Here is a 57671-nt window from a genome sequence, read left to right on the forward strand (position 1 = left end):
TGACCAGGCCTCTACCTCGCGGGACCGCTCCTCTACCTCGCGAGGAGGGCTTAGTGGAACTGGGCGGTCTCGGTGGACCCGGCGAGCGCGAGGGTGGCGGCGTCGGGGTTGAGAGCCGTGGCGACCCGGTCGAAGTAGCCGGTGCCGACCTCCCGCTGGTGGCGGGTGGCGGTGTAGCCGTCGGCCTCGGAGACGAACTCGGCCTCCTGCAGCTCGACGTAGGCGGACATCGCGCGCTCGTTGTACCCGCGCGCGAGCTCGAACATGGAGTGCGAGACGGCGTGGAAGCCGGCCAGCGTGATGAACTGGAACGCGTAGCCCATCGCGGCGAGCTCCTTCTGGAAGCTCGCGATCTGGGCGTCGTCGAGGTGCTTCTTCCAGTTGAACGACGGCGAGCAGTTGTAGGCGAGCTTCTTGCCCGGGTGCTGCGCGTGGATCGCCTCGGCGAACGTCCGCGCGAGCTCGAGGTCGGGCTCGCCCGTCTCGACCCAGATGAGGTCGGAGTACGGCGCGTACGCGAGGCCGCGCGCGACGACCGCGTCGAAGCCGGGGCGCACCCGGTAGAAGCCCTCGGACGTGCGCTCGCCGGTGAGGAACGGCTGGTCGCGCTCGTCGACGTCGGACGTGAGGAGGTCCGCGGCGAGCGCGTCCGTGCGGGCGATGACGATCGACGGCACGCCCGCGACGTCGGCCGCGAGACGCGCGGCGTTGAGCGTGCGGATGTGCTGGCTCGTGGGCACGAGCACCTTGCCGCCGAGGTGCCCGCACTTCTTCTCGGACGCGAGCTGGTCCTCCCAGTGCACGCCCGCCGCGCCCGCGGCGATCATCGAGTGCATGAGCTCGTAGGCGTTGAGCGGGCCGCCGAACCCGGCCTCGGCGTCGGCGACGATCGGGGCGAGCCAGTCGCGGTCGGGCGCCTGCCCGTCCGACGCCGCGCGCTCGGCCGTCTCGATCTGGTCGGCGCGCAGGAGCGCGTTGTTGATGCGGCGCACGACGGCGGGCACGGAGTTGGCGGGGTAGAGCGACTGGTCGGGGTACGTCTGGCCGGACAGGTTGGCGTCGGCCGCGACCTGCCACCCGGACAGGTAGATCGCCTTGAGGCCCGCCCGCACCTGCTGCACGGCCTGGTTGCCGGTGAACGCGCCGAGCGCGGCGACCCACTCCTCGGTGTGGATGAGGTCCCACAGCGTCTCGGCACCGCGGCGGGCGAGCGTGTGCTCCTCGCGCACGGAGCCGCGCAGCGCGACCACGTCCTCGGCGGTGTAGTCGCGCTGCAGGCCGGCCCAGCGCGGGTCGGTCGCCCACTGCTCGGCGAGCTCGGCGGCGCTCTGCGTCTGGTCGCCCGGACGGGCGGACGGGCGCGAGGCGTCGCCCGGGGTCGGGGCGGTGCCGGGGCCGGTGACCGTCGCCGTCGTCGCGACGGCGCCGAGCGGGCGGGCGCCGCCCGCGTACTCGGACGGGGAGCGGCGGCTGACGATGGTGGGCCTGTTCACGGGTGCCTCCTGGTGGTGCGCCGGCCCACGTGGTGCGGGCCGGCCGGGCCGGTCGGTGGACCTCGGCGAGGTCCGTGCTTCGACCTTCCTCCCGCGTGCAAGTCCTTCTCAAGCCAGATCGGACGAAAGAAACGCGGTTCTTCTCTTGTGCGCAAGGAGTGGCGCGTGTCACTCTCAGTCATGGCTATCCCGATGACGCGACCGGCCGGAATCGCGGAACATGCGGAAATCCCGCTCGAGAGCGAGCCCGACGCCCTGACGATCGGCCGCAGGATCCGGCACCTGCGCACCGCGCGCGGCATGACGCTCGACGAGCTCGGCGCCGCGATCGGCCGCGCGCCGTCGCAGGTGTCGCTCCTCGAGAACGGCAAGCGCGAGCCGAAGTTCGGCCAGCTCCAGGCGGTGGCGCGAGCCCTCGGCGCGAGCCTCGACGACCTGCTCTCGCCGGAGGCGCCGTCGCGCCGGGACGCGCTCGAGATCGAGCTGGAGCGCGCCCAGCGCGGCCCGCTCTTCGACGCGCTCGGGCTGCGGCCCGTGCGGGTGGGCAAGTCGCTGCCCACCGACGCGCTCGAGACCATCGTCGCGCTCGAGCGCGAGCTCCAGCGCCTGCACACCGAGCGCGCCGCGACGCCCGAGGAGGCGCGCCGCGCGAACGCGGAGCTCCGCGCGACCATGCGCGCGCAGGACAACTACTTCCCCGAGCTCGAGGACGCGGCGGCCGGGCTGCTCGACGGCGTCGGGCACGCGGGCGGGCCGATGCCTCAGCGCGTCGCGGCCGACCTCGCCGCCCACCTCGGCTTCACGCTGCACTACGTCGGCGACCTGCCGCACTCCACTCGGTCCGTGCTCGACCTGCGCCACCGCCGCGTGTACCTGCCGAGCAACGGGATGCGCGGGAGGTCCAACGCGACGTCGGCGCTGCTCCAGGCGCTCGCGCCGCACGTGCTCGGGCACGCGGAGCCGCGCGACTACCGCGAGTTCCTCCGCCAGCGCGTCGAGGCCAACTACCTCGCCGCGGCGCTCCTGCTCCCGGAGCGGCACGCGGTCAAGGCCCTGCGCGCCGCGAAGGACGCGCGCGAGATCTCCATCGAGGACCTCCGGGACGCGTTCGCGGTGTCGTACGAGACCGCCGCGCACCGGTTCACCAACCTCGCGACGAAGCACCTCGGCATCCCGGTGCACTTCATGAAGGTCCACGAGTCCGGGGTGATCCACAAGGCGTACGAGAACGATGGCGTGCGCTTCCCCGCCGACCCGCTCGGCGCGGTCGAGGGGCAGTACGTGTGCCGGAGCTGGACCGCGCGCACCGTCTTCGCGGTCGAGGACCGGCTCAGCCCGTTCAGCCAGTACACGGACACCCCGAGCGGCACCTACTGGTGCACGTCGCGCGTGCAGGCGTCGGCCGACGGCGAGTTCTCCGTGAGCGTCGGCGTCCCGTTCGCGCACGTCAAGTGGTTCCTCGGGCGCGACACGACCGAGCGGCTCGTGTCCCGCTGCCCCGACGGCGCGTGCTGCCGCCGCCCGCCCGACGACCTCGCCGACCGCTGGGCGGGCCACGCCTGGCCGAGCGCCCGTCCGCACGCGTCCATGCTCGCGGCGATGCCGACCGGCGCGTTCCCGGGCGTCGACCAGACCGAGGTCTTCTCGTTCCTCGAGGCCCACGCGCCGGGTTAGCCGGCCCGTGCCTGCGCGCGCTCCGCCCGGTGCGCGCCGTCCGTGCGAGCCGGGTCGGCGGACGCCGGTCGGCCGTCAGCCGATCGAGCCGCCCTCGACGGGAGCGACCATCGCGTCCTTGAGGCGCGCGGTGTCGGCGTCGGTCCAGCCGTCGGGTGCGTGCAGCGCGGCGAAGCCGTCGGCGTACTCGAGCTGGTAGACGTGCCCGTGGCCGGGCGGGATGTCGGACGCGGCCGCGACGAAGAGGTCGCCCGTGAGCTGCCAGAACGTGACGAACGGGTACCAGCGCACGTCGCCGAGCACGTCGGGCCCGCGCGGCTCGCGGAGCCAGTCGGGCTCGGACCACAGCGTCTCGGGGCCCCACCAGGTGACGCCGTCGGACGCGTGCTGGAGGTACACGACGCGCGGCTCGTCCCAGCGCGGGCCGGGGCCCCAGAGGTCCGCGACGCCGGTCGCGACCGGGTCGCCCCAGCGGACCTGGCGGCCGTCGTCCACCACGGGGGCGTACTCGAGCGACCCGGGGTCGCGCGCGTCGGTGAGCTCGCGCCACATCGGCGTGAACCCGGGCGTCCCGGTGAACATCGCGCCGTCGGAGCGCGCCTCGACGTCCTGCACGCCGCTGAACGCGCCCTGCATCCCGAACGACCCGAGCGAGATGCCGAACGCGAGCAGGCGCGGGCGGTCGTCCTCGGGCAGGTCCGACCACCGCGCGTACACCGCCTCGAACAGCGCCTTGCCCGCGGCGGGCGGGGTCGAGCGGTCGCCGACGAAGCTGATCCAGCTCGGCAGGTAGGAGTACTGCATGCTGGCGATCGCGGTGTCGCCGCCGTGCATGAGCTCGAGCGCCTCGACCATGGCGGGGTCCACCCAGCCGGTCCCGGTCGTGGTCGCGACGACGAGGACGGACCGGTCCCACGCGTCCGTCCGGTCGAGCTCGTCGACGACGCGGGCCGCCGTGGCGTCGAGGTCGCCCTCGGGGTCGAGGCCCGCGTACGCGTGGATCGGCTCGCGCACGTCCGCGGGGTCGACGACGTCGCCCGCCGCGGCGAACGCGCGCAGCTCGTCGAGGGTCGGGCCGGAGACGACGAACTTGCGCCCCTCCGCGCCGAGCGAGTCCCAGGGCTCGAGGGAGTCGGGGGAGCCGGACCGTTCGGGGAGCGTCGGGGGCGTGAGCCGAGGGCTGATCTCGGCGTTCGCCGCCGCGTAGACCGAGTTCAGCGCGCTGAGCGTGCCTGACCAGATGACGCCGTTGAACAGCAGGACCACGACGACGGCGACCGCGACGCCGCTGACGAACCGCGCCACGGGGGCAGGCACGACCTTGCCGACGAGGACGCTCAGCCATCGGGCGACGCGGCGCAGGCCGCGGCCCGCCTGGAGCACGAGCAGCGCGACGGCGAGCGCCGCGAGCAGCGTGACGACCTCGCGTCCGGGGACATCCTCCGACATGCCGAACAGGTGCCGCAGCTCGATCTGGCGCCGCGCCCCGAGGATCAGCGCCAGCGGCACGAGCACGACGGTCGCCCCGGCGAGCACCCACCACGCGATCCGGCTCGCGCGCGCGGTCCACCGGATCCGCAGCCCGACCTTCACAGCGAACCACTCGACGAGCGCGCCGACGGCGTACCCGCCGACGGCGCTCACGCCCGAGATCACGGCCTGGTAGTACCAGGCGCGCGGGATGAGCGACGGCGTGAACGACAGGCAGAACCAGGCGAGCGCGACCACGAGCCCGGTCGCGGAGAACCGCCGGAGCCACCGCCCCCACGCGCCGTGCCGGGGGCGCTCCTCGTCGACGGGCTCGGGGGCGCGGGTCTCCGTCGCGGTGGGCTGCACCCCGCGATCGTAGGCGCGGCGCCCCGAGCCGTCCCCTCGAACGGCCGGGGCGCCGTCGGTCCACCGGACCCGGGCGAGCCCTACGCCTCGAGCAGCAGCGCCTCGCCCTGGCCTCCGCCGCCGCACAGCCCGACGGCGACGCGCCCGCCCCCGCGGCGCGCGAGCTCGTGCGCCGCGTGCACGGCGAGGCGGGCGCCGGACGCGCCGATCGGGTGCCCGAGCGAGATGCCGCCGCCGTGCACGTTGACGACGTCGGGCGAGACGCCGAGCACGCGCGTGGAGACCGCGACGACGGTCGCGAAGGCCTCGTTGATCTCGACGAGGTCGAGGTCGTCGACCGTCCACCCGGCCCGGTCGAGGGCCTGCCGGATCGCGCGGGCGGGCTGGGAGTGCAGCGACGTGTCGGGACCGGCGACCTGGCCCCACGTCCGCACGGTCGCGAGCACCGGCGTGCCCGCGGACTCGGCCCGGGCGCGGGTCGTGAGCACGAGCGCGGCAGCGCCGTCGGAGATCTGCGACGCGTTGCCCGCGGTGATGGTGCCCTCGGGGTCGAACGCGGGCCGCAGGCGCGCGAGGCCCTCGACGGTCGTGTCGGGGCGCACGCCCTCGTCGTCGCGCACCTCGACCGGCTCGCCCCGGCGCTGCGGGACGCTCACGGGGGCGAGCTCGGCGTCGAACAGGCCGTCCTTCGCCGCGGCCGCGGCGCGCTGGTGCGAGGCCGCCGCGACGGCGTCCTGCTCCTCGCGGGAGACGAACACGTCGCCCACGTTGGTGCGCTCGGTCGAGACGCCCATGGAGGCGTGGTCGAACGCGTCGGTGAGCCCGTCGCGCGCGACGGCGTCGACGAGCGTCGCGTCCCCGAACGCGAACCCGGCGCGCGACCCGGGGAGCAGGTGCGGCGCGTTGGTCATGGACTCCTGGCCGCCGACGAGCACGACCTCCGCCTCGCCGGAGCGGATCATCCGCGTGCCGTCGATGACGGCGGTGAGCCCCGAGAGGCACACCTTGTTCACCGTCACGGCGGGCACGTCCCAGCCCACGCCCGCGGCGGCGGCCGTCTGGCGCGCGGGGTTCTGGCCCGCCCCGGCCTGGAGCACCTGGCCGAGCACGACGGCGTCGACGGCGTCCGCGCCGAGGCCCGAGCGCTCGATGGCGGCGCGCGCGGCGACGGCGCCGAGCTCGACCGCCGTCAGCGCGGCGAGCGAGCCCTTGAGACGGCCCTGGGGCGTGCGGGCGGCGGCGACGACCACGACGTCGTCGGGGGAGTGCGGGGTGGTGGTGCTCACGGCTGGACCTCCAGGGGTGCGGACGGCGGTGTCTGCGCGGGCGCCGGGGGTGTGGCGTCCGCTCGTGCGGCGGCGGCGTCGACGTCGGCAACGGCAGTGTCGACCAGCCCGAGCAGGAGCCCGAGGAACACGTCCGGCTCCTCGAGGTGGGGGCTGTGCCCGACGCCGGGCCGCACCTCCTCACGGTACCGCCCGCCCGCGGCCGCGTAGGCGTCGAGGACGGCCCGGGTCTGGGCGACCATCGGCTGCGGCGGGTGCGTCTCGGCCCCGGGCCAGCCGGGGACGGCGCCGAGCGCGCCGAGCTGCGCGAGGTCGAACAGCGACGTGTCCGAGACGATCGCGTCGGCGTCGCCGCGCACCCACAGGACGGGCGCGGTGGCGCCGGACGTCGCGAAGCCGGACAGGTCGCAGTACTTCGCGCTGATCGCGTTGTTCATGCCGCGCGTCCCGGGCGCCACGCCGGGCCACGTGCGCGACGCCGTCCGGTCGCCCGGGTAGCTGTCGTCGCCCGTGCGCGTGGAGAGCACGGAGTCGAGCAGGAGCTCCTCGAGCGCGCCGAGCGGCTCGCCGAGCGCCGCCGGGTCGGCGACGTAGAACCGGCGCAGCACGTCGCGGGGCGACCCGGCGTCCTCGCTGCGGTCGCCGGCGGCGAGCGCCGCGACGAACGCGGGGTTCGCCGTCCCGCCGCCCGATCCCGCGAAGTCGGGGGAGAGCGGCGTCCCGTCGACGTCGCGCGTGCCGCCGAACCCGTACGGCGACATGGGCGCCTCGAGCAGGATGCCGTCGAACAGGTCGGGCCGGTCGGTTGCGAGCTGCAGCACGACGCCCGCCCCCGCGGAGTGCGCGACGGCGACGAGCGGGCGCGTGAGGTCGAGCGCGTCGAGGACGCCCGCGACGTCGTCGGCGAAGTCCCGCACGCCCCGGGTCGCGTCGACGGGCCGGGGCTCGGCGTCGCCGTACCCCCGCAGGTCGACGGCGACGCCGCGCACGTCGGCGGGGAGCGCGCGCAGCAGCGGGTCGAAGAACGCCGACGACGAGCAGTTGCCGTGCACGAGCAGGACCGTGGCCCGCGCGTCGCCGTCGGCCACGACCTCGCGCACGTGCTCGCGCCCGCGCGGGGTCGGGACGTCGCGACGCAGCACGTCGCGCGTCACGACGGCGTCCCCGCGGCCTGCGTGGACGGTCCCGGGCCGGCGTCGGCGACGTCGAGCGGGGCGTCGTCGAGCGCGACGGCGAGGTCGGGCTCGGTCGCGGCCCGCACGTCGTCGACGCTCACGCCGGGCGCGGTCTCGCGCAGCACGAGCCCGTCGGGCGTCACGTCGATCACCGCGAGGTCGGTGATGACCCGGTGCACGACCCCGCGTCCCGTGAGGGGCAGCGAGCACGAGCGCAGGATCTTGGGCGACCCGTCGCGCGCCACGTGCTCCATGAGCACGATCACGCGGCCCGCCCCGTGCACGAGGTCCATCGCGCCGCCGGGGCCCTTGACCATCTTGCCGGGGATCATCCAGTTGGCGAGGTCGCCCGTCTCGGAGACCTGCATGCCGCCGAGGATCGCGGCGTCGATCTTGCCGCCGCGGATCATGCCGAAGCTCAGCGCGGAGTCGAAGAACGCGGCGCCCGGCAGGACGGTGACGGTCTCCTTGCCGGCGTTGATGAGGTCGGGGTCGACGGCGTCCTCGGTCGGGTACGGCCCGACGCCGAGGATCCCGTTCTCCGACTGGAGCACGAGGTGCTTGTCCGCGGGCACGTAGTTGGGCACGAGCGTCGGCAGGCCGATGCCGAGGTTGACGTACCAGCCGTCCTGGAGCTCGCGCGCGGCGCGCGCGGCCATCTCGTCGCGGGTGAGCGGCACGGCTCAGCCCTCCTTCACGGTGGTCGCGGTGCCCGACGGCGCGGGCGCGGGCTGGTCGGTCGGGGCGGCCGAGCGCACGGTGCGGCGCTCGATGCGCTTGGGCACGTCCGGGCCCACCTCGACGACGCGGTGCACGAACACGCCGGGCAGGTGCACGGCGTCGGGGTCGATCTCGCCGGGCTCGACGAGCTCCTCGACCTGCGCGACGCACACGCGGCCCGCCATCGCGGCCAGCGGGGAGAAGTTGCGGGCCGACCGGTGGAACACGAGGTTGCCGTGCCGGTCGCCGCGCAGCGCGTGCACGAGCGCGAAGTCCGTGGTGATCGCGTCCTCGAGCACGAACTCTGCCTCGTCGGCGAACGCACCGTCGCGACCGCGCGGCCCGACGCCGAACGTGCGCACCTCCTTGGGCGCGCTGGCCTGCGCGACGCCGCCCGCGCCGTCGTACCGCTGGGGGAGGCCGCCCTCGGCGACCTGCGTGCCGACGCCCGTGCGCGTCCAGAACCCGGCGATGCCCGCGCCGCCGGCGCGCAGCTTCTCGGCGAGCGTGCCCTGCGGGGTGAGCTCGAGCTCGAGCTCGCCCGAGAGGAACTGGCGCTCGAACTCCTTGTTCTCCCCGACGTACGAGCTCGTCATCTTCCGGATGCGGCCGGCGCCGAGCAGGACCCCGAGGCCCCAGTCGTCGACGCCGCAGTTGTTGCTCACGACCCACAGGTCGCGCGTGCCCTGGGCGAGCAGCGCCTCGATGAGCGCGATGGGGTTGCCGCACAGGCCGAACCCGCCGACGGCGAGCGACGCGCCGTCGGGCACGTCCGCGACGGCCTCGGCCGCGGACGCGACCACCTTGTCCAGCCCGGTCCCTCGTGGGGACGCGATCGTGGGGCTCATGCCGTGACCTCCTCGTCACTCGCCGGTCCGGGTCCGTCGCTCGTGACGGCGGCCAGGGCCCGCAGGGTCTCGCCCGCGACGGCCTCGACGCCGGGCGGGCTCATGATGATCGTGTAGTGATTGATACCCGCTACGTCGCGGGTGCGCAGCCCCGGCAGCCGCGCGCGCCACGCGGCGAGGTGCTCGGGGGGGTAGAGGGCCTCGGGCTCGTCGAGCAGGCCGCGGGGCGCGCGCAGCAGCACGAGGGGCACGTCGAGCGGGTGGTCGCCCGCGAGCGCGTCCGCGAGCGGCCCGCCCTCGTAGAGCTCGAGCGAGTCGGCGGAGACCGCCGCGCCCGACGACGCCGGACGCAGCGCGGGCGCCTCGCCGACGAGGTCGTAGTCGACGTACCCCGCGACGACGTCGGCCCACGGCTCGTCCCACGCGCTCGCGAAGGCGGGGTGCGCGCGCCAGAAGCCGCGGTACTCCTCGTGGTCGGCGAACGTGCGCTCGAGGCGCTCGACGGCCGGGCCGAGCAGGGCGCGCAGGACCTCGTCGTGCGTCGCGTCGGGCGCGAGCCCGGTCGGCGGCGGGAGCGGGATGCCGCCGTCGACGAGCACGAGCCGGGAGACGCGGCCGGGGTGGCGGTGCGCGAGCACGACGGACACGAACGCGCCCATGGAGTGCCCGAGCGCGACGACGCGGTCGATCCCCAGCGCGTCGAGGACCGTCGCAAGGTCGTCCGCGTGCGCCCCCATGCCGTACGGGCCCGGCAGGCCGTTGCTGCGTCCGCGCCCCCGCAGGTCGGGCGCGACGACGCGCACGCCCGGCAGCGCCGCGACGACGGCCGGCCACGCGCGGTGCGACGCCGTGATGCCGTGCACGGCGAGGACGGTCGGGACGGCGTCGTGCGCGGGGGGCGCGCCGCCGTCGGGCCGGGCGCCCGGCTCGGGTGCGGGCGGGCCGACCGGGTCCCACACGCCGACGCGCAGGCGCCCGCCCGCGACGGGGACGTCGAGCGTCGCGTAGGTGTGGGTCGCGGCGGTGACGTCGTCCGGCGCGGTCGTCGCCGCGGTCACCGGGCGCTCCAGCCGCCGTCGATCGTCCACGACGCGCCCGAGACCATCGACGCGTCCGGGCCGGTCAGCCAGCCGACGAGCGACGCGACCTCCTCCGGCTCCACGAGCCGCTTCACCGCGGACTCCGCGAGGAGCACGGTCGCGAGCACCTCGGACTCGGGGACACCGTGCACGCGCGCCTGGTCCGCGATCTGCTTCTCGACGAGCGGCGTGCGGACGTACCCGGGGTTGACGCACACGCTCGTCACGCCGTGCGGACCGCCCTCGAGCGCGGTCACCTTGGACAGGCCCTCCAGACCGTGCTTCGCGGACACGTACGCCGACTTGAACGGCGACGCCACGAGGCCGTGCACGGACGACACGTTGACGACGCGCCCGAACCCACGCGCGTACATCCCGGGGAGCGCGGCCCGGACCAGCAGGAACGGCGCCTCGAGCATGATCGCGTGCAGCAGGCGGAAGTCGTCGGGGCGGAAGTCCTCGATGGGGCTCACGCGCTGGACGCCCGCGTTGTTGACGAGGACGTCGACGTCGAGCGTGAGGTCGTCGAGCGCGCGCGTGTCGGCGAGGTCGACGACCCACGCCTCGCCGCCGAGCTCGTCCGCGAGGCGCTGCGCGCCGTCGGGGTCGACGTCGGCGACGGTCACGTGCGCGCCGCGCGCGGCGAGCTCGCGCGCGCACGCCGCGCCGATGCCGCTCGCGCCGCCCGTGACGAGCGCGCGCCGTCCGGCGAGGGTCGGGGCGGTGCCGGGGACGGTGGCGGGGACGGTCATCGCGCGTCTCCTTCGGTCTCGGTCGAGGTGGCGGGCCCGGTCCCGGTCGGCGGGGCGGTCCGCGGCGCGGCGAGCGCGCGCTCGATGAACTGCATGGTCTGCTCGAACACGTGCGGAGGGACCTCGGCGGCCGCGGTGTCGTACGACGGCGGCTCTGCGCCCTCGTCCCAGCGCCCGCCCCACAGGACCCAGCGCATCCCGACGATCTCGCCGATGCCCATGAGCGCCCACGCGGCGACCTCCGGGTCGACGTCGTGGCCGACCTCGCCGTTCGCGCGCGCCTTGTCCAGCCCGGTCATGTAGCCCTCGACGATGCGCGCGTAGTGGCGGCGCAGCGCCCCGGGGGAGACGAACTCGGCCTGCCGCACGATGCGGTAGAGCGCCGGGTGCTCGGCGGTGAAGCGGAAGAACGCCTCGAAGCCCGCGCGCTCGGCGGCCAGGCGCGTCGTCGCCTGCGAGCTCGCCTCGATCATCGCGTGCCGCACGCGGCGGTTGAGGTCGTCGACGAGCTCGTCGAACACGTCGATCTTCGACTCGAAGTACAGGTAGAACGTGCCCTGCCCGACGCCCGCGGACTCGGTGATCTTCACGATCGACGCGTCGTGGTACCCGACCTCGGCGAACACCTGCTCGGCCGCGGCGAGGATCTTCGCCCGGGTGCGGTTGCCGCGGGCGGTGCGGGGCTGGGTGCTCATGAGTCCTCCGGGACGGTCACGCGCTCGGCGAGCGAGCGGCGCGACACCTTGTGCAACGACGTGCGGGGCAGGGACGGGACGAGGTCGAAGCGGCGCGGGACCTTGAAGTGCGCGAGCTCGCGGCGGCAGAACGCCTCCAGCTCCTCGGCGTCGGTGGGGTGGCCGGCGCGCGGCACGACGAACGCGGCCCCGACCTCGCCCCACCGGTCGTCGGGGACGCCCACCACCGCCACGTCCGCCACCGCGGGGTGGCGGCGGAGCACGGCCTCCACCTCGGACGGCGTGACGTTCTCGCCGCCGACGATGAAGACGTCCTTCAGGCGGTCGACCACGCGGTAGCACCCGTCGACGTCGCGCTCGACGAGGTCGCCGGTGCGCAGCCAGCCGTCGCGCAGGACCGCGGCCGTGGCGGCCTCGTCGCGGAAGTAGCCCGCGAACACCCCCGGCCCGCGGACCAGCAGCTCGCCCGCCGCGGGCCCGTCGAGGTGGCGGCCCGTCACCGGGTCGGCGACGGCGACCTCGACGTGCGGGTACGGCGTGCCGGCCGAGCCGCTGCGCTCGCGGGCCTGGTCGTCGGGCAGGCACAGCACGTTGGGGCCCGCCTCCGTGAGCCCGTAGCCCTGCGAGAGCGCGACGCCGCGGCGGTGCCACGTGCGCAGCAGCGGCTCCGGCATGGGCGCGCCGCCCACGACGGCGTGCCGCAGCGACGACAGGTCGGCGTCCGCGAAGCCGGGGTGCTCCGCGAGGAGCAGGTAGTTCGTCGGGACGCCCATCATCGTCGTGACGCGGCGCTCGGCGACGAGCTGGAGCACGCGCTCTGGCTCGAACGTGCGCTCCAGGACGACGGTCGCGCCGGTCCACCATGCGAGCAGCGGCTGGATGTTCCACCCGCCCGCGTGGAACTGCGGCAGCACGCTCAGCACGACGTCGTGGCTCGTCAGCTCGACCGTGCGCGAGAGCGAGAGGTTCGTCCAGAAGCAGTTCGCGTGCGTGAGCAGCGCGCCCTTGGGCGTGCCCTGCGTGCCGGACGTGAACACGAGGAGGAGCGGGTCGTCGTCGCGCACGGGCCGGCGCTCCGGCGCGGGCCCCCGCCGTGACGGCGGCGGGACGTGCGCCTCGACGCCGCTGCGCCCGAGCTCCGCCCGCCGGGGCGGGCGGCCGGGCCGCTCCCCGTCGAGCCGGCGCAGCGGGTCGAGCCGGTCGAACGCCGAGTCCGCGAGGCCGGAGAACTCCTGCTCCACGAGCACGAGCGCGGGGTCGGCCTGCTCGACCTGGGCGGCGAGCTCGCCGGGCGACAGCCGCCACGACAGCGGCGCGAGGACGAGCCCGGCCTGCGCGCACGCGAAGAACAGCACGACCTGGTCGGCGCTGTTGCCCGTGACGGTCGCGACGCGGTCCCCGACGCCGTAGCCCGCCTCCCGGAACGCCGCCGCCAGGGCGCTCGCGCGCTCGTGCAGGTCGCGGTAGCGCAGGGTCACGCCGCGGTCGTCGACGGCGACGCGGTCGGGCGTCGCGAGCGCGCGGTCGCGCGTCCAGCGCCCGAGGGTGTGCAGGCCGTCCTGGACGTCCCGGTGCTGCGTCGTCATGCCACCTCCTCCAGGCGCTCGCGGGCCTCCTCCCGATCCTCCCGCGGGCGGCGGCGCGCGGCGAGGCGCGACGCGGCGCCCGCGATGCCGCCGGGCAGGAACATCACGACGAGGATGAAGAGGGTCCCGAGCAGGAACAGCGGCTCGCTGAGCGGCACGCGCAGCACGGCCGGGAGGTCCGCGACGGCCGCGGAGCTCGCGAGCGTGCCGAGCCGCTGGTCGAGGATCGTGTAGAGCACGCCGCCGACGATCGCGCCCCACCGGGAGCCGACGCCCCCGAGCACGACCATGACCAGCAGCGTGAGCGTGAAGTCGGCGGACGTCGCGCGCGGCACGGCGCCGGACTGGAGCAGCAGGTAGGCCATGCCGACGACGGTCGCGAGCGTCGCCGCGAGGACGAACACGAGGAGCTTGACGAGGTAGGGGCGCCCGCCGATGACGCGCACGCGCATCTCGTTCTCGCGCGTCGCCGCCGCGACGTGCCCCGCGCGCGACCGCTCGACCCACAGCACCACGAGGTAGACGACGACGAGCACGGCGAGGGCGAGCCAGTAGAGGTTGCGCGTGTTGAGCACGCCCACGAACGCGTCGGGGACGTTCCGGGTCGCGAGCGCGAGGCCCTCCTCGCCGCCGGTCGTGCCGCCGGGGTTGCGGCGCACGAGCACGTTGCCCGCCTGGGCGAACGCGAGGGTGACCATGGCGAACGAGATGCCCGTGACCCGCAGCGAGACGGCCCCGACGACGTGCGCGAGCACGATCCCGCCGACGAGCACGAGCGCCGCGGCGGGCAGGAGCGGGATCTCGGTCGTGTCGAGCACGATCGCGAGCCCGTACAGCCCCGCCGCGAAGTACAGCGCGTGGCCGAAGCTCAGCAGCCCCGCGACCCCGAACAGCAGGTGGTAGCTCAGCGCGAGGGCGCCGATGAGCCAGCACATCGCCATCATCTGGAGCGCGCCGGGCGTGTACGTCGGGCCGGGCAGGACGCCCGGCACGTGGAGCGCGAGCAGCGGGAGGCACGCGAGCACCGCGACGAGCGCGACGCCCGCGAGCGTGCGGACCAGCGTGCCCGACGGCGCCCGGCGGGCGGGTCGGTCGGCGCGCGGTGCGTCGTCGGCGGGGGTGGCCGGGGCCGGGGGAGCGGTCTGGGTGGTCATGCGGCTGCCCTCCCGAGGAGGCCGGTGGGACGGACGAGGAGCACGAGCGCGAGCAGGAGCACGACGAGCAGGTCGCCGTAGCCGAGGTAGTAGTTCGCGAACTGCTGCAGGACCGCGACGAGCACGGACGCGACTGCCGCGCCGGTCAGGGAGCCGAGCCCCCCGATGACGGTGACGATGAACGCGAAGATGAGCAGCGACCCGCCGAGGTGCGGGGAGACGTACCCGAAGTACTGCGAGGCGAGGACCCCGCCGAGCCCCGCGGCGGCGCCGCCGACCGCGAAGACGAGCGTGAACGCCTTGCGCACGTCGATGCCGAGCGCGGTGACCATGGACCGGTTCTCGACGCCCGCGCGGATGATGAGCCCGTAGCGGGTGCGCTGGAGGAACAGCACGATCGCGCCGAGCACGAGCGCCGCGGCGCCGATCGCGACGAACCGGTCGTTGGGCACCGGCGCGCCGGCCAGGTCGGTCGTGCCCTTGAGCCACGCCGGGCCGGAGATGAACTCGGGGTCCGATCCCCACATGCCCTCGAACAGCGCGACGGACGCGAGCGAGAGCCCGACGGTGACGAGCACCTGCTCGATGTGCCGCTCGTAGAGCGGGCGGATGAGCAGGAGCTCGGTGAGCGCCGCGGCCCCCGCCCCGACGACGGCCCCGGCGAGCAGCGAGAGCGCGAAGACGCCCCACGAGTCCGCGCCGAGGGAGCGCGCGACGAACCAGCCGCCGAACGCGCCGAGCGTGAGGAACGACCCGTGCGCGAAGTTGAGGACGCCCATGAGCCCGTAGATGAGCGACAGGCCCGACGCGACGAGGAAGTACAGCGCCCCGAGGCCGAGCCCCGTGACGAGGAGGAGGACGATCGTGCTCACCGGGCCACCGCCCCTTCGGTTCCGTGGTGGTCGACCTCGGCGTGCACGCCGAGGAGCTGCTGGACGCGGTCGGGGTCGTCGAGGAGCTCGCGCGCGGGGCCGGTGTGCACGACGCGACCCGCGTCGATCACGACGACGCGCTCGGCGAGCCGCTCGATGACCTCGAGGTTCTGCTCGACGAGCAGGATCGGGACCGTGCGGGCCGCCTCCGCGAGCGCGTCCGACACCTCGCCGACGATCCGGGGCGCGAGGCCCTTGGTGGGCTCGTCGACGAGGAGCAGGCGGTTGGCGTTGAGCAGGGCGCGCGCGAGCGACACCATCTGCTGCTGACCGCCCGAGAGGGTGCCCGCGCGCTGGGCGGCGCGCTGCACGAGGTCCGGGAAGAGCTCCGCGACGAGCTCGCGCCGCGGGTGGGCGTCGCGCTCGGCGAGCCGCAGGTTCTCCGCGACCGTGAGCCCGGCGAACACCTCCCGGTCCTCGGGCACGTACCCGACGCCGCGCCGCACGATCCGGTCCGTGCGCTCGCCGTCGACGCGCTCGCCCGCGAGCAGCACCTCGCCCCGGCGCTCGATCAGACCGAGCACGGCCTTGAGGGTCGACGTCTTGCCGACGCCGTTGCGGCCCAGCACCGCGGTGACGCCCGTGGCCGGGACGGAGAAGGTCACGTCCTCGACGACCTGCTGGCCCGCGATGCGCGCGGACAGCCCGCGCACCTCGAGGACGGGCACGTCGCTCCCGACCGCGGGCTGGGCGGTGCTCCTGCTGCTGCCGCTCATGCTGCCTCTCCTGCCGTGACGCCGAGGTAGGCGCTCTGCACCGTCGGGTCCGCCATGACGGCGTCGGGGGTGTCGCACGCGAGCAGCTCGCCGTGGTGCATGACGGCGACGCGGTCCACGAGCCCCAGCACGACGTCCATGTGGTGCTCGACCATGAGCACCGTGCAACCGGTCCCGTGCAGGTCGCGGATGACCTCGACGAGGCCGGGCACGTCGGCCGACGACACGCCCGCCATGGGCTCGTCGAGCAGCACGACGCGCGGCTCGGTCGCGAGGAGCACCGCGATCTCGAGCTTGCGCTTGTCGCCGTGCGACAGGTCGCCCGCGGCGACCTCGGCGCGGCGCACGAGCCCGACGGTCTCCAGGTGCCGGTCCGCCTCCCGCGTCGCGGCGTCGCCGCGACGCGGGAAGCGCAGCACCGACAGGGCGCCGCCGAGGCGTCCCTGCGCGGCGAGCCGCACGTTCTCCCGGACGCTCAGGCGCGGGAACAGGCTCGACGTCTGGAACGTGCGGCCCAGGCCCGCGCGGGCGCGCGCCGCCACCGAAGTGGTCGTCACGTCCGCGCCCTCGAGGAGCACCGCCCCGCTCGTCGGGCGGTGGATCCCCGAGACCAGGTTGAAGAGCGTCGTCTTGCCCGCGCCGTTCGGCCCGATCACGCCGAGCATCTCGCCCTGCCCGACGGCGAGGCTCACGCCCCGCAGGATCCGCGCGCCGCCGATCTGGAGCCCGAGGTCGCGGACCTCGAGCGCGGGGAGGGTGTGCGGCTCGCCCACGTCAGCCCGCCTCGGCCGGCGCGACGTCGTCGCCCGGCACCTCGGCGACGAGCTCGGGGACCCAGCCGTCGCCCTCGGCCACGAGCTTCACCTGGTACATCGGCTGGACGAGCGCGTGGTCCGACGCGCGGACCGTCGTCGTGCCCTTGGGGCCGTCGAAGCTCCAGCCCTCGAGCGCGTCGACCATGGCGTCGACGTCGTCGCCGCCCTCGGCGATCGCGTGGACGATCATCTGCGCGGCGACGAAGCCGTCGGGCGTGAAGAGGTCGGCCTGCTTCCCGGCCTCCTCGACGGACGCGAGCATCGCGGCCTCGACCTCGGTGCCCGCGGCGCCGGGGAAGTAGTGGTTGAGGAAGTCGACCTTGCTCGCCGCGGCGCCGTACGCGCCGTAGGTCGCGACGTCGCCGAGCCCGGTGACGACCGTGGTCGCGTCGAGGACGCCCTGCTGGTCGAGGCCCTGCCACATCGCGCCCGACGTCGCCCCGGCCCACGCGACGAACACGAGGTCGGGCGCGGCGTCGACGATCTGGTGCGCGAACGGCGTGAATTCCGTCGCGTCCTCCGGCACGAGCACGCTCGTCACCTCGGCGCCCTGCGCGCCGAGGACGGCCTCGACCGCGGCGAGGTTGCCCTGGCCGAACGCGTTGTCCTGGGCGAACACGACGACCTTCGCACCGTCCGGGTCCACGAACGTGCCGGCGGTCGCCACGTCCTGGAGCGACTGGCGCCCCGAGCGGAACGTGTAGTCGTTGATGCCCGTGAGCGCGTCGACCGCGGCGGGCCCGGAGATGTAGAGCACCTTGTTCTGCTCGGCCTGCTCGGCGAGCTTGAGCGCCACGCCGGACACGACCGTGCCGCCGAGGATCTGGTAGCCCTTGCCGATGAGGTCCTTGGCCTGCCCGACCGCCTTGTCGGGGTCGCCGCCGTCGTCGTGGAACGTCACGTTCACCGGGCGGCCGTCAACCTCGCCCGTGCCGTCGGTCGCGTAGTCGAGACCGGCCTGGAAGCCCTCGTAGTAGGCCTCGCCGTAGGCCGCGAGCGGCCCGGTCTTGGAGTAGATGATGCCGACGTCGACCGGGTCGGCGCTCGTGCTGCTCTCGCCTCCGGTGCTGCCGCCGCCGCTCGCGTCGGTCGGCGCGCAGGCGGCGAGCGCGAGGCTCGCGGCCGCGAGCGCGGCGACGGCGAGCGCCGACCGCTGGGACTTCTTCGTCCGCATGACTTCGCCCTTCGTTGGGTGGTCCTGAGGGGGAGCGCCGCTCGAACATGAGAGGCGATTCAGGTTGCGGGAATCATGGATCCCCGGGCGGCGCGGTGTCAACCCGCGTCGGGCGGGACAGTCGCGCGCGGTGCTGCGAGCCCGTCGGGGGGGTGCTCTGATATTGACAGGTGATTCAGGTCACACGTAACGTCCGGCTCGCCCGGGTCCGGCGCGCGACGGTGCGCGCCACGGTGCGCGAAGCGCCGACGGCGACCCGACCTCGACGTGGAGGTTCAGATGGTCAGGCACTCCCTCAGACAGCGCGTCCGCGCCCGCCGGAGCGCCGTCGCGCTCGCCCTCGGCGCGGCGCTCGCGGTCGTGCTCGCCCCGCTCGTCACCGCACCGGCCACGGCCGCCGGGTCGTGGTCCCAGCGCACCGCCGGCGGGATGACGGTCGAGCTCTACCGGCCGTCGACGGCGCCCGCGCTCCCCGGCGGTCGGGCGCTCATGGTCTCCCTGCACGGGTGCGTCCAGACGTCGCAGGTGCTCAAGAACGGCGGCAACTGGACCGCGACCGCCGACGAGCACGGCATGGTCGTCGCGGTCCCCGCCGCGCCGAACGGCGGCGTCCTGCTCGGCTGCTGGGACTACTACGACACCAACCACAGCCGCACGAACCCCGCGCGGCACGACGACAACCTGCTCGACCTCGTCTCGACCCTGCTCGCGGACGCCTCGCTCGGCATCGACCCGGACCAGGTCTACGTGAGCGGCCTGTCGTCCGGCGGCGGCCAGGCGATGGTCATGGGCTGCCTCGCGCCCGACGTGTTCGCGGGCGTGGGGATCGCGGCAGGGCCGACGGTCGGGACGACGTCGGGCCAGATCGGGAGCGTCGCGACGACGCTCGCGCAGGCGCGCTCGACGTGCCGGACCTTCGCGGGGACGCACGCGGCGGACTTCGGCTCGCAGGTGACGTCCGTCGTCTTCGGCAGCGCCGACACGACGGTCGCGACCGGGTACGGGACGCTCAACGCCCAGGTCATGGCCGACCTCTACGGGGCCGGGACCACGTCGTCGTTCTCGCTCGCCGGGCTCGCGGGCACGAACCGCGCGGGCACCGGGACGCTCTGGTCCGACGCCGCCGGCCCACGCGTCTCGCTGGTCCAGAACACCGGGCTCGCGCACGCGTGGCCCGCGGGCGGCGGCCCCGGAGGGTCCTACGTGTCGACGAACAGCATCGACTACCCGGCCTACCTCACCGACTTCCTGTTCGCGAGCAACCGGCGCGTCGACCGCGACCCGGGCCCGGGCCCCGACCCGGACGTCACGGCGCCGACGGTCGCGATCACCGCGCCCTCCGCGGGCGCCGCCGTCTCGGGGACGGTCCGCGTGGGGGTCGCGGCGTCCGACGACCGCGCGGTCGACCGCGTCGAGCTGAGCGTCGACGGCGCGGCGCTCGCGACGCTGCGCACCGCCCCGTACGGGTTCGACTGGGACACGACGGCGCTCGCGGCCGGCTCCCACGTGCTCACGGCCCGCGCGGTCGACACGGCGGGGAACGCGTCGACCGCGCAGGTCACGGTGACGGTGCAGGCGCCGACCGGGCCGTGGTGCGGCACCGCGACGAACGCGCAGCACCGGGCCGCGGGGCGCGCGATCTCCTACGGCGTGAACCCCTACAACCCGTACTACGCGGTCGGCTCGCTCGCGTACCTCGGGCAGGGAGACGCGACGGTCACGACGCTGCGCGAGGCCGCGCCCGGCCGGTTCGAGGTCGCCGCCGCCTGCTGAGCAGGGCGGGCCCGCTCGGGCTAGTGCTCCAGGCGGTCCTTCGGGTCACCGATGAAGTCGGTGACGTCGTCCGGGAGGTCGTCGCGGTTCATGTCGTTCGAGCGGGCCCGGCGGGCGTCCCAGCGCAGCGCGAGCGCGGCCAGCACCGCGGCGATCGTGGACGCCGCGAGGATCGCGATCTTCGCGCCGTCGGTGTGCTCGGCGTCGGGGAACGACAGCTCCGCGATGAGGAGCGAGACGGTGAAGCCGATGCCCGCGAGGAACCCGACGGGCAGGAGGTCGCGCACCCCGATGCCGGCCGCGAGCCGCAGCGGCGTGAAGCGCGTGACGAGCGCCGTGACCCCGAGCACGCCCACGAGCTTGCCGACGACGAGGCCGAGGACGATGGCGAGCACGACGGGCTGCGTCAGCACCTCCCCGACGGGCGTCTCGCCGCCCACGATCGAGACGCCGGCCGCGAAGAACGCGAAGACCGGCAGCGCGACGCCCTGCGAGAGCGGGCGCACCGTGTGCTCGAAGCGCTGCGTGCGCGACTCGCGCTCCCCGTGCACCGCGAGCGCCGGGACGGTGAAGCCGAGCAGGACGCCGGCGATCGTGGCGTGGACGCCCGACTCGTGCATGAACGCCCAGGCGACCACCGCGACGGGCAGCAGGAGCCACCAGCGGGTGCGGCGAGCGCGCACGAGGACGGCGTAGAGCGCGACGGCGAGCAGCGCGAGCCCGAGGTAGCCCCACCGCAGCTCCGCCGTGTAGAAGATCGCGATGACGACGATCGCGAGCAGGTCGTCGACGACCGCGAGCGTGAGCAGGAACGTACGGATCGCGACGGGGAGCCCACGGCCGAAGACGGCGAGCACGCCGAGCGCGAACGCGATGTCCGTCGCCGTGGGGATCGCCCACCCGTGCAGCGCGCCCGGGTCGCCCGTGGTCAGCAGGACGGCGACGAAGATCAGGGCCGGCACCGTCATGCCGCCCATCGCCGCGAGCACCGGGACGCCCGCCTGCCTCGGGTTGCGCAGGCTGCCCGCGACGAACTCCTGCTTGAGCTCGACGCCGACGACGAAGAAGAAGATCGCGAGCAGGCCGTCGGCCGCCCACGTCGACAGCGTCAGGTCGAGGTGCAGCGGGGAGGACGGGCCGACGACGGTGCTCGACAGCGTCAGGTAGGACTCGCGCCAGGGCGAGTTGGCCCAGACCAGCGCGAGCAGCGCCGCGCCGATGAGCAGGGCGCCGCCCGTCGTCTCGCGCCCGACCCAGCGGCGCAGGCGTGCACCGGGGGAGGGGCGGTCGGTCGGCGGGGTGGCCGAGGGGCCGGAGGGCAGGGCGGCGTGGGTCATCGTGCTCCCGGGGTCGCTGTCGTGTCGCACGGCCGCGTCGCGGACCGTGGCCGACCAGACTTCCCGGCACACCGCCCACGATCCTACGGGGCTGCGCACCCCTCGCGGTCGACGTGTCCGGCTCGCGGTCCAGTCTCCTGGCGCTCGTCCCGCCGCGCGCGTCAGGGCGGGGTGTCCTCGGCGAGCGCGAGGAGGCGCGTCGTCGTTCTCCAGTTCCGGCCCGTCAGCGGGGTCCCGGCCGCCTTCGCGAGGACGGCCGCCGTCAGCCTCGACCGACCGACGCCGTCGGGGTAGGCGACGTAGAGGACGCCGTTCGCGACGACGGCGCGCTCGGTCGTCAGGCGCGGCCCGAGCGCGGCGGCGGCGTCCGGGTCGACGGGCTCCTCGCCCACGTGGACCAGCAGCCCGGCCGGGCGGTCGGCGGCGTCGTCGGGCAGCGGGTTCCCGCGCACGATCTTCCGGAGGCGCTCGGTCGTGAGCACGGCCACGGCGGCGTCGACGCCGAACCGCTCGGCGACGCCGTCGTGCAGGAGGCCCGCGACGTCCGCGGGCGACGACGCGCCGGACGACCCCGGCCCGACGACGAGGTTCCCGCTGTTCACGACCGTGCGGGCGTGCGCGAGCCCCAGCTCGCCCGCGAGGTCCCGCAGCGCGGTCGACGGGACCTTCCGCCCGCCCACGTTCACGGCGAACAGCAGGCAGGCGTACACCGTCACGACGACGTCCCCGGGCGACGGTGGGACCACGGCGCGGCCTCCTCGAGGCGCGCCGCGAGGGTCAGCAGCAGGGCGTCGTCGCCGTGGTCCGCACCGAGCATGACCCCGACGGGGACGGTCGCGGACGACCCGTCGGGGTCGGCGACGCGCGCCTCGCCGAGCGGGAGGGAGACCGCGGGCCGCCCCGTGAGGTTCCAGACGCTCGTCCAGGGCGTGAACGCCGTCTGCGCGGCGAAGTCGGCGGCCGGGTCGTCGTCGGCGCGCTGGCTGCCGACGAGCGCGGGCGGCTGCGCGAGCGTGGGGGAGAGCACGACGTCGACGCCCGACCGCGCGGCGGCGACCTCGCGGGTGAGCTGCTGCACGCCCGCGAGCGCCGTCGCGTACGCGAGCCCGCTCACCGCGCGCCCGCGCTCGCGCAGCCACCGCGTGAGCGGCACGAGCAGGTGCTCGCGCTCCGGCGGGACGGGCGCCTGGAGCGCCCCGACGGACCACAGCGCCGCGAACGCGTCCCAGCGCTCGGCCCCGAACGGGGGCGGGATCTCGACGACGTCGTGCCCGAGCCGGACGAGGAGCTCCGCCGCCGCGCGGGCCGCGTCGGCGCACGCCGGGTGCACGGGGGCGTCGGCGGCGATCACGGGCTCCAGCAGCAGCCCGACGCGGAGCCGTCGCCCGTCCGCCGCGGCGCCGAGCCGCGCGGTGAAGGTGTCGCCGGGCCAGGGGCGCGCGAGCACGTCGAGGAACGCGGCGGTGTCGCGGACCGACCGGGTGAGGACGCCGTGCGTCGCGAGCCCCGCGCCGTCGACCCCGTACGGGCCCGGGCTCACGAGCCCGCGCGACGGCTTGAGGCCGACGAGCCCGCACGCGCTCGCGGGGATGCGCAGCGAGCCGCCGCCGTCGCTCCCGTGCGCGACGGGGACGACGCGCGCCGCGACCGCGGCGGCCGCGCCCCCGCTCGACCCGCCCGCGGACCGCGCGAGGTCCCACGGGGTGCGGGCGGTCGGGCCGACGTCGGGCTCCGTGTAGCAGGGGAGGCCGAGCTCCGGGGTCGAGGTCTTGCCGACCATCACCGTGCCGGCGCGCCGCAGGAGCGTCACGACGCCGTCGTCGTACGGGGCGGGGAACGGGTCGATCGCGGCCGAGCCCGCGCGCATCGGCACGCCCTCGACCATCGTGAGGTCCTTGACGGGGCAGGGGACGCCGAGGAACGGCGGGAGGGCGTCGTGGGGACCGGCCCGGCCGTCGCGCCGCGCCGCCACGAGCGCGTCCTGCGCGGCGAGGGCCTGCGTGCGCGCGAGGTCCGGGGTGAGCACGGTGAAGGCGCCGACGGCGGCACCGACCCCGGCGGCGGCGTCGAGCGTCGCGTCGAGGACCTCGACGGGGGAGACGTCGCCGGCGCGCAGGGCGCCGGCGAGCGCGGTCGCGTCGAGGTCGAGGAGCTCGGGGGCGCTCATGGCTCGCGAACCTACGCGCGCCGTCGCGCCCGCGCGACCCCGCCGCGCGATCCCGCCACGCGACCCGCCCGCGCGTCCCCCGCGGGCGTGACCTCGACGACGCCGCGCGCACCGCGGCCTCGGCGGTCGACACCGGCCGGGGCACGGGCGTATATTCCAACCGGAATATTCCAGCCGGGCCCGAGCTCCCCACCCGCCGGCCGGCCACCCCTCCACCCCGTCCCGGAGATTGCCGTGACCTCCCCGCGCCTCAGCCCCACGGCGACCCTCGTGCTCGCCGTGCTGCTCGAGCAGCCCATGCACCCGTACGAGATGCTCGTGCGCCTGCGCAAGCGGCGCGACGACCGCCTCGTGCGGCTCAACCCCGGCGCCGTCTACCACGCGGTGGACCGCCTCGAGCGGGACGGCCTCGTCGAGCGCGCGGGCGTCGACCGGGACGGCAACCGGCCCGAGCGGACGCTCTACGCCATCACCCCGGCCGGCGTCGCCGCGCACGACGCCCGCACGCGCGACCTCGTCCGCGAGACGCCGCGCGAGTACCCCGCCTTCCCGGTCGGGCTCGCGCTCGTGCACGACCTCCCGCGCGAGGACGCCCTCGCGCTGCTCCGCGAGCGTCGCGCGGCGCTCGCGGCCGCGATCGACGGGGTGCGCGAGCGCCTCGACGACGTGGTCGCGCGCGGCCTGCCCCGCCGCTACCTGCTCGACGCCCACTTCGAGCTCCACCAGACCCAGGCCGAGATCGCCTGGCTCGACGCGACCGTCGCGGACGTCACGTCCGGCGCGCTGAGCTGGACCGAGGAGCCCGGGCCCGCGTTCCGCCTCTCCCGCACGACCTCACCTCAGGAGTCCTCGTGACCACTCCCGCCCCGGGCACCGGCCCGGCCCCGGCACCCGCCGAGGCCGGCTCGCGCGTCGTGCCCCTCGTCGACCTCCACGGCCGCAGCGCCTGGAGCATCCTGCCGCCGCTCATCCTCGGCTTCTTCATGATCATGGTCGACACCACGATCGTGAACATCGCGGTCCCCACGCTCCAGCGCGAGCTCGACGCGTCGCTGGTCGCGGTCGGCTGGGTGAACAGCGCCTACCTGCTCTCGTACGCGGTGCTGCTTCTGCTCGCGGGTCGCCTGGGCGACCGGTACGGGCCCAAGCCGGTGTTCGTCGTCGGCCTGGCGGTGTTCACGCTCGCGTCCGCGTGGTGCGGGCTGTCGGGCTCGATCGGGATGCTCATCGCCGCCCGCGTGGTCCAGGGCGTCGGCGCGGCGCTCATGACGCCGCAGACGATGGCCATGATCACGCGCGTGTTCCCGCCGCGGCAGCGCGGCGCGGCCATGGGGCTGTGGGGCGCGACGGCGGGCGTCGCGACGATCGCCGGCCCGCTGCTCGGCGGGCTGTTCGTCGAGTCGTGGGGCTGGGAGTGGATCTTCTTCGTCAACGTCCCGGTCGGGGTCGTCGCGCTCTGGCTCGCCCTGGTGCGGCTCCCGCGGCTCGCGACGAACAAGCGCTCGTTCGACGTGGTCGGCGTCGTGCTGTCCGTCGTCGGGCTCTTCGCGGTCGTCTTCGGGCTCCAGGAGGGCCAGACGTACGACTGGGGCACGATCACCGGGCCGGTCACGGTGTGGGGCGTGATCGGCGTCGGCCTGCTCGTGCTGGCCGCGTTCGTGCTGTGGCAGCGCCGGCTCGGCGACGACGCGCTGCTGCCGCTGCGGCTCTTCCGCTCGCGCAACTTCTCGCTCGCGAACGTCGCAGGCATGTCCGTGTCGTTCGCGATGATCGGCATCTTCTTCCCGCTGACGATCTTCCTCCAGTCGACCCTCGGCCTGTCGCCGCTGCACGCCGCGCTGGTCAACCTGCCGGGCTCGCTCGTGTCGGGGATCGTCGCGCCGCTCGCCGGCCGCCTGTCCGATCGCGTGCCCGCGAAGTGGGTCGTCGCGACGGGGTTCGGCGTCCTCGCGGTCGCGATCGGCTGGCTCGCGGCGGTCGTCGGGCCGGGCGTGTCGGTGGTGACGATCGTGCTCCCCATGACGCTGTTCGGCATCGGCACCGGGTGCGTCTTCTCGCCGCTCGCGAACCTCGCGACGTCGGGCCTCGACCACCGCACCGCCGGGGCGGGCGCGGGCGCCTTCAACACGACGCGCCAGGTGGGCGGCGTGATCGGGTCGGCGGCGATCGTCGCGACGCTCACCGCGCGCCTCGCGGTGACCCTCCCCGCGGCCGCGCGGGACGCGGCCGCGTCCCTGCCCGAGCAGTTCCGCCAGCAGTTCGTCGACGGGTTCGCGAACGCGGGTTCGCTCCAGGGGGGCCAGGGCGGGTCGTTCGACCTCCCGCCGGGGGTGCCCGACGACGTCGCGCGCCAGGTCACGGACGCCGCGACCACCGCGTTCCACCAGGGCTTCGCGACCGCCGTCGGGCAGACGCTCGCGGTCACGGCCGTGGTGCTCGTGCTCGGGTTCGTCGCCGCGATCGCGATGGCGCCGAAGCACGTCGAGCACTGACCTGTCCGGGATCGACCCGACCGTCACGACGCCGGCCCCCGGAGGGCCGGTCTCGGACGCTCGGGTCGATCTCGCGCGGCCCGCGGGTGCGGCCTCCGCGTGAACGGGGGGTTAAACCTCGCGCGGAGGCGTGTCGGGGGTGGTGACCCGAATCACACGGGCGTAGTTTCGAGGAGACGGGCGGCACCTTCGCCGTCCTCCGGGAGGCCAGCCGATGGGGTTCACGCTCCGCTCAGGAGGGCCGGCACCGGCGCTGCTGAGCCGTGGCACCCACGGCCCGACGGCCGGTCGCCCGCCTCGCCCAGAGAGAGAACGGCGCGCGTGCGCCGGAGGGGAGCCCTCGTGGTCCATTCCTCACCCACCCCCGGTACCTCACCCACACCGCAGGACGACGCACCGGACGGCGCGCGCCGCACGTTCGTCGTCGACACGTCGGTCCTGCTGAGCGACCCGCGCGCCATCGGGCGGTTCGCCGAGCACGACGTGGTCCTCCCGGTCGTCGTCATCACCGAGCTGGAGGCCAAGCGCCACCACGCCGAGCTCGGGTACTTCGCGCGCAGCGCGCTGCGCATGCTCGACGACCTGCGGGTCAAGCACGGCCGGCTCGACGCCCCGATCCCCGTCGGCGACGTCGGCGGGACGCTGCGCGTGGAGCTCAACCACACCGACCCGGGCGTGCTGCCGGCCGGGTTCCGGCTGGGGGACAACGACACCCGGATCCTCTCCGTCGCGGCGAACCTCGCGGCCGAGGGCCACGACGTCACGGTCGTGTCGAAGGACCTGCCGATGCGGGTCAAGGCGTCGGCCGTGGGCCTGCGGGCCGAGGAGTACCGGCACGAGCTCGCCGTCAACTCGGGCTGGACCGGCATGGGCGAGATCTCGTTCACCGACGCGGAGGCGGCGGCGCTCTGGGAGCACGAGTCGGTCGAGCTCACCAGTCTGGACCCGGCGGTCGTCGAGGCGGCCGGCCCGCTGCACTGCCACACGGGTCTCGTCGTGCACTCGCCGCGCGGGTCCGCCCTCGGGCGCGTCACCGCGGACAAGCACGTGCAGCTCGTGCGCGGCGACCGCGAGGTGTTCGGGCTGCACGGGCGCTCCGCGGAGCAGCGCGTCGCGATCGACCTGCTGCTCGACGAGAGCGTGGGGATCGTCTCGCTCGGCGGGCGGGCCGGGACCGGCAAGTCGGCCCTCGCGCTGTGCGCCGGGCTGGAGGCCGTCATGGAGCGCCGGCAGCACCGCAAGGTCATGGTGTTCCGGCCGCTCTACGCCGTCGGGGGCCAGGAGCTCGGCTACCTGCCCGGCTCCGAGGCCGAGAAGATGAACCCGTGGGCGCAGGCCGTCTACGACACCCTCGGGGCGCTCGTCTCGCCGCAGGTGCTCGACGAGGTCATCGACCGCGAGATGCTCGAGGTGCTCCCGCTCACGCACATCCGCGGGCGCTCGCTGCACGACGCGTTCGTCATCGTCGACGAGGCGCAGTCGCTCGAGCGCAACGTCCTGCTCACGGTGCTGTCCCGCATCGGGCAGTCGTCGCGCGTCGTCCTCACGCACGACGTCGCGCAGCGCGACAACCTGCGCGTGGGCCGGCACGACGGCGTCGCCGCGGTCATCGAGGCGCTCAAGGGCCACCCGCTGTTCGCGCACGTCACGCTCACGCGCTCCGAGCGGTCGCCCGTGGCGGCGCTCGTCACGGAGATGCTGGAGTCGATAGAGGTCTGACCTGCCGCCGAGGTAGAGGCCTGGTCATGACCAGGCCTCTACCTCGCGGTGCCAGGCCTCTACCTCGGCGGACCGGGGGTCTCGCTCGCGCGGCGGCGGGTCCGCGGGTGGACGAGGACCACCGCGAGGACGCCGACGACGGCGCCCAGGACCGTGTCGAGCGCGCGGTCGAGCGCGAGCGCCGACGGGACGGCGGGGTGCGCGAGCGAGGTCATGAGCAGCGCCATGGGCGTGATGGTGAGCATCGCGAGCCCGTAGTGGCGCCCCACGATCGTCTCGGTGGCGGTCTGGAGCACGACGACGACGGCGGCCGTCCCCCAGAACCCGAGCGGCGCGGCGAGCAGCGGCCAGGCGAGGAGCGCGCCCGCGACCGTGCCGGCCCCGCGCTGCAGCGCCCGTACGACGGCGTGGCGCGCCGACTCGCCCTGGAGCACCGCGGTCGAGCCCATGGTCGCCCACGCCGCGTGCCCGAGGCCGGCGACGGCGGCGACCGCACCGGCGACGAGCCCGGCGACGCCGACGCGCACGGTCGGGAGCCGCCAGGGTCCTGCGACCCGGGACCGCGCCTGGGCGCGCAGTGTCGTGCGGACCGCCGGGCCGGTGTCCCCGCGCGGCACGCCGCTCGCGTCGAGCGCCTCCTCGACGGCGTCGAGCTCTGCGGCGAGCGCGGGGACGGCGGGCCGCGTCCGCCACCAGGAGGCGTCGTCCGCGAGGACGTCGCGCGCCCGGGCGACGGCACCCCGGGCAGCGTGCGCGGCGTGCCGCGCGGCCCCGGGTCGTTCGGCGGCGCGCACGGCGTCGGCGGCGCGGCGGACGGCGAGGCGCGCGGGCGCCGTCGGGCGGACGAGCACGCCGGCCGTGCACACGAGCCCCGCGAGGAGCGCGCCGAACGCGGCCGCGAGCGCGCGCGGGGCGACGTCGGCGAGCGTCGGCGCGCCCGCGAGGCCCGCGCCCGCGGCGAAGACGACGATCGTCGCGCCGGGCGGGCCCGTGCGGACGAGGAGGCAGAAGGCCGTGGCCCCGGCGGCGAGGAGCGCGACGGCGGCGGTCGTGACGAGCGCGGGCGTGCCCGCCGCGGCGAGGAGCGTGAAGGCCGCGATCGTGCCGGTCATGAGCGTGCCGACGGTCGAGAGGAGCGTGGCCCGACGCCGGTACGGGTCGTACCGGCCGTAGAGCGACGTGAGCGCGCCGAGCGACGCGAACGCCGCGAGGCCGGGGCGCCCGAGCAGGCCCGGGACGGCGATCGCGAGCGCGACCGCGGCGCCGCAGCGCAGCGCGGCGGCGACCGTCGCGTCGGCGGGGCTCACGCGCAGGGCGGCGCGGAGGTGGGCGGGGTCGAGGACGTCCTGGGCGGCGGCGCGCACGGGCGCGAGCGCCGGGCGGGCGGGGGAGGAGAGGGGCATCGACGGATCAGCCTAGCGGTGATTCCGATATGTTTCACCAGTGAAAGAGTGTGAGACGCGCCCTATCCTGGGTCCGTGGACTACGTCGACCGCGTGCGCGCGGAGTGGGCTGAGCAGCGGCCGGACCTCGACACCGCGACGTCGGCGGTCGGGGCGCGGCTGCGTCGCGTCGCGGCGCTGCTCGAGGCGGCGCTGGAGCGCTCCGCGGCACGGCACGACGTCTCGCGCGCGGAGTTCGACGTGCTCGCGGCGCTGCGCCGCGCCGGGCGACCGCTGCGCGCGGGCGAGGTCACGACGATGACCGGCGCCCCCGGCGCGTCGATCACCAAGCGCCTCGACCGGCTCGAGCGCGCCGGTCTCGTCGAGCGCACCGTCGCCGAGCGCGACCGGCGCGGCGTCCTCGTCGCGCTCACCGACGCCGGTACGACGCTCGTCGACGAGGTCTTCCCGCAGCAGCTCGACCGGGAGCGCGCGGCGCTCGTCGATCTCGACGAGGCCGAGCGCGCCGAGCTCGCGCGCCTGCTCGCCGTCGTGCTGCGCCGCCTCGACCCCGTCGACTACTGACGTCCTCCCGCACGACCCGGGGACGACGGAGGCCGGGCGGAGCGGGACGACCCGCTCCGCCCGGCCTCCGTGGACCCGGGTCGCGGACGCTCAGGCCTGCGGCGGGCGCGTCATCGACAGGACGTCGAGCGCCTCGTCGAGCTGCGCCTCGGTGACCTCGCCGCGCTCGACGAAGCCCAGGTCGATCACGGCCTGGCGGACGGTGAGGCCCTCCTTGACGGAGTGCTTCGCGACCTTCGCCGCCGCCTCGTAGCCGATGACGCGGTTGAGCGGCGTGACGATCGACGGCGACGACTCGGCCAGCGCGAGGGCGCGCTCGACGTTCGCCGTGATGCCCGCGACGGTCTTGTCCGCGAGGACGCGCGACGCGTTCGCGAGGAGGCGGATCGACTCGAGGACGCCCTGCGCGATGACGGGGATCTGCACGTTGAGCTCGAACGAGCCCGACGCGCCGGCCCACGCGACGGTCGCGTCGTTGCCGATCACGCGCGCGGCGACCATGAGCACGGCCTCGGGCACGACGGGGTTGACCTTGCCGGGCATGATCGAGCTGCCCGGCTGCAGGTCCGGGATGAAGATCTCGCCGAGGCCCGTGTTCGGGCCCGAGCCCATCCAGCGCAGGTCGTTGCAGATCTTGGTGAGCGAGACGGCGATCGTGCGCAGCGCGCCCGAGAGCTCGACGAGGCCGTCGCGCGAGGACTGCGCCTCGAAGTGGTCGCGCGCCTCCGTGAGGGGCAGACCCGTGTCCTCGACCAGCAGCGCGATGACGCGCTGGGGGAACCCGGCGGGCGTGTTGATGCCGGTGCCGACGGCGGTGCCGCCGAGCGGGACCTCCGCGGCGCGGGGGAGCGCCGACTCCAGGCGCTCGACGCCGTAGCGGATCGCGGCGGCGTACCCGCCGAACTCCTGGCCGAGCGTCACGGGCGTGGCGTCCATGAGGTGCGTGCGGCCCGACTTCACGACCGTCGCGAACTCGGCGGACTTCGCCTCGAGCGCCTCGGCGAGGTGGCCCAGCGCGGGCACCAGGTCGCGCACGACCCCGGCCGTCGCGGCGACGTGCACCGACGTGGGGAACACGTCGTTCGACGACTGCGACGCGTTGACGTGGTCGTTCGGGTGCACGTCGCGCCCGAGCGAGCGCGTCGCGAGCGTCGCGAGGACCTCGTTCGTGTTCATGTTCGACGACGTCCCGGACCCCGTCTGGTAGACGTCCACCGGGAAGTGCGCGTCGTGCGCGCCCGACGCGACCTCGTCGGCCGCGGCGACGATGGCGGCGGCGACGTCTTCGTCGAGCACGCCGAGCTCCGCGTTCGCGCGGGCCGCGGCCTTCTTCACGCGGGCGAGCGCCTCGATGTGGCCGCGCTCGAGCGGGGTGCCCGAGATGGGGAAGTTCTCCACCGCGCGCTGCGTCTGCGCGCGGTAGAGGGCCTGCGCGGGCACGCGCACCTCGCCCATGGTGTCGTGCTCGATGCGGTACTCGGTCGTCGGTGCGGCCGCGCCGGCGGCGGCGCCGGGAGCCTCGGGAGATGCAGTCATGGGGCCATCCTGCCGCACCGCGCGCCGGCGCCCGCAACCCGCGTGAGCGAGGTCACGCGGGCCGCGGGGAGGGTCGTGCGCGGGTCGGCGGGCGCCGCCCGGGGACGACCGCGCCGGGACCGCCGGGCCAGCCCCGGCCGTGGGGTCAGGCGTCGGCGCGGGGCTGCTCGCCGACGTCGCCCACGACGTCGACCAGGTGCGCGCGGCCCTCGGCGAAGTCGTACTCGACGCCGACGATCGCGCAGCGGCCCTCGGCGACGGCCGCGGCGAGGCCGGCCGAGTAGGAGTGCAGCATGTCGACCGTGTTGCGCACGTGCTCGCGGCGGAGCACGGCGGGGTCGAGGTTCTCCAGCGTGCCGTTCCCGGCGCCCGTGATCTTCGCCACGGAGGGGATGACGCGGTCGACGACGGCCCGGACGAACCCGTTCGCCTGCGCGCCCGTCCGCAGGGTCTCGACCGCCGCGCCCACGGCACCGCACGAGTCGTGCCCGAGCACCACGACGAGCGGCGCGGACAGCACCTCGACGCCGTACTCGATCGAGCCGAGCACCGTGGTGTCCACCACGTGCCCCGCCGTGCGGACGACGAACATGTCGCCCAGGCCCTGGTCGAAGATGATCTCCGCCGCGACGCGGGAGTCGGAGCAGCCGAACAGGACCGTGTGCGGGTGCTGCGCGGCCGACGTCTCGCGTCGTCGGTCCGCGCCCTGCGACGGGTGCAGCGGGGCGTCGGCGACGAAGCGGTCGTTCCCGGTCCGCAGCGTCGCCCACGCCTCGGCGGGGGTGAGCGAACGGACCGGCTGTGCGGGGGCGGGAGAGGTCATGGCTCCCATCATCGCGCAGGTCGGGGCGTGCTCCGCGTGCCCGTTCGCATGGCGGGCCGCGCCCGGGGGCGGTATCCATGGAGGGTGACACCCCCGGTACTCGGGGAAGCGCGACCGAGGGGAGCTGACGTGCGCCGACGCACCCGAGCGCTCGCCGTCCTGGTCGCCGCGGGGCTCGTGGCGCCGCTCGCCGCGTGCGGCCCGGGCGACGACGGGACGCCGGAGCTCACGTGGTACATCAACCCGGACAACGGGGGCCAGGCCGACATCGCGGCGGCCTGCACCGAGGCCGCCGGGGGCGCGTACCGCATCACGACCGAGCTGCTGCCGCGCGACGCCGCGTCGCAGCGCGAGCAGCTCGCCCGCCGCCTCGCGGCGAAGGACTCGTCGATCGACATCATGAGCCTCGACCCGGTGTTCATCGCCGAGTTCGCCGAGGCGGACTTCCTGGCGCCCGTGCCCGACGACGTCGCGCAGGCGACGACGCAGGACGTGGTGCAGGGCGCGATCGACGCCTCGACGTGGAAGGACGAGCTGGTCGCCATCCCGTTCTGGGCGAACACGCAGCTCCTCTGGTACCGCAAGTCCGTGGCCGAGGCCGCCGGGCTCGACATGTCGCAGCCCGTCACGTGGGAGCAGATCATGCAGGCGGCCCAGGACCAGGACAAGCTCCTGGCCGTCCAGGGCGCCAAGGCCGAGTCGCTCACGGTGTGGATCAACGCGCTCGTCGAGGGCGCGGGCGGCCACATCATCGACAACCCCGAGGCCCCGGCCGACGAGGTGAAGCTCGGTCTGGACACGGACGCGGGCAAGGCCGCCGCAGAGATCATCGGGGGCATCGGCACCTCGGGCGTCGGTGGGCCGGGCCTGCCGAGCGAGGACGAGCCGGCGTCGCTCACCAAGTTCCAGGGGGACCGCGGGTCGTTCATGGTGAACTGGCCGTTCGTCTGGTCGTCCACCCAGAGCGCCGTCGAGGCCGGGTCGCTCGACCAGGCGCTCCTCGACGACATCGGCTGGGCGCTGTACCCGCGCACGACGGAGGGCGAGGACGCCCGTCCGCCCTACGGCGGCATCTCGCTCGGCATCGGCGCGTTCGGCAAGCACACCGACCTCGCCTACGAGGCGGCCCAGTGCATCGTGAGCCCCGAGAACCAGGCCGAGTACTTCGTCACCAACGGCAACCCGGCCGCGAGCATCAAGGCCTACGACGACCCGGACGTCCAGAAGGCGTTCCCGATGTACGACGTCATCCGCGACTCGCTCGACCAGGCGGCGCCGCGGCCCCAGACGCCGTTCTACAACGAGGTCTCCACGGGCCTCCAGCAGACGTGGTACCCGCCCGCGTCGGTCGACCCCGACACGACGCCGCAGGAGTCCACCGAGTTCATCAGCGCCGTCCTGCGAGGGGAGCGACTCCTGTGAACGCCGGACCCCCGACCGAGCCCGCACCCCGCGGCCGGCACGCCACCACGCCGTCGACGGCGACCGACGACGCCCCGCCGCGCGGCGCGGCCGCTCCCCGGTCGGGGTCGCGCGGCGCGCCGGACGCCGCCGCCAAGGCCGCACGCAGCGACCGCTCGCGGGCCGAGGCCCGCCTCGGCTGGTACCTCGCCGGGCCGGCGTTCGTCGTCATGCTCGCCGTGACGCTGTACCCGATCCTCCAGGCCGTCTACGACTCGCTCTTCAACTACAAGCTCACCGCGCCGGACGACCGGTCGTTCGTCGGGCTCAACAACTACGTCGTGATCCTCACGGACTCCGTGTGGTGGCGGGACCTCGGGGTCACGCTCTTCATCACGGTCGTCACGGTCGTGATCGAGCTGATCCTGGGCTTCGCCCTCGCGCTCGTCATGCACCGCGCGATCAAGCGCCTGCGCGGGCTCCTGCGCACCGCGATCCTCGTGCCCTACGGCATCATCACGGTCGTCTCGGCGTTCGCGTGGTTCTACGCGTTCGACATCACGTCCGGGTACGTCAACCACTGGTTCGACTGGGTGCCGGGCGTCGGGCCCGACCTCAACTGGTTCGCGCAGCAGGGCACGAGCCTGTTCGTCATCATCGCGTCCGAGGTCTGGAAGACGACCCCGTTCATCTCGCTCCTGCTCCTCGCCGGCCTCGCGCAGGTGCCGGGCGACCTGGAGGAGGCCGCGAAGGTCGACGGCGCGACCGCGTGGCAGCGGTTCACCCGCGTCATCGTGCCGAACATGAAGGCCGCGATCATGGTGGCCGTCCTGTTCCGCGCGCTCGACGCGTTCCGCATCTTCGACAACGTCTTCATCATGACGAACGGCGCGAACGGCACCGAGGTGCTGTCGCTGCTGGCCTACCGCACGTCGATCGGCCAGCTCCAGATCGGCATGGGCTCGGCGATCTCGGTGCTGCTCTTCCTGTGCGTCGTGCTCATCTGCTTCATCGCGATCAAGCTCTTCAAGGTGGATCTCGCCGGCGCGAGGGGGGAGAAGTGATGGGCAGCGTCCTCAGCACCAAGGCCAAGATCTGGTGGGCCGTCATCACGGTCGTCGTGCTCGTCGGGGCGCTGTTCCCCGTGCTGTCGATCTTCATGACGAGCTTCAAGGGGCCTAGCGACATCAACTCCGGGACGTTCCTGCCGCCGCAGTGGAGCACCGCCAACTACGAGCAGATCCTCGCGTCCGGCGGGTCCGCGCAGGAGCTGTTCCTGTCCGCGCTGCGCAACTCGATCGGCATCTCGCTCATCGCGACGGTCATCGCCGTCGTGCTCGCCACGCTCTGCGCCTACGCGATCGCGCGCCTCGACTTCCCGGGCAAGCGCCTCATCCTCACCACGGCGCTCGGCGTGTCGATCTTCCCCGTCGTGTCGATCGTCACGCCGCTGTTCAACCTCTGGCGCAACATCGGCCTCTACGACACCTGGCTCGGCCTGATCATCCCGTACCTGTCGCTCACCCTCCCGATCTCCATCTGGACGCTCGCGGCGTTCTTCCGCCAGATCCCGTGGGAGCTCGAGCAGGCCGCGCAGGTCGACGGCGCGACGCCGTGGCAGGCGTTCCGCAAGGCGATCGTCCCGCTCGCCGCGCCGGGCGTGTTCACCACCGCGCTCATCGCGTTCTTCATCGCGTGGAACGACTTCGTCTACGGCATCTCGCTCACGTCGACGAGCGCGGCCCGACCGGTCCCGGCGGCGCTCGCGTTCTTCACCGGGGCGTCGTACTTCGAGGAGCCGACAGGCGCGATCTCCGCGGCCGCGGTCGTCGTGACCATCCCCGTGGTCATCCTCGTCGTGCTGTTCCAGCGCCAGATCGTCTCGGGCCTGACCCAGGGGGCGGTGAAGGGATGAGCACCGCGTCCCCGGCCCGCCCCGTCCACCACCGCACGCCCTCCCGGTCCGCCGGGCACCGTGCCGCACGCCGAACCCGAGGAGAGAGCTGATGGCGTCGATCACCCTCAAGGACATCGTCAAGCGCTACGGCGACGGCTTCCTCGCCGTGGACAACGTCAACCTCGACATCGCGGACGGCGAGTTCGTCATCCTCGTCGGGCCGTCCGGCTCGGGGAAGTCGACGGTCCTGCGCATGATCGTGGGGCTCGAGGACATCACGGCGGGCGAGCTCGAGATCGACGGCGTGCGCGTCAACGAGAAGGCGCCGCGCGAGCGCGACCTCGCGATGGTGTTCCAGAACTACGCGCTCTACCCGCACCTCACGGTCGCGGAGAACATCGCGTTCCCGCTGCGCCTCGCGAAGGGCAAGCACAGCGAGGAGGAGATCCGGGAGAAGGTCGAGCGCGCGGCCGACATGCTCGACCTGCGCGAGCACCTCGACCGCAAGCCCGCGAACCTCTCGGGCGGTCAGCGGCAGCGCGTCGCGATGGGCCGGGCGATCGTGCGCGACGCGAAGGCGTTCCTGTTCGACGAGCCGCTGTCGAACCTCGACGCCAAGCTGCGCGGGCAGACCCGCACCGAGATCGCGCGCCTGCAGCGCCGGCTCGGCACGACGACCGTCTACGTCACCCACGACCAGACCGAGGCCATGACGCTCGGTGACCGCGTCGCCGTCCTGCGCCGCGGCGTGCTCCAGCAGGTCGCGAGCCCGCGCGGCCTCTACGAGCAGCCGGTCAACCTGTTCGTCGCGGGCTTCATCGGCACGCCGCCCATGAACTTCCTGCCCGGCGAGGTCTCGGGCGGGAAGATCACGCTGCCGTTCGGCGAGTTCGACATGCCGGAGAGCATCGCGACGGCCGTCGGCGACCGGGGCCTGGTGATCGTCGGCCTGCGGCCCGAGCACTTCGAGGACGCGCGGCTCGTCGACCCGGCGAAGAAGGACCGGGGCCACACGTTCGAGGCGCAGATCGACGTCACCGAGTGGCTCGGCGCGGAGCTCTACGCCTACGTCCCGTTCGAGATGCACGAGTCCGTGAAGGGGCAGCTCGACGAGCTGGACCGCGAGCTCGACGGCGAGGGCGTGCGCACGCAGTTCGTCGTGGCGCTCGACTCGGCGTCGCGTGCGCGCGACGGCGACGTGACCGACCTGTGGTTCGACCCGACGAAGATGATGATCTTCGACCCGGAGACGAGCGAGAACCTCACGCGCGACACCGCGGAGGCCGAGCGCATCGAGCAGGAGAACGTCGAGGACCGCAAGCGCTCCCTGGAGCGGGCGCAGAAGCAGGACGCGCAGGTCTGACGCAGGTCTCGGCCGCCCGGGCTCGTGCCCGGGCGGCCGACTTGTGCTCAGGCCCGTGGCCGGGCTCTGGGCGGGCTCGTGCCCGGGCTCGTGGGCGCGGCCTCGGAGCCGTGGTCGGGCTCAGCCGAGGGCGAGCTCCGCGCGTCGCGGCGGGTTGGCCCCGGCGCGCGAGACGGTGACGGCGGCGACCGCGACGCAGCGGCGCAGCACGTCGCCGAGCACGGTGGCGTCGATCGCACGCAGCGCCTCGCGCCGGTCCGCGCCGAGCAGGCCGGCCTCCCACAGCCCGTCGAGGAGCGCGCCCATGAACGAGTCGCCCGCGCCGACGGTGTCGACGACCTCGACGCGTGGGGCCGTGACGCGCTGCTCGCCCGCCGCGGTGACGGCGACCGCGCCCTCGCCGCCGAACGTCACGACGACGAGCGCCGGGCCGAGCGCGAGCCACTTGCGCGCGACGGCGACCGGGTTCGCGCCCGGCACGAGCCACGCCACGTCCTCGTCGCTCACCTTGACCACGTCGGCGAGCGCGACGAGCGCCTCGATGCGGGTGCGCGCGTCGGCGGGGTCGCCCATGAGGGCGGGCCGGGCGTTGGGGTCGTACGTGATCGCCGCGGTGTCGCGCGCCGCGGCGACGAGCGCGCGGACGTCGGACGCGCCGGGCTCCAGCACCGCGGCGATGGAGCCCGTGTGCACGGCGAGCGTGCCGGCGTCGGGAGCCGTGCCCGCGGGGACGCGCCACTCCAGGTCGAACTCGTACGTGGCCGCCCCGTGCGCGTCGAGGTGCGCGGTGGCGACGCTCGTCGTGGGGGCGTCGGTGCTGCCGGGCGTGAGGGTCACGGCGGAGTCGTCGAGCCATGCCCGCACCGCCTCGCCGTGCGCGTCCTGCCCGAGCCACGTGGCGAGCCGGGCGTCCCGCCCGAGCCGCCCGAGCGTGAGCGCGACGTTCGCGAGGCTGCCACCGGGGTGCTCCGCGACGCTGCCGTCCGCGCGGTGCACGACGTCGACGAGCGCCTCGCCGACGACGAGGACGTGCTCGGTGGGCGCCGCGGCGGCGGGCTGGGCGGGGTCCGTGCTCGTGCTCATGCGTCGTCTCCGGTCGGGTCGTCGGGGTCGGTCGTGCCGCGTGCCGTCGCGTCGTCCTGCGAGCGCGCGGCGTCGAGGCGGGCGCGCGCGCCGTCGAGCCACTCCTGGCAGCGCGCGGCGAGCGCCTCGCCGCGCTCCCAGAGCGCGAGCGAGTCCTCGAGCGGCTCGCCCCCGGCCTCCAGCCGGGCGACGACCTGCACGAGCTCGTCGCGCGCCTGCTCGTAGGAGAGCGTCGACACGTCGGACGTGACAGCGTTGTCAAAGGAAGTCACGGCAGTATTCAACCCCATCTGTGCGTCGTGGCCCGACCGGTCGTCCGGCGGGCGGTCCAGGGCCGGCGCGCGCGCGTCACGACGCCTCCCGGCCGGGAGCGGGTCCGTCGTCGTGCGTGGCGGTGACCGCCGCGTCCAGCGCGCCGCGCGCGAGTCGCACGCGCACCGCGTCGCCCGTCGCGACGTCGGCGGGGGAGCGGACCACGTGCCCGTCGGCCCGCTGCACGACGGCGTACCCCCGCTCGAGCGTCGAGGCCGGGGACAGGGCCCGCACCTGGGCCTCGAGCCGGCCGACCTCGCCCGCCGCGCGCACGAGCCGCGCGTCGAGCGCCCGGCGTGCCCGGTCCCGCAGCGCCCCGACCCGCTCCTGCCGGTCGGTGAGCATCCGCCCGGGGTCGGCGAGCACGGGCCGGGACCGCAGCGCGTCGAGCCCTGCCTGCTCGCGGGACACGCGCCCCGCGATCGCGCTGCGCAGGCGCTGACGGCCCTGCGCGACGCGGGCGCGCTCCTCCGTCACGTCGGGCACCACCCGCTTGGCCGCCGCCGTCGGGGTCGAGGCGCGGTAGTCCGCGACCAGGTCGAGCAGCGGGCAGTCGGTCTCGTGGCCGATCGCGCTCACGAGCGGCGTGCGGCACGCCGCCGCGACGCGCACGAGCGCCTCGTTCGAGAAGGGCAGGAGGTCCTCGACGGCGCCCCCGCCGCGCGCGACGACGATGACCTCCACCTCCGGGTCGGCGTCGAGCGCGCGGATCGCGTCACCCACCTGCTGCACCGCGTGGGCGCCCTGGACGGCCACCTCGCGGATCTCGAACCGGACCTGGGGCCAGCGGGCGCGCGCGTTGACCACGACGTCGTGCTCCGCCTTGGACTCGCGCCCGCACACCAGCCCGACGACGGCCGGGAGGAACGGCAGCGGCCGCTTGCGGTCGGCGTCGAACAGGCCCTCCGCCGCGAGCACGCGCTTGAGGTGCTCGATCCGCGCGAGCAGCTCGCCCACGCCGACGGGACGGATCTCGCGCGCCTGGAGCTGGAGCGTGCCGCGCCGCGTCCAGAACACCGGCTTCGCGTGCACGACGACGTGCGCGCCCTCCTCCACCGGCGTGCCCTGGAGCACGCGGGACGCGGCCGACACCGGGAGCGACATGTCGAGGTCCGTGTCGCGCAGCGTGAGGAACGCCGTCGACGTGCCCGGGCGCCGGTTGAGCTGGACGACCTGGCCCTCGACCCAGACCGGCGCCATCCGCTCGACGTACTGCTCGATCTTGCGCGACAGGAGCCGGACCGGCCACGGGTGCTCCGCGCTCGTCTCGAGCGCGCGCGCCGGCAGGGGGCCGCGGGCCGCCGGACCGGCGGGCGCGGCACCCGGACGCGGGGCGTCGTCGGGCAGCGGGAGGGAGGCGGTCACGGGACCAGCCTGCCGCACCCCACCCACGCCCACCCAACGCACCGCGGTACCGAGCGCGCCGGCCGGCGCGCCGGTCGAGCGCTCAGGGCGCGAGCAGGTCGACGGTGACGAGGCGGTAGCCCTGCGCGCGCAGGTCGTCGACGATCCCGGGCACGGCGTCGACGGTCGAGGCGTGGATGTCGTGCATGAGCACCACGCTGCCCGGTTGCGCGCCCTCCACCGCGCGGCGTCGCGTCTCCGCGGCGTCGCGCGTCTTCCAGTCGAGCGTGTCGAGGTTCCACAGCACCACCTGGAGCCCGGAGCGGAGCGCGACCGACCGCACGCGGTCGTCGACGTCCCCGTACGGGGGCCGCAGGAGCGTCGGGGTGACCCCCGCGGCGCTCTCGATCGCCGCCTGGGTGCGCGCGAGCTCGTCGCGGACGGCGTCGTCGTCGAGCGTCGTGAGCTGCGGGTGGTCCCAGGTGTGGTTCGCGAGCAGGTGGCCGGCGGCCGCCGTGTCGCGCACGACGTCGGGCCGCTTCTCCACGTTGCTCCCGACGAGGAAGAACGTGGCCGAGACGTGCTTCTCCGCGAGCACCTGCAGGAGCCGCTCGGTGTCGGGCCCGGGCCCGTCGTCGAACGTGAGCGCCACGCACCGCTCGACCGCGCAGTCCACGCCCGTCGCCCGCGCCTGGTCGCGCCGCTGGGCGAGCTGGAGCGCCAGCCGGTCCGACCAGACGGCCTCCGTCGCCGCGAGCACCGCGTCGCGCAGCGCCACGGTCTCGGCGACCGGGGCGCCGCCCGGGCCGGCGTCCAGCGTCGTCGTCGCCTGCGTCAGCAGCCCGTCGAGCGTCGTGCGCGTGCCCTCGTCCGTGACGAGGCCGGCCGACTCCGTGAGGACGGGCCGGCCCTCGGTCGCCGCCGCCTCGAGACCGTCGTACGCCCACTGCCGCTGCGCGGTCGCGACGGGCTCCGCCGCCTCGACGACGGCGGTGGCGGCCTCGTCCAGGGCGTCCGCCGCGGGCTCGGAGCCGGTCACGACCTCGACGTGGACGGCGGGGCGCGAGCCCGGGTGCAGCGGGTTCGGGCGGGACAGGGCGTCCACGGTGCGGTCCTCCTCCGGGTAGGTCACCGGGGTCGTGCGGAGCGTGGTGGCCTCCTGGAGCGCGGCGGCCAGGGGCTCGCGGACCGCCGGGTCGTCCACCTGGCCCTCGCTCGCGGCGAGCAGCGCCGCGCTCGCGACCTCCGCCGCGGTCGTCGGGACGAGCCGCGTGAGGTACGCCGCCTCGGCCCGCGCGCGCCCGTCCGTCGCGTCCTGCGTCACGCGCGCGACCTCGGCGTCGTAGCGCTCGACGGCGGCGACCCACGCGCGGTGCTCCAGCGTCCCGACGACCACGACCGCCGCCGCGACGACGACGAGCAGCAGCGGGACGAGCCACCACCACACGCGGCGGCGTCGTCGGTGCGCGTCGGGCACGGGTGACGTCGTGCCGCCCGGGTCGTCGCTCATGCCCTCGATCTTGGGGGGCGGCGGGACGGACGTCGACCCGGCGCGCCCGGCGGGCGGGTGCGACACGCGTGCCGCACGCCGCGCCTGCGGAGGGTCTGTGTGCGCCTCGCGCGCGGGACGTGACGACGTCGGGGCCGGGCCGTGGGTGAGCGGGCTCACCGGGGTCGGGCGACCGCCGCTCGCCTAGACTCGGGAGCGTGAGCGTCCTCCCCGCCGGCTCGTCCGCGTCCCCGACCGACCGCCCCGTCGCGACCCCTGCCGTCGACGGGACCCGCAAGCGCGTCCTGCTGGCGGCGCCGCGCGGCTACTGCGCGGGCGTCGACCGCGCCGTCGTCGCGGTCGAGAAGGCGCTCGAGCACTACGGCGCGCCGGTCTACGTGCGCAAGGAGATCGTGCACAACAAGTTCGTCGTCGAGACGCTCAGCGAGCGCGGCGCGATCTTCGTCGACGAGACCGACGAGGTGCCCGAGGGCGCGCGCGTCGTGTTCTCCGCCCACGGCGTGTCACCCGCCGTGAAGGCGGCCGCGGCCGCGCGCAACCTCGACACGATCGACGCCACGTGCCCGCTCGTGACGAAGGTGCACAAGGAGGCCGTGCGCTTCGCGAAGGACGACTACGACATCCTGCTCATCGGCCACACGGGCCACGAGGAGGTCGAGGGCACCGCGGGGGAGGCCCCCGACCACGTGCAGGTCGTCGACTCGCCCGACCACGTGGACGACGTCGTGGTCCGCGACCCGGACAAGGTCGTGTGGATCTCCCAGACGACGCTCTCCGTCGACGAGACGATGGAGACGGTCCGCAGGCTGCGGGAGAAGTTCCCGACCCTCCAGGACCCGCCGAGCGACGACATCTGCTACGCGACGCAGAACCGCCAGGTCGCGGTCAAGAAGCTTGCTCCCGACGCGGACGTGGTCATCGTGGTCGGCTCGGCGAACTCGTCCAACTCCGTGCGCCTCGTCGAGGTCGCGCTCCAGGCGGGGGCCGGGGCGTCGTACCGCGTCGACCACGCGAAGGAGATCGACCCGGCCTGGCTCGACGGCGCGACGACCGTGGGCGTGACCTCGGGCGCGTCCGTGCCGGAGATCCTCGTGGACGACGTGCTCGCCTACCTCGCGGAGCGCGGGTTCGGCGCGGTCGAGGAGGTCCGCACGGCGACGGAGGACCTCATGTTCTCGCTGCCGCGCGAGCTGCGCGCCGACCTCAAGGGCTCGACGGCCGACGGCGGGCGCCCCACCCGCGGCGGCCGCACCTCGCTCTCCGTCCAGCCCGTCTGACGCCCGCGCCGGAGCCTTCCGCGGCCGTCGGCCCCGGGGGAGCGGTCAGGCGCTCGCCCCGCCGGCCGACGGCTCCCGCCGAGGCTCGTCGCGGTCGTCGGGGCGCTCGTCGATCGCGACCACGGACTCGTTGACGGACGCGAGCAGCTCGGGCGCACTCACCGCGCTGAGCTGCGGGTTCACCGTCGGGGGCGTCGTCAGCTCGTCGTCGACCACGTGCAGGTCCGCGAACCGGCGCGCGCTGACGAGCACGCGCGTCTCGAGCGAGCCGACCGTCCGGTTGTAGGAGTCCGCGGCGCTCTGGAGCTGGCGCCCGAGCTTCGCCAGGTGCGACCCCATGACCGCGAGCCGCCCGTGGAGCTCCTTGCCGAGCGTGAGGACCTGCTGCGCGTTCGTGGCCAGGGCGTCCTGCCGCCACGCGTAGGCGATCGTCCGCAGCATCGCGACCATCGTCATGGGCGTCGCGATGACGACGTTCTTGGACACCGCGTGCTCGAGGAGCGACGGGTCCTGCTCGACCGCGGCCGAGAGGAACGACTCCGCCGGGACGAACATGACGACGAACTCCGGTGCCGGGCCGAACTGGTCCCAGTAGCGCTTGGCGCCGAGGTCGTCGACGTGCTTGCGCATGTGGCGGGCGTGGGCGGCCAGGCGGTCCGCGCGCACGGCCGGATCGGTGGCGCCCTGCGCGTCGAGGTAGCCGAGGAACGCGACCTTCGCGTCGACCACGACCTGCTTGCCGCCCGCGAGCCGCACGACCATGTCCGGGCGCAGCGCGCCGTCGTCGGTCGCGACCTGGTCCTGCTCGACGAAGTCGACGTGGGGGAGCATGCCCGCCGCCTCGACGACGCGGCGGAGCTGGAGCTCGCCCCACGCGCCCCGCACCTGCGACGAGCGCAGGGCCGTCACGAGCTGCGACGTCTCGGCGCGCAGCAGCTCGGACGCGTCGCGCACCCCGCGCACCTGCTCCGCGAGGCTCCCGTGCGCGGCGAGGCGGGCCCGCTCGGCCTCGGCGACCTCCGCGCGCACCTTCTCCAGCGCCCCGGCGAGCGGCTCGACCAGGTGGCGCACGGCCTCCTCGCGGCGCGCGAGCTCGGCCGCCCCCTGCTCCTGGCTGCGCCGCATGCGCTCCTCCGCCTGCACGAGGAACTGCTCCGTGCCCGCGGCGAGCACCTTGCGCGAGAGCGCCTCGAACTGGGCCTCGAGCCGCCGGTGGTCGCCCTGGATCTCCGCGACGCGGCGCTCGGCCGCGGCCCGCAGCTCCGCGAGCTGCTGCTCGTGGGTGGCCCGGGCGAGGTCGAGCCGCTCGTCCGCGCTGCGCTGGGCCGCGCCGAGCTGGCGCGCGAAGCCCTCGCGCTCCGCCTCGAGCCGTTCGGCGAGGCCCGCGCCGCGCGCGGCGTCCTGCTGCGCCTGGCCCAGGAGCTGGGTGAGACGGCGGACCTCCGCGCCCGCGGCGTCGGGCGAGGCGCGCCGCACCGCGAGCACGAGCGCGGCGCCGACCACCAGCCCCAGCACGAGTCCGACGGCGAAGAGCAACCATCCCGAGGAGTCCATGGCCGCACCCTCCCACGGGGCACCGACAGCACGGCCGGTCGGCGCGCGGGCGGGCGCCGTCGCGCAGGTCGTGACAAAAGGCACCGCCCCGCGGCCGAGGGCTCGGCTACCTTGGCGCCATGGTCGATCCCCACCCCGCCCCACCTGTCGCGCCCGCCGGCGCGCCCGCCCCCGGCAGCGTGCCGGGCGCCGCGCCCGACCCCCGACCCACGGCTCCGCCGGGACAGCCCGCGCCCCCGGACCCCACCGCCGCGCTGTCCCTGCGCGCCCTGTGGAAGCGCTTCGGGGAGAAGATCGCGGTCGCCGGCATCGACCTGGACGTGCCGGCGGGCTCGTTCTACGGGCTCGTGGGCCCCAACGGCGCCGGCAAGACGACGACGCTCTCCATGGCGACGGGCCTCCTGCGGCCCGACGCCGGCTCCGCGCACGTCCACGGGACGGACCTGTGGGCCGACCCGGTCGCGGGCAAGCGCCAGCTCGGCGTCCTGCCCGACGGCGTCCGGCTCTTCGACCGCCTCACCGGCGCCCAGCTCGTGACCTACGCGGGCCTGCTGCGCGGCATGGACCGCGACACGGTGGCGGAGCGCACCACGGAGCTGCTCGCGGCCCTCGACCTCGCGAAGGACGCCAACACGTTCGTCGTCGACTACTCCGCGGGCATGACGAAGAAGATCGCGCTCGCGACCGCGCTCATCCACGCGCCGCGCACGCTCGTGCTCGACGAGCCGTTCGAGGCCGTCGACCCGGTCTCCGCGGCCAACATCCGCGACATCCTCGCCGGCTACGTCGCCAGCGGCGGGACGGTCGTGGTGTCGTCGCACGTCATGGACCTCGTCCAGCGCATGTGCGACCACGTGGCGGTCGTCGCGGGCGGGCACGTCCTCGCGGCCGGCACCGTGGACGCGGTGCGCGGCGACCAGAGCCTGGAAGACCGGTTCGTCGAGCTCGTGGGCGGTCGGCAGAGCACGGAGGGCCTCGCGTGGTTGCGCAGTTCGTAAGGCTCAAGCTCACGCTCATGGGGAACGCGTTCCGCCGGAGCGTGTGGCAGACCATCGGCTTCGTCGTCGGGGTCCTCTACGGGCTGTTCGTCGTCGGGATGCTCGTCGTCGGGATGGTCGTCCTCGGCACCGAGGACGCCGCGCTCGCGGGCTCGATCACGATCCTCGCCGGGGCGCTCGCCGTCCTCGGGTGGTGGGTGATCCCGCTCTTCGCGTTCGGCGTGGACGCGACCCTCGACCCGCAGCGCTTCGTGCTGTTCGGCATCCCGCAGCGCCGGCTGCTCGCCGGCCTCGCCGTGGCGGGCGTCGTCTCGATCCCGGGCATCGTCACGGCCCTCGCGGCGCTCGGCGCGTCGTTCGCGTGGTGGCGCACGCCCCTCGCGGTCCTCGCCGCGCTCGTGGGCGCCGTCGTCGCGGTCGCGCTGTGCGTCGTCGGCTCGCGCGCGACGACGACGGCGCTCGCGCCCCTGCTCGAGTCGCGGCGCTACCGCGAGGTCGTGACGATCGCCGCGTTCGTGCCGCTCGTCCTCATCGGGCCCGCGTTCGCGTGGCTGGGGTCCCAGCTGGGCGGGGGCCCCGTCGACGGCGACGCGGTGCGCGGCATGGTGACGCGCCTCGCCGACGTCGCGGCCTGGACGCCGTTCGGCGCGCCGTGGGGCCTCGGCGCCGCGGTGCACGACGGCGCGTGGGGCCTCGCGCTCGCGCGGCTCGTCGTCGCGCTGGCGACCCTCGCGGTCGCGTGGGTCGTGTGGGACAAGGCGCTCGCGCGCGCCCTCGTCACGCCGCCCACCTCCGGCGGGGGCGGCCGCGCGAAGGGTCTCGGCTTCTTCTCGCGCTTCCCGGCGACGCCCACGGGCGCCGTCGCCGCACGCACGGCCACCTACTGGCTGCGCGACCCGCGCTACTCCGGGTCGATCGCGGTCGTGCCGCTCATCCCCGTCGTGCTGCTCGTCGTCGGCGGCGGCACCGGCTCGGAGATCTTCCTCGCGCTCGCGCCCTTCACGGCGTGGATCCTCGGGTTCTCCATCTCGGCGGACATCGCCTACGACCACACCGCGTTCGCGCTCCACGTGTCGTCGGGCGTCCCGGGACGGGCGGACCGCTGGGGCCGGGCGCTCCCCGTGCTCGTCGCCGGCGGCGCCGTGTCCTTGCTGTTCGCGGTGGTCTCCGTCGCGGTGGCCGGGCGCTGGGACGCGCTGCCCGCGCTGCTCGGCCTCACCGCGGGCGTGCTGCTCACCTCGACCGGCATCTCCAGCGCGACGTCGGCGCGCCTGCTCTACCCGGTGCCCAAGCCGGGCGACAGCCCGTTCAAGCAGCCGCAGGGCGCCGCGATGGCGACCCTCGTCGCCCAGACGGTCGCGATGCTCCTCGTCCTGGCGCTGTCCCTCCCGTTCCTCGTCCCGGGCGTCATCGCGATCGTCGCCGACCTGCCCGTCCTCGGGTGGGTCACCCTCGCGGTCGGCGTGGTCGTGGGTGCCGTGGTGCTCGTGCTCGGCGTGCGGTGGGGTGCCCGCACCTACGACCGCCGGGCGCCCGAGCTGCTCCAGCGCGTGCTGTCGTACGCCTGACGCGCGGGCCGGGACCGCGCGCCGCGGTCCCGGCCCGTAGACTCGGCCGACGTGGCACTCACTATCGGCATCGTCGGCCTGCCCAACGTCGGCAAGTCCACCCTCTTCAACGCCCTGACGCGCAACCAGGTCCTCGCCGCGAACTACCCGTTCGCGACGATCGACCCGAACGTCGGCGTCGTGTCCCTCCCGGACCCGCGCCTCGACAAGCTCGCCGAGATCTTCGGCAGCCAGCGCGTCCTGCCCGCCACGGTGTCGTTCGTCGACATCGCGGGCATCGTCAAGGGCGCGAGCGAGGGGGAGGGGCTCGGCAACAAGTTCCTCGCGAACATCCGCGAGGCCGACGCCATCTGCCAGGTGACGCGCGCGTTCTCCGACCCGGACGTCGTCCGCGTTGAGGGCTCGACGGACGCCGAGGGCGACATCGAGACCATCAGCACCGAGCTGATCCTCGCCGACCTCCAGACGCTCGAGAAGACGGTCCCGCGCCTCGAGAAGGAGGTCCGGATCAAGAAGGGCGACGCCGCCCTCCTCGACGCGGCCCAGAAGGCCCAGGCGGTCCTCGAGGCCGGCACGACCCTCTTCCAGGGTGCGGCCGCCGCGGGTCTCGACCTCGCGGACGTCGCGAGCCTGCAGCTCCTCACGGCGAAGCCGTTCATCTACGTCTTCAACACCGACGACGCGGGCCTCGCCGACGAGGACCTCCAGGCGCGCCTGCGCGCGCTCGTCGCGCCCGCCCAGGCGATCTTCCTCGACGCCAAGTTCGAGTCCGAGCTCGTCGAGCTCGAGCCCGACGAGGCGAAGGAGATGCTCGCGGAGTCGGGGCAGGCGGAGGCCGGCCTCGACCAGCTCGCGCGCGTCGGCTTCGACACGCTCGGCCTGCAGACGTACCTCACCGCCGGGCCCAAGGAGGCCCGCGCGTGGACCATCCGCAAGGGGTGGACGGCGCCCCAGGCGGCCGGGGTCATCCACACCGACTTCGAGCGCGGCTTCATCAAGGCGGAGGTCGTCTCGTTCGAGGACCTCGTCGAGACCGGCTCCGTCGCTGCGGCGCGTGCCGCGGGCAAGGCGCGCGTCGAGGGCAAGGACTACGTCATGGCCGACGGCGACGTGGTGGAGTTCCGCTTCAACGTCTGAGACGCAGGTCACAGCCCTGGACGCCCGCCGCATCGTGAGACGCGGCGGGCGTCCACGCGTCCGGGGCCGGAGGTTTCGCGCGTGTTTCCCGGCCGTCGCGGCCCGGAAACGCGCCCGTACCGGCCAGTATCAACTCGGTAACGATCACCTGCCGCAACCGGGCAAGGGGGAGATCCTTCGCAACTTGCTGGGTAGCGTGGCCTCAAACCGTGGTGGGCATGCCCGTCCACGCGCGCCGACCCCCGGGCGAGCGCGCGAGCGACGGGGCGGCCGAGGGGCGATCGACGCCCGCTCGTCCGCGCCCACCATCCCTTGGAGGAGGAACATTGAAGATCAGGCGCACGAGTGCCGCCCTGGCCGTGACGGTCACGGGGGCGCTGCTGTTCTCGGCGTGCAGCGGCACGTCGGGTGAGGGCGAGACCGACGGCGGCGACGACGCGGGCATCAACACCGCGACCGCCGTCACCGTCGCGTGGGAGGCTCCGCTCAACGAGCTCAACCTGAGCTCCCAGAACGGCAACGCGACGCAGAACGCCGTCATCAACTACATGCTCAACTCGGGCTTCAGCTACTACGACGCCGACCTGAACATCGTCAAGGACGAGTCGTTCGGCACGTACGAGAAGCTCTCGGACGACCCGCTGACGGTGAAGTACACGTTCGGCGACGACACCAAGTGGTCGGACGGCACGCCGGTCGACGCGACGGAGATTCTGCTGGACTGGGCCGGTCAGTCCGGCAAGTTCAACACGGTCGAGGCCCAGACGGACGAAGAGGGCAACGTCACGAACCAGGCCGAGGTGGACGCCGGTGTCTACTTCGACGGCTCGGACCCGGGCGTCGCGCTCATCTCGCAGAACCCCGAGATCTCGGACGACAACAAGTCGATCACCGTCGTGTACGACAAGCCGTTCGGTGACTGGGAGCTCAGCTGGACGAACGAGTTCGTCCCGGCGCACGTCGTGGGCCAGAAGGCGCTCGAGATCGAGGACCCGGAGGAGGCCAAGGCCGCCGTCCGCGACGCGATCCTCAACAACGACACCGCGGCGCTGGCGAAGATCTCGAAGTTCTGGAACGAGGGCTTCGAGTTCACCTCGCTGCCGGACGACCCGTCGCTCTACGTCTCCAACGGCGCCTACACGCTGGAGGAGTACAAGGAGAACCAGTACCTCACGCTCAAGGCGAACCCGGACTTCAAGGGCAAGAACAAGGGCTCGGTCGAGACGATCACGGTCCGGTACATCGACGACCCGATGGCCCAGGTCCAGGCGCTCGAGAACGGTGAGGTCGACCTGATCGGCCCGCAGGCCTCCGCGGACGTCCGCACGGCGCTCGAGGGCCTCGACGGCGTCGAGACCCACTCGGGCATCGAGGGCACGTACGAGCACGTCGACCTGGTCTTCCAGAACGGTGGTCCGTTCGACGCCAACACCTACGGTGGCGACGCCGAGAAGGCCAAGGCCGTGCGCCAGGCGTTCCTGCTGACGATCCCGCGCCAGACGATCGTCGACAACCTCATCAAGCCGCTGAACCCGGACGCCGAGGTGCGCAACTCGAACATCCTGCTCCCGGGGTCGCCGAACTACGACCAGATGGTCGCCGAGAACGGCTCCGACTTCTACCCGCCGGCGGGTGACATCGAGAAGGCGAAGCAGCTGCTCGCCGACGCCGGCGTCGCCACCCCGGTCAAGGTGCGCTTCGCGTACAACAACGAGAACACGCGTCGCGTGAACGAGCTCGCGCTCATCACCGACACCGCGGCCCAGGCCGGCTTCGAGATCGTCGACACGGGCCGCCCGGCCGCCGAGTGGGGCACGCTCCTCGCCACCGGCCAGGACCAGTACGACGCGTCGCTCTTCGGCTGGCAGTCGACCTCGACCGCGGTCACCGAGTCGGACGCGAACTTCCGCTGGGCCCCGAACCCGGGCGTCAACAACTACGGCAAGTACAACAACCCCGCCGTGGACGCCGCGCTCGACAAGCTCCAGGTCTCGACCGACCCGGAGGAGCAGTTCCAGCTCCAGCTCGAGGTCGAGAAGAACCTCTGGGCCGACGGCTTCGGCGTGACGATCTTCCAGTTCCCCGCCATCCAGGGCTGGGACGAGAACCTGAAGGGCGTCGAGTCGATCACGATCAGCCCGACGATCTTCCACGGGTTCTGGAACTGGACGTTCGAGGGCTGAGTGCCCTGAGTCCGTGACGCGCCCTGCCGCCGCCCCGTGCGGCGGCAGGGTCGTCCAGGTGTGAGACCGGGGGTCCCGGCGGCTTTCCGCCCGGGGCCCCCGGTCCTCGCGTGCACCCGCCCCGACGCCCAGACCCGCGGCGTCCCGGGCCCTCGGTTCACGACCACGCGAGACCCGCGCGTAGAATCGACCGGCCCCTGACCCGGGGTCCCTACCGACCAGCGAGGTAAGACCTCCGATGTTCTCCTTCATCTCGCGGCGTGTGCTGGCAGGGTTGGCGACCCTCCTCGTGTCCACGTTCGCGATGTACCTGCTCGTCGACGCCGCGATCCGGCCGTACATCTTCGCGGATCTCGAGTCGAGCACGAAGCCCAACAAGGCCCAGCTGATCGCCCAGCGCACCGCCGACCTCGATCTCGACACCCCGTCGGTGATCCGCTACTTCAAGTGGCTCGGCGACTTCGTGACCGGTGACCTCGGCACGGCCTGGCAGAGTGGCCAGTCCGTCTCGACCCTGCTCCAGGGCGCGGTCATCTCGACGATCCAGCTCGTCGCCGCCGCGACCGTCCTTGCCGTGGTCTTCGGCGTCATGGTCGGCATCGTCAGCGCGCTGCGGCAGTACAGCACCTTCGACTACCTGACGATCTTCGTCTCGTTCGTGCTCTACTCGCTCCCGGCCTTCTGGGTCGCCGTCCTGCTCAAGCAGTGGGGCGCGATCGGCTTCAACGACTTCCTCCGCGACCCGAACCTCTCGATCCTCGTGATCGTGGGCATCGGCGCGATCTCCGGCCTGCTGTGGTCCCTCGCCTTCGGCGGGACCGCGCGGCGGCGGCTCACGGTCTTCGGCCTGGGCTTCGCGGCGAGCGCGCTCGCGCTGCTCTACCTGCAGCTCTCCGGCTGGTGGGAGAAGCCGAACCTCGGGCCGGTCATCATCGTCGTCACGGGCGCCGCGCTGGCCTTCGCCATCACCGCGCTCGTCTCGGGCCTGAAGAACCGCCGCGCCCTGTACGCGTCGCTCACCACGGTCCTGATCGGGGTCGTCGTCTACTTCCCGATCCAGTCGGTCCTCAAGCAGGTCGACAACTGGTGGATCGTGCTGGTGCTCGCCGTGGTCACCGTCGGCGTCGGCATCGGGGTCGGGTACGCGTGGGGCGGTCCCGACAAGGGCGTGTCCGCGCGTGCTGCGGCCATCACCGCGTTCCTCGTCGGGTCCATGGTCTTCGTCGACAAGGTGATGTCGGTCTGGCCCGCGTACTTCGGCGCACCGGCGATCAACGGCCGGCCCATCCCGACGATCGGCAACAGCACGCCGAACCTCGGCGGCAACTTCTGGGTGCAGGTCCTCGACCAGTACACCCACCTGCTGCTCCCGACGATCGCGCTCGTGCTCATCCAGTTCGCCGGGTACACCCGCTACTCGCGCGCGAGCATGCTCGAGGTGATGAGCCAGGACTACATCCGCACGGCGCGGGCGAAGGGTCTGCCGGAGCGGACCGTCGTCATGCGCCACGGGTTCCGCAACACGCTGATCCCGCTCGCGACGATCGTCCCGATCGACGTCATCACGCTCCTGGGCGGCGCGATCATCACCGAGAAGGTGTTCGCCCGGCCCGGCATGGGCCTGCTCTTCCTCAACGCGCTGCAACGCGGCGAGATCGACCCCGTCATGGCGTACCTCGTCATCGTCGCGGCCCTCGCCATCATCGCCAACATCGTGGCTGACCTCATCTACGCAGCCCTCGACCCGCGGATCCGGGTGAACGCATGACCAACACACCGAACGACGCGTCGCAGAGCGGCGCGGTCGAGAACCAGATCGAGCTGCGCGAGGTCGAGGGCCTGTCCCAGGGCCAGATCGTCCGCCGTCGCTTCTTCCACCACAAGGGCGCCGTGGTCGCGCTCGTCGTGCTGATCGGCATCGTCGCGCTCGCGATCACCTCGATCGGCATCGGCGGCTGGCAGGGCTGGTACGCCTACAAGCCGTCCGGGCAGGGGTCCACGTACCCCCTGGTCAACGGCGGTGCACCGTCCGAGGCGCACATCTTCGGCCAGGACGAGGCAGGTCGTGACGTGTTCGCCCGCGTCATGCAGGGCACCCAGACCTCGTTGCTCGTCGTGCTCTCCGTCGGCGTCATCGCGACGATCGCGGGCGTCCTCGTCGGGGCGCTCTCCGGGTACTACCGCGGTCGTACCGACTCGTGGCTGATGCGGTTCACGGACCTCATCATCACGATGCCGGTCATCGTCATCGGTGCGGTGCTGGCCCTGCTCTCGGGCGGCAGCAACGCGCTCATCCTCGGGGCGTTCCTCGGGCTCGTGCTGTGGCCGCCGCTCGCGCGCCTCGTGCGCGGCGAGTTCCTCTCGCTGCGCGAGCGCGAGTTCGTCGACGCCGCCCGGGTCGCGGGCGCGAGCGACACGCGGATCATCTTCAAGCACATGCTGCCGAACGCGGTCGGCGTGATCATCGTCAACGTCACGCTGCTCATGAGCTCGGCGATCCTGCTGGAGACCGCGCTGAGCTACCTCGGCGTCGGTATCCAGGCGCCGGCGACCTCGCTCGGCAAGCTCATCAGCGACTACCAGGAGGCGTTCGCGACGCGTCCGTGGCTGTTCTGGTGGCCGGGTCTGTTCATCGTCGCCATCGCGCTGTGCGTCAACTTCATCGGTGACGGCCTGCGCGACGCGTTCGACCCCCGTCAGAAGCGCATCCCCTCCGAGCGCAAGATGGCCCGCGCGAAGCGCGTCGCCCGCCCGACGGCCGCCACGGCGCCGAGCGCGACCGGCGAGGCCGGGGCCAGCTGATGACCGCCGTCGTCGCCGCCCGCCCGGGAGGTCGTGGACCTCTCGGGCGGCGCGGCGCGCCGCGGTCAGGCGGTGAGCGCCACGACCGTCCCCACCGCGAGCGCGCCCAGCACGGCGAGCTGCACGACGTGCCACGTCGTGCGGGCGCCGGGGGCGCCCTGGACCGCCCGGTCGAGGTGGCCGGCCGCCGTGAGCATCGCGTGGCGCTGTGTCACGGCGTCGGCCACGGCCTCGGCGCTCGCGCCGGTGACCACCTGCTCCTGGCCGACGGCGCGCCGTCGCGAGCTGCGCAGCCAGCGGGCCGTGCCGCTCGAGCGGGGCGCGGACCACGCGGTCACGCGTCCGCCGGCGTAGCGCACCTCGAGCGAGTAGCGGGTGTCGACGCCCTCGTACGCCGTCCACGGCACGTGCACGGTGCGCGTGACGTTGCGGACCTCGACCCCGCCGTCGGACACCTCGACGGCGGGACGCCAGAACAGCATCCAGACGAGGTACGTCACGAGCGCGGCGGGCACCAGTGCGCCGACGACCGCGCCGACGTCCCCCGTCAGGGCCGTGCTCACGCCCAGGGCGACGGCGACGACGCCCGTCGCCACCGTGAGAACTCGGCCGTACGTCGAACGGAAGACCAGCGTGGGACCCATGCGCCCATGCTCGCAGAGTCGCGGCGCCACGAGCGCCGGCTCCGGCAGGAAGGACACTGATCAGCGTGGCCATCGAGACGTCTCCCGCGGCCCCGGCCGCGCGCCAGGGCAGCCCCGTGCTGACCGTGCGCAACCTCGGCGTGGACTTCTACGTCGACAAGGCCTGGTACCCCGCGGCCGCGGACGTGAGCTACGACCTCCACTCCGGTGAGGTCCTCGCGATCGTCGGCGAGTCCGGCTCGGGCAAGTCCCAGTCGTCGCTCGCGCTGCTGGGCCTGCTCCCGCCGAACGGCCGCGCCAGCGGCTCGGCCAAGCTCGGCGACCGCGAGCTCATCGGCATGTCGCACGGCTCGCTGCGGCATGTCCGCGGCAAGGAGATCTCCATGATCTTCCAGGAGCCGATGACGGCGCTGAACCCCGTCTACACGGTGGGCTTCCAGATCGTGGAGACCATCCGGACGCACTTCAACGTCGGTCCCGCCGACGCGAAGAAGCGTGCGATCGAGCTCCTGCGGCTCGTCGAGATCCCCGAGCCCGAGCGCCGGTTCGACGCGTACCCGCACCAGCTCTCCGGCGGTCAGCGCCAGCGCGCGATGATCGCGCAGGCCCTCGCGTGCGACCCGAAGCTCCTCGTTGCCGACGAGCCCACCACGGCGCTCGACGTCACGGTCCAGGCGGAGATCCTCAAGCTCCTGCGCGACCTGCGCTACCGCGTCGACGCGGCGATCATCCTCATCACGCACGACATGGGCGTGGTCGCCGACATGGCGGACTCGATCATGGTCATGAAGGACGGCCAGGTCGTCGAGCGCGGCACGTCGGCCGAGATCTTCGGCAACCCGCAGCACCCGTACACGGTGCGCCTTCTCGAGGCCGTGCCGCACCTCGGCTCCAAGCGCGGCACGACGACCGCCACGGACCGCGTGCCGGCGGGCGCCCCGGTCCCGGAGCGGCCGCTCGTGCTCGACGCGCAGGACATGGTCATCGAGTACCCGGGCCGCGGCCGGCAGGCGGCGTTCCGGGCGGTCGACGAGGTCTCGCTCCAGATCCACCAGGGCGAGGTCGTCGGCCTGGTCGGCGAGTCCGGCTCCGGCAAGACGACGATCGGCCGCGCGGCCGTGGGTCTGCTGCCCGTCACGGGCGGCTCGCTGAAGATCGTCGGGACGGACATGGTGGGCGCCCGGCCCAAGGACCTCAAGCCGCTGCGCACCGAGGTCGGCATCGTCTTCCAGGACCCGGGGTCGTCGCTCAACCCGCGCCTGCCCATCGGCGAGTCGATCGGCGAGCCGCTCATGCTGCACAAGGGCGTCAAGGGCAAGGAGCTCAGCCGTGAGGTCGAGCGCCTGCTCGACCAGGTCGAGCTTCCCCGGGCGATGCGCAACCGCTACCCGCACGAGCTCTCCGGCGGTCAGCGCCAGCGCGTCGGCATCGCGCGGGCGCTCTCGCTCGAGCCGAAGCTGCTCGTCGCGGACGAGCCGACGTCGGCCCTCGACGTGTCGGTCCAGGCGAGGGTCCTCGACCTGTTCACCGACCTGCAGCGCGAGCACGGGTTCGCGTGCCTGTTCATCTCGCACGACCTCGCGGTCGTGGAGCTGCTGTCCGACCGCATCGCCGTGATGCACAAGGGCAAGCTCGTCGAGGTGGGCGACACGTCGCAGATCGTGCACGAGCCGAAGCACGCGTACACGCAGCGCCTGCTCGCCGCCGTCCCCGTCCCGGACCCGGCCGCGCAGCGCGAGCGCCGCGCCGCGCGCGACGCCCTCCTCGAGGCCGCCGCCCGCGACATCGCGAACGACGAGGTGTCCTCGCTGGCGGACGAGGAGCGCGCGCTCGCAGCGGCGCGCGAGGACGTGGACCACGAGCGCAGCGCCCCGCCCACCGCGGGCGCCGGCTTCTGACCGCACGCTCCACGGCTCGCTGAGCCCTCACGACGCCCCGGGGGCGGCCGCGCACGCGGCCGCCCCCGGGGCGTTCCCGCTGCCAGGACCGGCGCTGCTGCTGCCGGGGCGGGCGTTCCGGTTGCCGGGGCCCGCGCGTCCGACAAGCCTTGAGACCATGAACGCCCCGCACCACGAGACGCCCCGCGAGCCAGCACGTGACGAGGAGGCCGCGCCAGCGCCCGAAGGGGGAGGGGCCGACGCGCCCCGCGACGAGGGCGCCGCGACGACCGGCGCCGCGACGACCGGCGCCGCGACGACCGACGCCGCGACGGCCGACGCCGTGGCGACGGACGCCGTCGGGCCGGGCACCGGCTCCGCGCCGGTCGTGTCCTCGCACGATCCCGACGCCCCGCGGACGGGTCGGCCGGACCCGCGCGTCTTCTACCCGGCGGCGGGCATCATCCTGGTCTTCGTCCTGCTCACGGTGCTGTTCACGGACACCGTCACGTCCGTCATGGAGACCCTGCAGTCGGACGTGATCGGCGCCTTCGGGTGGTACTACGTCATCGTCGTCGCCGGCTTCGTGGTCTTCTCGCTGTGGATGGGTCTGAGCCGGTTCGGCGACATCGTGCTCGGCAAGGACGAGGAGACCCCGCTCTTCCGCCTGCCCGTGTGGTTCGCGATGCTGTTCGCCACCGGGATGGGTATCGGCCTCGTCTACTGGGGCGTCGCCGAGCCGCTCTCGCACTACGTGAACCCGAAGCCCGGCGTCGAGGGGAGCGACGCGTCGCTCGCGCAGGCCGCGATGGGGCAGAGCTACCTGCACTGGGGCATCCACGCGTGGGCGATCTACGTCGTCGCGGGCCTCGCGCTCGCGTACGCGATCCACCGCAAGGGCCGCCCCGTCTCGATCCGCTGGGCCCTCGAGCCGTTGTTCGGCGACCGCGTGAAGGGGCGCCTCGGCGACGTCATCGACGTCGTCGCGATCATCGGGACCGTCTTCGGCGTCGCGACGTCGCTCGGTTTCGGGGTCCTCCAGATCGCGGCCGGACTCGGGTACCTCGACGTCGTCGAACCGAGCACCGCGCTCGAGATCGGGCTCATCGCCGCGATCACGGCCCTCGCCACGCTCTCCGTCGTCTCGGGCCTGGGCAAGGGCATCAAGTGGCTGTCGAACGGCAACATGGTCCTCGCCGGCGTCGTGCTGGCGCTCGTGCTGGTTCTCGGCCCGACGCTGTTCCTCCTGCGCGAGTGGGTCCAGTCGCTCGGCTACTACCTGCAGAACGTCGTGCGCCTCACGTTCGACACCACCGCCTTCCAGGGCCAGGCCGGCCTCGAGTGGCAGTCGCAGTGGACGATCTTCTACTGGGGCTGGTGGATCTCCTGGGCCCCCTTCGTCGGGGTGTTCATCGCCCGGATCTCGCGCGGTCGCACGGTCCGCGAGTTCGTCCTCGGCACCCTCCTCGTCCCGACGATCGTCACGACGCTCTGGTTCTCCGTGTTCGGCGGGTCGGCGCTGTACCGCGAGCTCATGGAGCCCGGCAGCATGCTCGTCGACGGCGAGGTCGACACGGACACCGCGCTCTTCCAGCTGTTCGACGGCCTGCCTCTCGGGAACGTCCTCGCCGTGGTGGGGATCGTGCTCATCGTCGTCTTCTTCGTGACGTCGTCGGACTCCGGCTCGCTCGTCGTCGACATGCTCGCGAGCGGGGGTAACCCGAACCCGCCCACCTGGAGCCGCATCTTCTGGGCGGGTACTTCCGGCCTGCTGGCCATCGCGCTCCTGCTCGCGGGCGGTCTCCAGGCGCTGCAGACGGCGGCGATCCTCATCGCGCTGCCGTTCTCCGTGGTGATGATCGGGATGGCGGTGTCCACGGTGCGTGCGCTCCGGGTCGAGCACGCCGCGATCCTTCGCGCCGAGCGGCGCGCGGCGCGCGCCGCCCTCACCGAGCACGTGACGACGCGCGTCTCGGAGTCGATCTCCGAGCAGTGGGAGGAGCTCTACCCCGACCGCCCGGACCGGTGGCGCGCGCTCGTGCGTCGGCCGCGGCGCAAGACGCCCTCCGGAGGAGGCACCTCCTGAGGAGGCACCTCCGAACGGTGCACGACGGCGGGCATGGTGTCCCGAGCGCGGACCCGGTAGGATAGCCGGGCCCGGGTGACGGCCCGTGCTCCGTGATGCTGCGGCGGGCCGAGCCCGCCGTCGTGCGCGCTGAGGTGGCCGGCCGTCGTCGCCCCTCGTACCCCACGAAATGAGAACCGTAGATGTCTGTGCGCTCCGACCTGCGCAACGTGGCGATCGTCGCCCACGTCGACCACGGCAAGACCACGCTCGTCGACGCGATGCTGCGCCAGTCCGGCGCCTTCTCCGCGCACCAGCACGTGGACGAGCGCGTCATGGACTCCGGTGACCTCGAGCGCGAGAAGGGCATCACCATCCTCGCGAAGAACACCGCGGTGCGGTACGCCGGCCCGGCGGCCGCCGCGGTGGGCGAGCCCGACGGCATCACGATCAACGTCATCGACACCCCGGGCCACGCCGACTTCGGTGGCGAGGTCGAGCGCGGCCTGTCCATGGTCGACGGCGTCGTGCTGCTCGTGGACGCGAGCGAGGGCCCGCTCCCGCAGACCCGGTTCGTGCTCCGCAAGGCGCTCGCCGCGAAGCTCCCGGTGATCATCGTCGTCAACAAGGTCGACCGACCCGACTCGCGCATCACCGAGGTCGTCGCCGAGGCGACCGACCTGCTGCTGGGCCTCGCGTCCGACCTCGCGGACGAGGTGCCCGACCTCGACCTCGACGCGATCCTCGACGTCCCGGTCGTCTACGCGTCTGCGAAGGCCGGCCGCGCCTCGCTCGACCAGCCGCTGGACGGTCAGCTCCCCTCGAACGAGGACCTCGAGCCGCTCTTCACGACGATCCTCGAGAAGATCCCCGCCCCGACGTACGACGAGGGCGCGCCGCTCCAGGC

The 57671-nt window shown here is 74.1% G+C and carries 47 protein-coding genes (1 of these 47 running past the window's edge); 20 read left to right on the top strand and 27 right to left on the bottom strand.

Annotated elements, in window-relative coordinates; translation table 11 throughout:
* Positions 1-50: 50 nt before the first annotated feature.
* Positions 51-1493 (bottom strand): isocitrate lyase, encoded by a 1443-nt coding sequence (aceA, locus tag ACPCUX_RS16060; RefSeq protein ID WP_423389157.1) that lies wholly within the window; start codon positions 1491-1493, stop codon positions 51-53.
* A 192-nt stretch (positions 1494-1685) separates the two neighbouring features.
* On the opposite strand from aceA, the gene ACPCUX_RS16065 reads away from it, so the two are divergent.
* On the top strand, positions 1686-3167 hold the full coding sequence (locus ACPCUX_RS16065) for a helix-turn-helix domain-containing protein (protein WP_423389179.1): 1482 nt from the start codon (positions 1686-1688) through the stop codon (positions 3165-3167).
* A 75-nt stretch (positions 3168-3242) separates the two neighbouring features.
* Here the strand turns inward: ACPCUX_RS16065 and ACPCUX_RS16070 are convergent, their stop codons facing one another.
* The 14 genes from ACPCUX_RS16070 to ACPCUX_RS16135 all read right to left on the bottom strand — a co-directional run bounded on the left by ACPCUX_RS16070 (position 3243) and on the right by ACPCUX_RS16135 (position 17935).
* Positions 3243-5003, bottom strand: a complete 1761-nt coding sequence (locus ACPCUX_RS16070) for an alpha/beta hydrolase (RefSeq protein ID WP_185981317.1) — start codon at positions 5001-5003, stop codon at positions 3243-3245.
* A gap of 80 nt (positions 5004-5083) precedes the next feature.
* A complete protein-coding gene (locus ACPCUX_RS16075) occupies positions 5084-6289 on the bottom strand; it encodes an acetyl-CoA C-acetyltransferase (protein ID WP_086148826.1) in 1206 nt (401 codons plus the stop codon).
* Complete coding sequence (locus ACPCUX_RS16080; RefSeq protein ID WP_144722432.1) at positions 6286-7443, bottom strand: alpha/beta fold hydrolase; 1158 nt, start codon at positions 7441-7443, stop codon at positions 6286-6288. The genes ACPCUX_RS16075 and ACPCUX_RS16080 overlap by 4 nt, the downstream gene beginning before the upstream one ends.
* Positions 7440-8144, bottom strand: coding sequence for a CoA transferase subunit B (locus ACPCUX_RS16085; protein ID WP_051028158.1), 705 nt, complete (start codon positions 8142-8144; stop codon positions 7440-7442). The genes ACPCUX_RS16080 and ACPCUX_RS16085 overlap by 4 nt, the downstream gene beginning before the upstream one ends.
* Positions 8145-8147: 3 nt before the next feature.
* On the bottom strand, positions 8148-9032 hold the full coding sequence (locus ACPCUX_RS16090) for a CoA transferase subunit A (protein WP_051028159.1): 885 nt from the start codon (positions 9030-9032) through the stop codon (positions 8148-8150).
* Entirely contained in the window at positions 9029-10090 is a 1062-nt protein-coding gene (locus ACPCUX_RS16095; protein ID WP_423389158.1) for an alpha/beta hydrolase, read from the bottom strand. The genes ACPCUX_RS16090 and ACPCUX_RS16095 overlap by 4 nt, the downstream gene beginning before the upstream one ends.
* Entirely contained in the window at positions 10087-10863 is a 777-nt protein-coding gene (locus ACPCUX_RS16100) for a 3-hydroxybutyrate dehydrogenase (RefSeq protein ID WP_423389159.1), read from the bottom strand. The genes ACPCUX_RS16095 and ACPCUX_RS16100 overlap by 4 nt, the downstream gene beginning before the upstream one ends.
* Positions 10860-11558 carry a TetR/AcrR family transcriptional regulator gene (locus ACPCUX_RS16105; protein ID WP_021483774.1) on the bottom strand — a complete coding sequence of 233 codons (699 nt, stop codon included), beginning with the start codon at positions 11556-11558 and terminating at the stop codon, positions 10860-10862. Before ACPCUX_RS16105 ends, ACPCUX_RS16100 begins: the two co-directional genes overlap by 4 nt.
* Positions 11555-13144: a class I adenylate-forming enzyme family protein gene (locus tag ACPCUX_RS16110; protein WP_423389160.1), complete on the bottom strand. Its 1590-nt coding sequence runs from the start codon at positions 13142-13144 to the stop codon at positions 11555-11557. The genes ACPCUX_RS16105 and ACPCUX_RS16110 overlap by 4 nt, the downstream gene beginning before the upstream one ends.
* Positions 13141-14298, bottom strand: a complete 1158-nt coding sequence (locus ACPCUX_RS16115) for a branched-chain amino acid ABC transporter permease (RefSeq protein ID WP_363371609.1) — start codon at positions 14296-14298, stop codon at positions 13141-13143. Before ACPCUX_RS16115 ends, ACPCUX_RS16110 begins: the two co-directional genes overlap by 4 nt.
* The gene (locus ACPCUX_RS16120; protein ID WP_076405207.1) at positions 14295-15170 is read right to left on the bottom strand and encodes a branched-chain amino acid ABC transporter permease; all 876 of its coding nucleotides are present in this window, start codon (positions 15168-15170) and stop codon (positions 14295-14297) included. Before ACPCUX_RS16120 ends, ACPCUX_RS16115 begins: the two co-directional genes overlap by 4 nt.
* Positions 15167-15946: an ABC transporter ATP-binding protein gene (locus ACPCUX_RS16125; protein ID WP_021482277.1), complete on the bottom strand. Its 780-nt coding sequence runs from the start codon at positions 15944-15946 to the stop codon at positions 15167-15169. Before ACPCUX_RS16125 ends, ACPCUX_RS16120 begins: the two co-directional genes overlap by 4 nt.
* Positions 15943-16719: an ABC transporter ATP-binding protein gene (locus ACPCUX_RS16130; RefSeq protein WP_194522282.1), complete on the bottom strand. Its 777-nt coding sequence runs from the start codon at positions 16717-16719 to the stop codon at positions 15943-15945. Before ACPCUX_RS16130 ends, ACPCUX_RS16125 begins: the two co-directional genes overlap by 4 nt.
* Before the next feature lies 1 nt (position 16720).
* On the bottom strand, positions 16721-17935 hold the full coding sequence (locus tag ACPCUX_RS16135; RefSeq protein WP_391514607.1) for a substrate-binding domain-containing protein: 1215 nt from the start codon (positions 17933-17935) through the stop codon (positions 16721-16723).
* Positions 17936-18214: 279 nt separating this feature from the next.
* On the opposite strand from ACPCUX_RS16135, the gene ACPCUX_RS16140 reads away from it, so the two are divergent.
* Positions 18215-19708 (top strand): PHB depolymerase family esterase, encoded by a 1494-nt coding sequence (locus tag ACPCUX_RS16140; RefSeq protein WP_423389161.1) that lies wholly within the window; start codon positions 18215-18217, stop codon positions 19706-19708.
* Between the two features lie 20 nt (positions 19709-19728).
* On the opposite strand, the gene nhaA is transcribed toward ACPCUX_RS16140, so the two are convergent.
* The 3 genes from nhaA to ACPCUX_RS16155 form a co-directional block, all read right to left on the bottom strand.
* On the bottom strand, positions 19729-21045 hold the full coding sequence (gene nhaA, locus ACPCUX_RS16145; protein ID WP_085388284.1) for a Na+/H+ antiporter NhaA: 1317 nt from the start codon (positions 21043-21045) through the stop codon (positions 19729-19731).
* Between the two features lie 161 nt (positions 21046-21206).
* Positions 21207-21761 carry a DUF1697 domain-containing protein gene (locus ACPCUX_RS16150; RefSeq protein WP_423389162.1) on the bottom strand — a complete coding sequence of 185 codons (555 nt, stop codon included), beginning with the start codon at positions 21759-21761 and terminating at the stop codon, positions 21207-21209.
* On the bottom strand, positions 21758-23212 hold the full coding sequence (locus ACPCUX_RS16155; protein ID WP_423389163.1) for an amidase: 1455 nt from the start codon (positions 23210-23212) through the stop codon (positions 21758-21760). The genes ACPCUX_RS16150 and ACPCUX_RS16155 overlap by 4 nt, the downstream gene beginning before the upstream one ends.
* Before the next feature lie 234 nt (positions 23213-23446).
* Here ACPCUX_RS16155 and ACPCUX_RS16160 point away from each other — a divergent pair, with 234 nt between their 5' ends.
* From ACPCUX_RS16160 to ACPCUX_RS16170, 3 genes are all read left to right on the top strand, one after another.
* Positions 23447-24067: a PadR family transcriptional regulator gene (locus ACPCUX_RS16160; protein WP_423389164.1), complete on the top strand. Its 621-nt coding sequence runs from the start codon at positions 23447-23449 to the stop codon at positions 24065-24067.
* The gene (locus ACPCUX_RS16165) at positions 24064-25704 is read left to right on the top strand and encodes a DHA2 family efflux MFS transporter permease subunit (RefSeq protein ID WP_423389165.1); all 1641 of its coding nucleotides are present in this window, start codon (positions 24064-24066) and stop codon (positions 25702-25704) included. Before ACPCUX_RS16160 ends, ACPCUX_RS16165 begins: the two co-directional genes overlap by 4 nt.
* 342 nt (positions 25705-26046) lie before the next feature.
* Positions 26047-27423, top strand: coding sequence for a PhoH family protein (locus tag ACPCUX_RS16170; RefSeq protein ID WP_423389166.1), 1377 nt, complete (start codon positions 26047-26049; stop codon positions 27421-27423).
* 59 nt (positions 27424-27482) lie between these two features.
* Here the strand turns inward: ACPCUX_RS16170 and ACPCUX_RS16175 are convergent, their stop codons facing one another.
* The gene (locus ACPCUX_RS16175) at positions 27483-28826 is read right to left on the bottom strand and encodes an FUSC family protein (protein ID WP_423389167.1); all 1344 of its coding nucleotides are present in this window, start codon (positions 28824-28826) and stop codon (positions 27483-27485) included.
* Between the two features lie 75 nt (positions 28827-28901).
* Between ACPCUX_RS16175 and ACPCUX_RS16180 the strand changes: the two genes are divergently transcribed.
* The gene (locus ACPCUX_RS16180) at positions 28902-29390 is read left to right on the top strand and encodes a MarR family winged helix-turn-helix transcriptional regulator (RefSeq protein WP_085388279.1); all 489 of its coding nucleotides are present in this window, start codon (positions 28902-28904) and stop codon (positions 29388-29390) included.
* Positions 29391-29480: 90 nt separating this feature from the next.
* On the opposite strand, the gene ACPCUX_RS16185 is transcribed toward ACPCUX_RS16180, so the two are convergent.
* Complete coding sequence (locus ACPCUX_RS16185) at positions 29481-30926, bottom strand: class II fumarate hydratase (RefSeq protein WP_085388278.1); 1446 nt, start codon at positions 30924-30926, stop codon at positions 29481-29483.
* Positions 30927-31071: 145 nt separating this feature from the next.
* A complete protein-coding gene (locus ACPCUX_RS16190; protein WP_043659766.1) occupies positions 31072-31749 on the bottom strand; it encodes a carbonic anhydrase in 678 nt (225 codons plus the stop codon).
* A gap of 129 nt (positions 31750-31878) precedes the next feature.
* On the opposite strand from ACPCUX_RS16190, the gene ACPCUX_RS16195 reads away from it, so the two are divergent.
* From ACPCUX_RS16195 to ACPCUX_RS16210, 4 genes are all read left to right on the top strand, one after another.
* Complete coding sequence (locus tag ACPCUX_RS16195) at positions 31879-33171, top strand: sugar ABC transporter substrate-binding protein (RefSeq protein WP_423389168.1); 1293 nt, start codon at positions 31879-31881, stop codon at positions 33169-33171.
* Positions 33168-34214 (top strand): carbohydrate ABC transporter permease, encoded by a 1047-nt coding sequence (locus tag ACPCUX_RS16200; protein ID WP_085388276.1) that lies wholly within the window; start codon positions 33168-33170, stop codon positions 34212-34214. The genes ACPCUX_RS16195 and ACPCUX_RS16200 overlap by 4 nt, the downstream gene beginning before the upstream one ends.
* Positions 34214-35065 (top strand): carbohydrate ABC transporter permease, encoded by an 852-nt coding sequence (locus ACPCUX_RS16205; protein WP_034651432.1) that lies wholly within the window; start codon positions 34214-34216, stop codon positions 35063-35065. The genes ACPCUX_RS16200 and ACPCUX_RS16205 overlap by 1 nt, the downstream gene beginning before the upstream one ends.
* Positions 35066-35156: 91 nt before the next feature.
* The gene (locus ACPCUX_RS16210; protein WP_021482413.1) at positions 35157-36410 is read left to right on the top strand and encodes an ABC transporter ATP-binding protein; all 1254 of its coding nucleotides are present in this window, start codon (positions 35157-35159) and stop codon (positions 36408-36410) included.
* A gap of 120 nt (positions 36411-36530) precedes the next feature.
* Here ACPCUX_RS16210 and ACPCUX_RS16215 read toward each other — a convergent pair whose 3' ends face one another.
* The 4 genes from ACPCUX_RS16215 to ACPCUX_RS16230 all read right to left on the bottom strand — a co-directional run bounded on the left by ACPCUX_RS16215 (position 36531) and on the right by ACPCUX_RS16230 (position 40659).
* A complete protein-coding gene (locus ACPCUX_RS16215; RefSeq protein ID WP_085388275.1) occupies positions 36531-37493 on the bottom strand; it encodes a carbohydrate kinase family protein in 963 nt (320 codons plus the stop codon).
* Positions 37490-37783 carry an exodeoxyribonuclease VII small subunit gene (locus ACPCUX_RS16220; protein ID WP_051028398.1) on the bottom strand — a complete coding sequence of 98 codons (294 nt, stop codon included), beginning with the start codon at positions 37781-37783 and terminating at the stop codon, positions 37490-37492. Before ACPCUX_RS16220 ends, ACPCUX_RS16215 begins: the two co-directional genes overlap by 4 nt.
* 58 nt (positions 37784-37841) lie before the next feature.
* A complete protein-coding gene (gene xseA / locus ACPCUX_RS16225; RefSeq protein WP_423389169.1) occupies positions 37842-39170 on the bottom strand; it encodes an exodeoxyribonuclease VII large subunit in 1329 nt (442 codons plus the stop codon).
* Between the two features lie 82 nt (positions 39171-39252).
* A complete protein-coding gene (locus ACPCUX_RS16230) occupies positions 39253-40659 on the bottom strand; it encodes a polysaccharide deacetylase family protein (protein WP_157446661.1) in 1407 nt (468 codons plus the stop codon).
* Between the two features lie 197 nt (positions 40660-40856).
* On the opposite strand from ACPCUX_RS16230, the gene ACPCUX_RS16235 reads away from it, so the two are divergent.
* Positions 40857-41936 (top strand): 4-hydroxy-3-methylbut-2-enyl diphosphate reductase, encoded by a 1080-nt coding sequence (locus tag ACPCUX_RS16235; RefSeq protein ID WP_051028399.1) that lies wholly within the window; start codon positions 40857-40859, stop codon positions 41934-41936.
* A 45-nt stretch (positions 41937-41981) separates the two neighbouring features.
* Here ACPCUX_RS16235 and rmuC read toward each other — a convergent pair whose 3' ends face one another.
* Complete coding sequence (rmuC, locus tag ACPCUX_RS16240; protein WP_081600197.1) at positions 41982-43490, bottom strand: DNA recombination protein RmuC; 1509 nt, start codon at positions 43488-43490, stop codon at positions 41982-41984.
* Positions 43491-43609: 119 nt separating this feature from the next.
* On the opposite strand from rmuC, the gene ACPCUX_RS16245 reads away from it, so the two are divergent.
* The 6 genes from ACPCUX_RS16245 (at position 43610) to ACPCUX_RS16270 (ending at position 52178) form a co-directional block, all read left to right on the top strand.
* Complete coding sequence (locus tag ACPCUX_RS16245) at positions 43610-44488, top strand: ABC transporter ATP-binding protein (protein WP_137280212.1); 879 nt, start codon at positions 43610-43612, stop codon at positions 44486-44488.
* Positions 44470-46056 carry a hypothetical protein gene (locus tag ACPCUX_RS16250; RefSeq protein ID WP_423389170.1) on the top strand — a complete coding sequence of 529 codons (1587 nt, stop codon included), beginning with the start codon at positions 44470-44472 and terminating at the stop codon, positions 46054-46056. The genes ACPCUX_RS16245 and ACPCUX_RS16250 overlap by 19 nt, the downstream gene beginning before the upstream one ends.
* A 51-nt stretch (positions 46057-46107) precedes the next feature.
* A complete protein-coding gene (gene ychF, locus ACPCUX_RS16255) occupies positions 46108-47193 on the top strand; it encodes a redox-regulated ATPase YchF (protein WP_175008006.1) in 1086 nt (361 codons plus the stop codon).
* Positions 47194-47519: 326 nt separating this feature from the next.
* Entirely contained in the window at positions 47520-49376 is a 1857-nt protein-coding gene (locus ACPCUX_RS16260) for an ABC transporter family substrate-binding protein (protein ID WP_249355850.1), read from the top strand.
* Between the two features lie 238 nt (positions 49377-49614).
* Positions 49615-51144: an ABC transporter permease gene (locus ACPCUX_RS16265; RefSeq protein ID WP_021482266.1), complete on the top strand. Its 1530-nt coding sequence runs from the start codon at positions 49615-49617 to the stop codon at positions 51142-51144.
* On the top strand, positions 51141-52178 hold the full coding sequence (locus ACPCUX_RS16270) for an ABC transporter permease (protein WP_043654598.1): 1038 nt from the start codon (positions 51141-51143) through the stop codon (positions 52176-52178). Before ACPCUX_RS16265 ends, ACPCUX_RS16270 begins: the two co-directional genes overlap by 4 nt.
* 65 nt (positions 52179-52243) lie before the next feature.
* On the opposite strand, the gene ACPCUX_RS16275 is transcribed toward ACPCUX_RS16270, so the two are convergent.
* Positions 52244-52822: a PH domain-containing protein gene (locus ACPCUX_RS16275; RefSeq protein ID WP_081599989.1), complete on the bottom strand. Its 579-nt coding sequence runs from the start codon at positions 52820-52822 to the stop codon at positions 52244-52246.
* 65 nt (positions 52823-52887) lie between these two features.
* Between ACPCUX_RS16275 and ACPCUX_RS16280 the strand changes: the two genes are divergently transcribed.
* The 3 genes from ACPCUX_RS16280 to typA form a co-directional block, all read left to right on the top strand.
* Positions 52888-54720: an ABC transporter ATP-binding protein gene (locus ACPCUX_RS16280; RefSeq protein ID WP_034651454.1), complete on the top strand. Its 1833-nt coding sequence runs from the start codon at positions 52888-52890 to the stop codon at positions 54718-54720.
* Positions 54721-54877: 157 nt separating this feature from the next.
* On the top strand, positions 54878-56785 hold the full coding sequence (locus ACPCUX_RS16285) for a BCCT family transporter (protein ID WP_423389171.1): 1908 nt from the start codon (positions 54878-54880) through the stop codon (positions 56783-56785).
* A 182-nt stretch (positions 56786-56967) separates the two neighbouring features.
* Positions 56968-57671, top strand: the start of a protein-coding gene (gene typA / locus ACPCUX_RS16290) for a translational GTPase TypA (protein ID WP_423389172.1). 1207 nt of this gene lie beyond the right edge of the window; 704 of the gene's 1911 nt are visible here — the first part of the coding sequence; the start codon lies at positions 56968-56970; its stop codon lies beyond the right edge, outside the window.

The sequence above is a fragment of the Cellulosimicrobium sp. AB352 genome (assembly GCF_049538415.1).
Taxonomy (GTDB): domain Bacteria; phylum Actinomycetota; class Actinomycetes; order Actinomycetales; family Cellulomonadaceae; genus Cellulosimicrobium; species Cellulosimicrobium funkei.

Bases quoted from the DNA above. Each gene is read 5' to 3' on its own strand.
- ACPCUX_RS16065 (WP_423389179.1), top strand. From the start codon at position 1,686: ATGACGCGACCGGCCGGAATCGCGGAACATGCGGAAATCCCGCTCGAG.
- ACPCUX_RS16090 (WP_051028159.1), bottom strand. From the start codon at position 9,032: ATGAGCCCCACGATCGCGTCCCCACGAGGGACCGGGCTGGACAAGGTG.
- ACPCUX_RS16100 (WP_423389159.1), bottom strand. From the start codon at position 10,863: ATGACCGTCCCCGCCACCGTCCCCGGCACCGCCCCGACCCTCGCCGGA.
- ACPCUX_RS16105 (WP_021483774.1), bottom strand. From the start codon at position 11,558: ATGAGCACCCAGCCCCGCACCGCCCGCGGCAACCGCACCCGGGCGAAG.
- ACPCUX_RS16110 (WP_423389160.1), bottom strand. From the start codon at position 13,144: ATGACGACGCAGCACCGGGACGTCCAGGACGGCCTGCACACCCTCGGG.
- ACPCUX_RS16115 (WP_363371609.1), bottom strand. From the start codon at position 14,298: ATGACCACCCAGACCGCTCCCCCGGCCCCGGCCACCCCCGCCGACGAC.
- ACPCUX_RS16125 (WP_021482277.1), bottom strand. From the start codon at position 15,946: ATGAGCGGCAGCAGCAGGAGCACCGCCCAGCCCGCGGTCGGGAGCGAC.
- ACPCUX_RS16135 (WP_391514607.1), bottom strand. From the start codon at position 17,935: ATGCGGACGAAGAAGTCCCAGCGGTCGGCGCTCGCCGTCGCCGCGCTC.
- ACPCUX_RS16140 (WP_423389161.1), top strand. From the start codon at position 18,215: ATGGTCAGGCACTCCCTCAGACAGCGCGTCCGCGCCCGCCGGAGCGCC.
- nhaA (WP_085388284.1), bottom strand. From the start codon at position 21,045: ATGACCCACGCCGCCCTGCCCTCCGGCCCCTCGGCCACCCCGCCGACC.
- ACPCUX_RS16155 (WP_423389163.1), bottom strand. From the start codon at position 23,212: ATGAGCGCCCCCGAGCTCCTCGACCTCGACGCGACCGCGCTCGCCGGC.
- ACPCUX_RS16175 (WP_423389167.1), bottom strand. From the start codon at position 28,826: ATGCCCCTCTCCTCCCCCGCCCGCCCGGCGCTCGCGCCCGTGCGCGCC.
- ACPCUX_RS16185 (WP_085388278.1), bottom strand. From the start codon at position 30,926: ATGACTGCATCTCCCGAGGCTCCCGGCGCCGCCGCCGGCGCGGCCGCA.
- ACPCUX_RS16190 (WP_043659766.1), bottom strand. From the start codon at position 31,749: ATGACCTCTCCCGCCCCCGCACAGCCGGTCCGTTCGCTCACCCCCGCC.
- ACPCUX_RS16205 (WP_034651432.1), top strand. From the start codon at position 34,214: ATGGGCAGCGTCCTCAGCACCAAGGCCAAGATCTGGTGGGCCGTCATC.
- ACPCUX_RS16210 (WP_021482413.1), top strand. From the start codon at position 35,157: ATGGCGTCGATCACCCTCAAGGACATCGTCAAGCGCTACGGCGACGGC.
- ACPCUX_RS16215 (WP_085388275.1), bottom strand. From the start codon at position 37,493: ATGAGCACGAGCACGGACCCCGCCCAGCCCGCCGCCGCGGCGCCCACC.
- ACPCUX_RS16220 (WP_051028398.1), bottom strand. From the start codon at position 37,783: ATGGGGTTGAATACTGCCGTGACTTCCTTTGACAACGCTGTCACGTCC.
- ACPCUX_RS16230 (WP_157446661.1), bottom strand. From the start codon at position 40,659: ATGAGCGACGACCCGGGCGGCACGACGTCACCCGTGCCCGACGCGCAC.
- rmuC (WP_081600197.1), bottom strand. From the start codon at position 43,490: ATGGACTCCTCGGGATGGTTGCTCTTCGCCGTCGGACTCGTGCTGGGG.
- ACPCUX_RS16245 (WP_137280212.1), top strand. From the start codon at position 43,610: ATGGTCGATCCCCACCCCGCCCCACCTGTCGCGCCCGCCGGCGCGCCC.
- ACPCUX_RS16265 (WP_021482266.1), top strand. From the start codon at position 49,615: ATGTTCTCCTTCATCTCGCGGCGTGTGCTGGCAGGGTTGGCGACCCTC.
- ACPCUX_RS16270 (WP_043654598.1), top strand. From the start codon at position 51,141: ATGACCAACACACCGAACGACGCGTCGCAGAGCGGCGCGGTCGAGAAC.
- ACPCUX_RS16275 (WP_081599989.1), bottom strand. From the start codon at position 52,822: ATGGGTCCCACGCTGGTCTTCCGTTCGACGTACGGCCGAGTTCTCACG.
- ACPCUX_RS16285 (WP_423389171.1), top strand. From the start codon at position 54,878: ATGAACGCCCCGCACCACGAGACGCCCCGCGAGCCAGCACGTGACGAG.